Annotated in this window: 58 protein-coding genes and 1 other annotated feature (1 of these 59 running past the window's edge); of the genes, 8 read left to right on the top strand and 50 right to left on the bottom strand. The window is 37.6% G+C overall.

The annotated features are described in order from the left end of the window. From V6C17_RS14375 to V6C17_RS14360, 4 genes are all read right to left on the bottom strand, one after another. Positions 1-521 carry the 5' portion of an AraC family transcriptional regulator gene (locus V6C17_RS14375; RefSeq protein WP_333523268.1) on the bottom strand. The gene continues 352 nt to the left of window position 1, outside the view, so only the first 521 of its 873 coding nucleotides appear in the window; the start codon lies at positions 519-521; its stop codon lies beyond the left edge, outside the window. A gap of 165 nt (positions 522-686) precedes the next feature. Then, on the bottom strand, positions 687-1,766 hold the full coding sequence (locus V6C17_RS14370; RefSeq protein ID WP_333523267.1) for a peptidoglycan recognition protein family protein: 1,080 nt from the start codon (positions 1,764-1,766) through the stop codon (positions 687-689). After that, entirely contained in the window at positions 1,756-2,301 is a 546-nt protein-coding gene (locus tag V6C17_RS14365) for a hypothetical protein (protein WP_333523266.1), read from the bottom strand. The genes V6C17_RS14370 and V6C17_RS14365 overlap by 11 nt, the downstream gene beginning before the upstream one ends. 2 nt (positions 2,302-2,303) lie before the next feature. Beyond that, positions 2,304-2,855, bottom strand: a complete 552-nt coding sequence (locus tag V6C17_RS14360; protein ID WP_333523265.1) for a cysteine hydrolase family protein — start codon at positions 2,853-2,855, stop codon at positions 2,304-2,306. 125 nt (positions 2,856-2,980) lie between these two features. Between V6C17_RS14360 and V6C17_RS14355 the strand changes: the two genes are divergently transcribed. After that, a complete protein-coding gene (locus V6C17_RS14355; RefSeq protein WP_333523264.1) occupies positions 2,981-3,394 on the top strand; it encodes an Lrp/AsnC family transcriptional regulator in 414 nt (137 codons plus the stop codon). 78 nt (positions 3,395-3,472) lie between these two features. On the opposite strand, the gene V6C17_RS14350 is transcribed toward V6C17_RS14355, so the two are convergent. From V6C17_RS14350 to V6C17_RS14250, 21 genes are all read right to left on the bottom strand, one after another. Next, positions 3,473-3,904 carry a VOC family protein gene (locus tag V6C17_RS14350; RefSeq protein ID WP_333523263.1) on the bottom strand — a complete coding sequence of 144 codons (432 nt, stop codon included), beginning with the start codon at positions 3,902-3,904 and terminating at the stop codon, positions 3,473-3,475. Positions 3,905-3,998: 94 nt separating this feature from the next. Then, entirely contained in the window at positions 3,999-4,502 is a 504-nt protein-coding gene (locus tag V6C17_RS14345) for a ferritin family protein (protein WP_333523262.1), read from the bottom strand. A gap of 193 nt (positions 4,503-4,695) precedes the next feature. Next, complete coding sequence (locus V6C17_RS14340; RefSeq protein ID WP_333523261.1) at positions 4,696-5,199, bottom strand: HD domain-containing protein; 504 nt, start codon at positions 5,197-5,199, stop codon at positions 4,696-4,698. A 52-nt stretch (positions 5,200-5,251) separates the two neighbouring features. Next, positions 5,252-5,608 (bottom strand): hypothetical protein, encoded by a 357-nt coding sequence (locus V6C17_RS14335; protein WP_333523260.1) that lies wholly within the window; start codon positions 5,606-5,608, stop codon positions 5,252-5,254. A 138-nt stretch (positions 5,609-5,746) separates the two neighbouring features. Next, a complete protein-coding gene (gene bioC, locus V6C17_RS14330) occupies positions 5,747-6,544 on the bottom strand; it encodes a malonyl-ACP O-methyltransferase BioC (RefSeq protein WP_333523259.1) in 798 nt (265 codons plus the stop codon). Continuing rightward, positions 6,544-7,251 (bottom strand): alpha/beta fold hydrolase, encoded by a 708-nt coding sequence (locus V6C17_RS14325; RefSeq protein ID WP_333523258.1) that lies wholly within the window; start codon positions 7,249-7,251, stop codon positions 6,544-6,546. Before V6C17_RS14325 ends, bioC begins: the two co-directional genes overlap by 1 nt. Positions 7,252-7,439: 188 nt before the next feature. Further along, a complete protein-coding gene (locus V6C17_RS14320) occupies positions 7,440-8,501 on the bottom strand; it encodes a hypothetical protein (RefSeq protein WP_333523257.1) in 1,062 nt (353 codons plus the stop codon). Positions 8,502-8,635: 134 nt separating this feature from the next. Then, positions 8,636-9,589, bottom strand: a complete 954-nt coding sequence (locus tag V6C17_RS14315) for a DMT family transporter (RefSeq protein ID WP_333523256.1) — start codon at positions 9,587-9,589, stop codon at positions 8,636-8,638. A gap of 47 nt (positions 9,590-9,636) precedes the next feature. After that, positions 9,637-10,296 (bottom strand): GntR family transcriptional regulator, encoded by a 660-nt coding sequence (locus V6C17_RS14310; protein ID WP_333523255.1) that lies wholly within the window; start codon positions 10,294-10,296, stop codon positions 9,637-9,639. A gap of 110 nt (positions 10,297-10,406) precedes the next feature. Continuing rightward, a complete protein-coding gene (locus V6C17_RS14305) occupies positions 10,407-10,937 on the bottom strand; it encodes a hypothetical protein (RefSeq protein WP_333523254.1) in 531 nt (176 codons plus the stop codon). After that, positions 10,927-12,252 (bottom strand): 4Fe-4S dicluster domain-containing protein, encoded by a 1,326-nt coding sequence (locus V6C17_RS14300; protein ID WP_333523253.1) that lies wholly within the window; start codon positions 12,250-12,252, stop codon positions 10,927-10,929. The genes V6C17_RS14305 and V6C17_RS14300 overlap by 11 nt, the downstream gene beginning before the upstream one ends. 2 nt (positions 12,253-12,254) lie before the next feature. Continuing rightward, on the bottom strand, positions 12,255-13,187 hold the full coding sequence (locus V6C17_RS14295; RefSeq protein ID WP_333523252.1) for a DUF362 domain-containing protein: 933 nt from the start codon (positions 13,185-13,187) through the stop codon (positions 12,255-12,257). Between the two features lie 292 nt (positions 13,188-13,479). Next, a complete protein-coding gene (locus tag V6C17_RS14290) occupies positions 13,480-15,816 on the bottom strand; it encodes a hypothetical protein (RefSeq protein WP_333523251.1) in 2,337 nt (778 codons plus the stop codon). Then, on the bottom strand, positions 15,809-16,687 hold the full coding sequence (locus V6C17_RS14285) for an ATP-binding cassette domain-containing protein (protein ID WP_333523250.1): 879 nt from the start codon (positions 16,685-16,687) through the stop codon (positions 15,809-15,811). The genes V6C17_RS14290 and V6C17_RS14285 overlap by 8 nt, the downstream gene beginning before the upstream one ends. Next, a complete protein-coding gene (locus V6C17_RS14280; RefSeq protein ID WP_333523249.1) occupies positions 16,671-17,585 on the bottom strand; it encodes an ATP-binding cassette domain-containing protein in 915 nt (304 codons plus the stop codon). Before V6C17_RS14280 ends, V6C17_RS14285 begins: the two co-directional genes overlap by 17 nt. 29 nt (positions 17,586-17,614) lie before the next feature. Further along, complete coding sequence (locus V6C17_RS14275) at positions 17,615-18,439, bottom strand: hypothetical protein (protein WP_333523248.1); 825 nt, start codon at positions 18,437-18,439, stop codon at positions 17,615-17,617. A 53-nt stretch (positions 18,440-18,492) separates the two neighbouring features. Then, a complete protein-coding gene (locus tag V6C17_RS14270; RefSeq protein ID WP_333523247.1) occupies positions 18,493-19,074 on the bottom strand; it encodes an RNA polymerase sigma factor in 582 nt (193 codons plus the stop codon). Between the two features lie 172 nt (positions 19,075-19,246). After that, positions 19,247-20,905, bottom strand: a complete 1,659-nt coding sequence (locus tag V6C17_RS14265) for a ribonuclease J (RefSeq protein ID WP_333523246.1) — start codon at positions 20,903-20,905, stop codon at positions 19,247-19,249. 386 nt (positions 20,906-21,291) lie between these two features. After that, on the bottom strand, positions 21,292-21,831 hold the full coding sequence (gene thpR, locus V6C17_RS14260; protein WP_333523245.1) for an RNA 2',3'-cyclic phosphodiesterase: 540 nt from the start codon (positions 21,829-21,831) through the stop codon (positions 21,292-21,294). 24 nt (positions 21,832-21,855) lie between these two features. Further along, positions 21,856-23,304, bottom strand: a complete 1,449-nt coding sequence (locus V6C17_RS14255) for a glycosyl hydrolase family 18 protein (protein ID WP_333523244.1) — start codon at positions 23,302-23,304, stop codon at positions 21,856-21,858. Between the two features lie 146 nt (positions 23,305-23,450). Then, a complete protein-coding gene (locus V6C17_RS14250) occupies positions 23,451-24,311 on the bottom strand; it encodes a DUF3794 domain-containing protein (RefSeq protein ID WP_333523243.1) in 861 nt (286 codons plus the stop codon). 235 nt (positions 24,312-24,546) lie between these two features. On the opposite strand from V6C17_RS14250, the gene V6C17_RS14245 reads away from it, so the two are divergent. Next, positions 24,547-25,779 carry an LL-diaminopimelate aminotransferase gene (locus V6C17_RS14245; protein ID WP_333523242.1) on the top strand — a complete coding sequence of 411 codons (1,233 nt, stop codon included), beginning with the start codon at positions 24,547-24,549 and terminating at the stop codon, positions 25,777-25,779. 97 nt (positions 25,780-25,876) lie between these two features. On the opposite strand, the gene V6C17_RS14240 is transcribed toward V6C17_RS14245, so the two are convergent. Continuing rightward, a complete protein-coding gene (locus V6C17_RS14240; protein WP_333523241.1) occupies positions 25,877-26,626 on the bottom strand; it encodes an ABC transporter permease in 750 nt (249 codons plus the stop codon). Beyond that, positions 26,619-27,308: an ABC transporter ATP-binding protein gene (locus V6C17_RS14235; protein ID WP_333523240.1), complete on the bottom strand. Its 690-nt coding sequence runs from the start codon at positions 27,306-27,308 to the stop codon at positions 26,619-26,621. Before V6C17_RS14235 ends, V6C17_RS14240 begins: the two co-directional genes overlap by 8 nt. Positions 27,309-27,553: 245 nt before the next feature. Here V6C17_RS14235 and V6C17_RS14230 point away from each other — a divergent pair, with 245 nt between their 5' ends. Next, positions 27,554-28,801: an ATP-binding protein gene (locus V6C17_RS14230; RefSeq protein WP_333523239.1), complete on the top strand. Its 1,248-nt coding sequence runs from the start codon at positions 27,554-27,556 to the stop codon at positions 28,799-28,801. 36 nt (positions 28,802-28,837) lie between these two features. On the opposite strand, the gene V6C17_RS14225 is transcribed toward V6C17_RS14230, so the two are convergent. Further along, a complete protein-coding gene (locus tag V6C17_RS14225; RefSeq protein ID WP_333523238.1) occupies positions 28,838-29,728 on the bottom strand; it encodes a YegS/Rv2252/BmrU family lipid kinase in 891 nt (296 codons plus the stop codon). A 28-nt stretch (positions 29,729-29,756) separates the two neighbouring features. Continuing rightward, complete coding sequence (locus tag V6C17_RS14220) at positions 29,757-31,391, bottom strand: putative polysaccharide biosynthesis protein (protein ID WP_333523237.1); 1,635 nt, start codon at positions 31,389-31,391, stop codon at positions 29,757-29,759. Positions 31,392-31,504: 113 nt separating this feature from the next. On the opposite strand from V6C17_RS14220, the gene V6C17_RS14215 reads away from it, so the two are divergent. Then, on the top strand, positions 31,505-32,266 hold the full coding sequence (locus V6C17_RS14215; RefSeq protein WP_333523236.1) for a DUF4931 domain-containing protein: 762 nt from the start codon (positions 31,505-31,507) through the stop codon (positions 32,264-32,266). Here the strand turns inward: V6C17_RS14215 and V6C17_RS14210 are convergent. From V6C17_RS14210 to trpD, 9 genes are all read right to left on the bottom strand, one after another. After that, positions 32,206-33,510, bottom strand: coding sequence for an NAD(P)/FAD-dependent oxidoreductase (locus V6C17_RS14210; RefSeq protein WP_333523235.1), 1,305 nt, complete (start codon positions 33,508-33,510; stop codon positions 32,206-32,208). The two genes, V6C17_RS14215 and V6C17_RS14210, sit on opposite strands and share 61 nt — an antisense overlap. Positions 33,511-33,863: 353 nt before the next feature. After that, a complete protein-coding gene (locus V6C17_RS14205; RefSeq protein ID WP_333523234.1) occupies positions 33,864-35,474 on the bottom strand; it encodes a peptide chain release factor 3 in 1,611 nt (536 codons plus the stop codon). Between the two features lie 523 nt (positions 35,475-35,997). Next, positions 35,998-36,570, bottom strand: a complete 573-nt coding sequence (locus V6C17_RS14200; protein ID WP_333523233.1) for an anthranilate synthase component II — start codon at positions 36,568-36,570, stop codon at positions 35,998-36,000. After that, a complete protein-coding gene (gene trpE, locus V6C17_RS14195) occupies positions 36,554-38,038 on the bottom strand; it encodes an anthranilate synthase component I (RefSeq protein ID WP_333523232.1) in 1,485 nt (494 codons plus the stop codon). Before trpE ends, V6C17_RS14200 begins: the two co-directional genes overlap by 17 nt. 1 nt (position 38,039) lies before the next feature. Next, positions 38,040-38,831: a tryptophan synthase subunit alpha gene (gene trpA, locus V6C17_RS14190; protein ID WP_333523231.1), complete on the bottom strand. Its 792-nt coding sequence runs from the start codon at positions 38,829-38,831 to the stop codon at positions 38,040-38,042. Continuing rightward, the gene (gene trpB, locus V6C17_RS14185; RefSeq protein ID WP_333523230.1) at positions 38,819-40,012 is read right to left on the bottom strand and encodes a tryptophan synthase subunit beta; all 1,194 of its coding nucleotides are present in this window, start codon (positions 40,010-40,012) and stop codon (positions 38,819-38,821) included. Before trpB ends, trpA begins: the two co-directional genes overlap by 13 nt. A gap of 15 nt (positions 40,013-40,027) precedes the next feature. Further along, the gene (gene trpC / locus V6C17_RS14180; protein ID WP_333523228.1) at positions 40,028-40,792 is read right to left on the bottom strand and encodes an indole-3-glycerol phosphate synthase TrpC; all 765 of its coding nucleotides are present in this window, start codon (positions 40,790-40,792) and stop codon (positions 40,028-40,030) included. A gap of 1 nt (position 40,793) precedes the next feature. Further along, positions 40,794-41,390 carry a phosphoribosylanthranilate isomerase gene (locus tag V6C17_RS14175; RefSeq protein WP_333523382.1) on the bottom strand — a complete coding sequence of 199 codons (597 nt, stop codon included), beginning with the start codon at positions 41,388-41,390 and terminating at the stop codon, positions 40,794-40,796. An 11-nt stretch (positions 41,391-41,401) separates the two neighbouring features. Continuing rightward, a complete protein-coding gene (gene trpD, locus V6C17_RS14170; protein WP_333523227.1) occupies positions 41,402-42,436 on the bottom strand; it encodes an anthranilate phosphoribosyltransferase in 1,035 nt (344 codons plus the stop codon). 217 nt (positions 42,437-42,653) lie between these two features. Next, positions 42,654-42,915, bottom strand: a binding site (T-box leader). A gap of 260 nt (positions 42,916-43,175) precedes the next feature. On the opposite strand from trpD, the gene V6C17_RS14165 reads away from it, so the two are divergent. The 3 genes from V6C17_RS14165 to V6C17_RS14155 all read left to right on the top strand — a co-directional run bounded on the left by V6C17_RS14165 (position 43,176) and on the right by V6C17_RS14155 (position 44,380). Then, a complete protein-coding gene (locus V6C17_RS14165) occupies positions 43,176-43,634 on the top strand; it encodes a CBO0543 family protein (protein WP_333523226.1) in 459 nt (152 codons plus the stop codon). 117 nt (positions 43,635-43,751) lie between these two features. Next, positions 43,752-44,012: a hypothetical protein gene (locus V6C17_RS14160; RefSeq protein ID WP_333523225.1), complete on the top strand. Its 261-nt coding sequence runs from the start codon at positions 43,752-43,754 to the stop codon at positions 44,010-44,012. Next, the gene (locus V6C17_RS14155; RefSeq protein ID WP_333523224.1) at positions 43,964-44,380 is read left to right on the top strand and encodes a class I SAM-dependent methyltransferase; all 417 of its coding nucleotides are present in this window, start codon (positions 43,964-43,966) and stop codon (positions 44,378-44,380) included. The genes V6C17_RS14160 and V6C17_RS14155 overlap by 49 nt, the downstream gene beginning before the upstream one ends. A 412-nt stretch (positions 44,381-44,792) precedes the next feature. On the opposite strand, the gene V6C17_RS14150 is transcribed toward V6C17_RS14155, so the two are convergent. The 12 genes from V6C17_RS14150 to V6C17_RS14095 form a co-directional block, all read right to left on the bottom strand. Beyond that, positions 44,793-45,110, bottom strand: a complete 318-nt coding sequence (locus V6C17_RS14150) for an ATP-dependent metallopeptidase FtsH/Yme1/Tma family protein (RefSeq protein WP_333523223.1) — start codon at positions 45,108-45,110, stop codon at positions 44,793-44,795. A 91-nt stretch (positions 45,111-45,201) separates the two neighbouring features. Then, positions 45,202-46,578: a DUF2971 domain-containing protein gene (locus tag V6C17_RS14145; RefSeq protein ID WP_333523222.1), complete on the bottom strand. Its 1,377-nt coding sequence runs from the start codon at positions 46,576-46,578 to the stop codon at positions 45,202-45,204. A 45-nt stretch (positions 46,579-46,623) separates the two neighbouring features. Then, positions 46,624-47,985, bottom strand: a complete 1,362-nt coding sequence (locus V6C17_RS14140; RefSeq protein ID WP_333523221.1) for a hypothetical protein — start codon at positions 47,983-47,985, stop codon at positions 46,624-46,626. A 71-nt stretch (positions 47,986-48,056) separates the two neighbouring features. Continuing rightward, the gene (locus tag V6C17_RS14135) at positions 48,057-48,989 is read right to left on the bottom strand and encodes a RipA family octameric membrane protein (protein ID WP_333523220.1); all 933 of its coding nucleotides are present in this window, start codon (positions 48,987-48,989) and stop codon (positions 48,057-48,059) included. A gap of 127 nt (positions 48,990-49,116) precedes the next feature. After that, positions 49,117-49,530 carry a TIR domain-containing protein gene (locus V6C17_RS14130; protein ID WP_333523219.1) on the bottom strand — a complete coding sequence of 138 codons (414 nt, stop codon included), beginning with the start codon at positions 49,528-49,530 and terminating at the stop codon, positions 49,117-49,119. Positions 49,531-49,599: 69 nt separating this feature from the next. After that, a complete protein-coding gene (locus tag V6C17_RS14125) occupies positions 49,600-50,835 on the bottom strand; it encodes a tyrosine-type recombinase/integrase (protein WP_333523218.1) in 1,236 nt (411 codons plus the stop codon). A gap of 213 nt (positions 50,836-51,048) precedes the next feature. After that, complete coding sequence (mobF, locus tag V6C17_RS14120) at positions 51,049-53,568, bottom strand: MobF family relaxase (RefSeq protein WP_333523217.1); 2,520 nt, start codon at positions 53,566-53,568, stop codon at positions 51,049-51,051. A gap of 10 nt (positions 53,569-53,578) precedes the next feature. After that, positions 53,579-55,417: a type IV secretion system DNA-binding domain-containing protein gene (locus V6C17_RS14115; protein ID WP_333523216.1), complete on the bottom strand. Its 1,839-nt coding sequence runs from the start codon at positions 55,415-55,417 to the stop codon at positions 53,579-53,581. Between the two features lies 1 nt (position 55,418). Then, positions 55,419-55,742 carry a hypothetical protein gene (locus tag V6C17_RS14110; RefSeq protein WP_333523215.1) on the bottom strand — a complete coding sequence of 108 codons (324 nt, stop codon included), beginning with the start codon at positions 55,740-55,742 and terminating at the stop codon, positions 55,419-55,421. A gap of 251 nt (positions 55,743-55,993) precedes the next feature. Beyond that, positions 55,994-56,299, bottom strand: coding sequence for a helix-turn-helix domain-containing protein (locus tag V6C17_RS14105; RefSeq protein ID WP_333523214.1), 306 nt, complete (start codon positions 56,297-56,299; stop codon positions 55,994-55,996). 46 nt (positions 56,300-56,345) lie between these two features. Continuing rightward, the gene (locus V6C17_RS14100; protein ID WP_333523213.1) at positions 56,346-56,477 is read right to left on the bottom strand and encodes a hypothetical protein; all 132 of its coding nucleotides are present in this window, start codon (positions 56,475-56,477) and stop codon (positions 56,346-56,348) included. Continuing rightward, positions 56,478-56,663 (bottom strand): hypothetical protein, encoded by a 186-nt coding sequence (locus V6C17_RS14095; RefSeq protein ID WP_333523212.1) that lies wholly within the window; start codon positions 56,661-56,663, stop codon positions 56,478-56,480. Positions 56,664-56,826: 163 nt separating this feature from the next. On the opposite strand from V6C17_RS14095, the gene V6C17_RS14090 reads away from it, so the two are divergent. Then, a complete protein-coding gene (locus V6C17_RS14090) occupies positions 56,827-57,477 on the top strand; it encodes a helix-turn-helix domain-containing protein (RefSeq protein ID WP_333523211.1) in 651 nt (216 codons plus the stop codon). The last annotated feature ends 194 nt before the right edge of the window (positions 57,478-57,671 follow it).

Here is a 57,671-nt window from a genome sequence, read left to right as displayed (position 1 = left end):
TTAAGCTGGCTAATCGTATCCCCATTTAAACTCTTCCACATAGCAGCGATCTCTTGATTTACACCTTCAAAAACAATAGGCACTCTTTTCTTAATTCCAATAATAGAAAATTGCTCTATTTCCTCTATTCGATAGTTCATTTCTTTTCCTCCTTTTATTGCTAACTGAAAAGTCATTCGCGGATATGCTTTCAAAGCTTTCCCACTATTTCTAGCCTCCGAAGGTGTTACACCATGCAGATTTTGAAAAGCTCTGGTAAAAGAATCCGGTGAGCTATATCCATACTTAATGGCAATATCAATTATTCGTTCATTCCTAGTAATAAGATCAAATGCGGCTAAGGTAAGCCGTCTACGCCGGATATATTCACTTAATGTTACACCAGCAAGGAAAGCAAACATTCTTTTGAAGTGATATTCAGAACACAATGCCAACTTTGCTACTTCTTTAAGATCAATTTCATTATCAAGATTGTTCTCAATATGTTCTAAAGCTGTATTCATTGTTTTTATTAAATTCATTTGCATCCCCCTCGTGTATAGATTAACAGAAAAGACCTGAAATCATCCGACATTTTGTGCACAATTCTGCAGGGTTGCCAAAATCTTTGTCATATACAAAAATAAAAAGAGGCATACCAAATGCCTCTTAAAACTTATATTATCTAACTATAGACATGGATTTTGTCATCTCGAATTGACCAATATCCCAGCTTTCAATTCATTCATAAGCTCATTCCATGGAAACTGCTTGCCAGGACAGGTTGTTCCTTTGGTCACTTCACGGTGAGGTACAACATGCTCTACTGGGATATTATATTCGTGCATAAATTTTAGAGTTAATTTAACAAGAGTATCCATTTGTATCGCCGAAGGTGCCTTATTCTCAAAATTGCCAACAACTACAATTCCTATACTGCGAGGGTTGGCACCTAAAGCATGAGCACCAATTGTTTCTTCAGGTCGTCCATCCTGAATTGTCCCATCTGGCAATATCACCTGGTGGTATGCAATACCCGCCCATCCCTTTGTTAAATGGTAGGCATGAATATCAGGTACTGACATGCTATCTTTAGCCGTATGATGAATAACAATCATATCTGTTTTAGCCCTTGGTAACAACTTCTCAGAAAACAATAATCTATCTTCAAAATAGTTGTCCGTTATCTGCCAAGAATTATCAGCTAGATTATCTTTTATCCTTTGAGTTGTTGTTTCTTTAATTTCAAACCCGCTAATCAGCGAGTGCATATTAATTTTTGTACTATCGGGTGCTACGAAAAACTGAATTTCGTTTAAATTTTGATTAGATACCGGAACTAACGCCCCTAACCGATCACCAGAATAAAATTTTATTCTATATAACTGTTCGTCTGCTATTGCTTCATAGATATTTCTATAATATTTCTTATATTCTCTAAGTTGAATTGCTTTATCAAATAAAACGGTCTCCTTAATAACTCTCTCTTGATTATCGTATTCAATCCATCGAGTCGCCTTAAATCCATCAATATTACTTAAATATCCATAGGACCGTACTTTACCTAAATCACCTGACCTATACTCATCTTTTAACCATATCCGCCTATCTTCAGTTTGTATAAGATATTCTTCACCTGATTGTTTGTCAATATCGCTTCTGCTATCACCGATATTTGCCAATACCGGTGAAGAAATGCTTAGTATCAATAACACTTGTACTAACATTCGAACAGCCAACGGCTTAGCGGTGCAAATAATATTGTGCAAAGTCGAATTAGTCTGCATTTGTATCTCCTCTAGCATATTTTTCAGCTGTCAGTAGCCTATCTAGCTGCTCTGCTATCCGCCGTTTTTGCTCGCTTACTTGAGCACAAATGCAATCATAAACGATCCTGTTAAAATTAATATCCGTTTTAATGCTACTTTCACCTTTTCCATTAACTATCAGCTTATAATAACACGTTCCCACTTTAGTAACTTTCAGCGGAATGACGTCTAAAATCAAATCCTGTATACCGCCTCTGTCATAAAGTATGACTAACTGAAACTCACAACTAAAGTCATCAGTTAAACTTATAGCTTCTTCAGCTTGATACAGAGAAATTATCTCTTTCACTCTCTCACTAGAGTTCTTAACTAGATTCACCTTGTTTTCAGGGGCACCAATATACAAACTAAATCCTTTTACTAACTTGAAAACAAAATCTTCAAATTCTTGTCGTAAGGATGCCTCCTTTTGACTAACGGCTATAGTTTCTTCTACCAAACTGTTGTATATCGACATATCGGTACCTCTCAAAAACATATTTTCTTGACTCATATTTAGACGCCTATACTCTGAACCCATTCATCAGTAGTAATTACTTTGGAAAATCGCATTGCCTGCGTTATCAAAATAGCCTTGTGAAGCTCTTGGGCCGATATCCTGCCGACACTGTTGGCTACATCCAAAGTGCCTGTTGCATCAGATAAAAATTCTACTGTGAAACCTAGATGTACAGCCTGCCTCGCAGTAGTATCACAGCACATTTGAGTCATATACCCACAAATAGTAACTGTATCTACCCCAAATTGCCTTAGGAGATTTTCTAATTCAGTATCAGTAAAGCTCCCAGGCAGCTTCTTATCAATGATACATAAACGTTCTTTTTTTAATAGCTCCTCATGAATTTCCCATCCGCTGCTGCCCCTCGCAAAAGCGGCAGAGTCTTTTTGAGGTGCTTCATGTCTTATAAATATGACAGGAACGTTACTATTGTTAGCTGCATCAACAGCCTTGAGAATTCGTTCAAAGCTTCCTAACGGATAAGTAATCGGCATTTTCCCAGTAAAGTACTCATTTTGCACGTCGATTACCAATAATGCTCTTTTCATATCACTACCTCCACAATTCCATATTATCTATAAAAATCCTTTGTTATAATAATTATATAGGCACAAGGCCTTGAGCCGCGAAAGAAATTGCGCTTAACTAATTTCCCCATGAAAGGATTTTATAAATGCTTGATAATATTGATTTAGAAATAATAAAAATATTAAAGAAGAATTGCAAAATTCAATACCGAGATATCGGTGAACTTGTTCATCTCACAGGTCAGGCAGTTTCAAATCGCATCTCAAGAATGGAACGTTTAGGTATAATAAGAGGTTATACAGTCTTACTTGATGAGCACTTGTCTGAAAAAAAAATTTCGGCACATGTAACAGTTTTTATGAAGACAAATGATCATAATATCTTCCATACCTTCTTAAAGAATAATGATTGTGTAATAGACGCCAGCAGAATCAGCGGGGACGGCTGCTACCTACTTAAAATCATGGTTGATTCCCAGGAAGAGCTTAATCTTTTTTTAGATCAAATTTTGAAGTATGGAAATTATCGGGTAAGTATAGCCATTGGAAAGATTAAATAGGACCAAAATAAAGCAACCCCGCCCCAGCTAATTAGGGACGAGGTTGCTTTTATACTCATATTAGTCTATATCACGCAACTATGCTCTTTGTCCACCATCATGGCTAAGCTGCCAATGAATTCCGAATTTATCAATTACATAGCCATAACATTTGCTCCAAAATGTTTCTTGGAGCTCCATGAGTATAGTTCCACCTTGTTTTAGTTTTTCATAATAGGTTTTGATTTCATCAATATTGGTAGTTACTATTGTCAAACTTATGTTGTTTCCTCTAACGTGTTCTTGTCCCATGCCTGGAGGCACATCGGAAAACATAACATTACTGCCGCTAATTGTTAGTCGGGTATGCACTATTAAATTTTTAGCATCCTCTGGAACGGTAAAATTGGGGTCTGGCGGCATTTGACCATAGGTCATAATCTGAGGCTTCTCAGCATTAAAAACCTGGGTATAAAATTCTACAGCTTCACGGCAGTTTCCATTAAAACTAATATAAGCTTCAACAGCCATTTAACTCGCTCCTTCACACTTAGCTTTATCTTCGATAGTTTACCAAAAAACCGACTTAAGCATTCTGCTAAGCCGGTTTTAGGTAATCTATTAATTAATAACTATTATCTTTATGATTGAACTCTGCTGCCTCAACCCAATCATTTACGTGGTTTAACATCTGTATAATATCTTCAAGTATCTCAGTATGCTTTATTTCTTCTTGCATTAGCTTTTCACAAATTGCTTTCTCCTCAGGCAAAGCTAGACTACCGGCTAATTTTTTATAAAGTTCTACACTTTCTTGCTCTTTTAGTAATGCGCCTTTATATACATCAATTTGTTCGTATTTGAGTTTAATTAAAGCTTCTTGATTATGTAAGACGAAGTCTTGCTTATTTGCAAAAACGTTTTGAATTGTGTCTAAAAAACGGTGCTCTTCACTGAGGTTAAAATTGCTACTTTGAGCTGATTGTATAATCTTGTAATGACGCCTTTCATCTTCTGCAAGGCCTTCTAGCACAACTTTTAAATCCTTACACATTGCCTTTTCAGCGAGATCCTTGTAGAATTTTTCACCATCTAATTCCATTTTTAATGCGTACTCAAAAATATTCATAGTTAAAACCTCCTAAGTTAAAGGATTTATAACTAAATTATTATACATTTCAACCAATATCCCTCCTTTTTAAGTAATATCTATCCGAAAGTATTTATTAAAGTAATTCATGTAACTATCTAATGATTAAAATAACAAACCCTACAGTATTTTGGACTGTAGGGTTTTACAATATCTAAAACTAAATACAAGCTTAAAGCCTAGAAACCATGAGTTCACGATACGCAATATTCGTACCGGTGCTCGTCTTAACGTTGTCTTTAATTAATTGAAGCAAACTTTCGGTATCCTTGTGAGTATTTGTATACTTTATATTATCTATTAGATCCGCTTCCCATTGTATTTGAAAATCGATACCATCAATCTTTGATGGTGTGTGATGATTGCCTATAATAAAGCAGACTCTCTCAATAAGTTCGGGATTCAATCGTAGTTCTTTGAGTATTCTCCGGGCAACATTAGGCCCTTCTATTTCTTGATGTTCCCCGCCCATATCACCGTATTTTCGTAAGGCTTCTATGGCTCCTATATCGTGCATTATCGCCGTAATCGTTATTACTTCTCTTTGATACTGAGTAATATTTTCATATTGCATAATTTCCTCAGCATAAGCTAGCACCCGTAATGTATGCTCAACACCGTAAGGAACTTTACAAAAAATCTCTTTCATTTTATTAATAAGTATTAATTTATCCACCTAATTCTCCTTTTAAGACTCAGACTATGCTTTACAAGTATGATAGTAATCCCTATCGTAATCTTCTTTGTATTTCTAACAAAACCTCTTGCGGTTTTTCAATCTCAAAAATTACATATTTATATTTGCTAGTTCCGCCTAATTCCAAATTTAAAAGCGGAACCTTGTGTTCAAAGGATAAAAAGTACCACACGCCAGCATATCTAAAGGTTCCTTCATAAATATTGAGCGTAGATATTGCTGTTCCTGGCATTTTAAGCATCCATCTTGGAGGTTTAAAATAGTCAACATAAACATTTTTAATAGCTTTATAGGGTATCCTCACTTCTCGCTTTAAAGCAAAAAAGCTTAATAGCCCTGTGAGTCTGAGGGACAATTCTTGTTCGCCGAAGTATACTTTTCTCCCCAAACTATCACCTCACCAGGTTTTTGATATTCATTCTCGTGTCTATATTCAATAAATTACCTGATATTTACCAAACCTTTAGGAGCTCCGCAAAGATTAACTATAAAACATGCAGCTTTAGTTTATCCAGATAATGAATAATTACTTCTTTTGATGGCTCCCATATATAACATGATACGTCGCTTGGACTTTGCCTTTATGATTAAAATTCTTCTCATAGTGATTAATCATTGAAAGCATAAACTGTCGGTTAATTATCATGCTTTTGCTATTATTAGCATTATTGGCTCCAACTTTTTTGACCGACCTTAAAAATTCTTTTACACTTGCGAAATTTTGTTTAACATGTTCATCTTTCAAATACACCGAATGGCTTAATTCACAACCAAAATGTTCTAAACTTTCTATTTCAATCAATCTTGGACCATGATAAAAACGGTGGGGTATTCCAACTGAAAGTTGTGCCGCTTTAAATGACTGATCTAATTCGTAAAAAGTATCTCTACCAAAAGTTCCATACATCAGATAACCGCCCGCCGCTAATCTATTGTCAAATTGCTTAAATGCTAGCTGATAATCAGTAAACCACTGAAATGCCGCATTTGACACAATAAGATCAAATTGCCCAGAAAGTTTAAGCTGCTCACCATCCTCAATTCTATATTCAATATTCGAAAAAGCCCTAAGATTATTAGCGGCAGTTTTGAGCATTTCTTCAGAAATATCTGTGGCAATTATCTTTGCTTTTGGGTACAGCTCAGCCAGAAGTCGAGTAAAAAAGCCTGTTCCACAGCCAATTTCAAGAATATATCGAAACTCGCCAGCCAACTTTACCATATCTATTAAATTGTGAGCCATTTGCTTTTGTACTACAGCGTATTCATCATAGTATTGCGCATTCCTGCTAAAGTGTATATTGACTTGTTGTTTGTTAAGCATCAACAATTCTCCTTTGAACTGTTATTAAACAGCACTTGCTCTACTATATCTGGCCTAGTTATAAAAGGAATATGCCCCGCTCCTTGTATTACTGTAAGTGTCGAATTAGGTAATTGTTCCTTCAAGTAGTTGGCCGCCTCAGGTGGGCAAATAACATCCTCGGTACCGTGAATTATGCTGCAGGCTGTTTTTACACGGGGCAGTAGCTCTCGCAAATCGACTTCCAACAAATAGCTAAGCCCGTTTTGCAACGAAATTAGCTCAATATCCGTTAGCTTTGGAAACATATTCTGGATGAAATTCTTTAGAAAATCTTCTTCATATGGGGAAAACATTATTTTATAAAACTCTAGTAACGTTCGTTGTTTTTTATATGATAGTTTACGAGAGAGATTTTTTACAATGCTCGCTGGTAAACCAGCGCAATAACCCTCACTTAGCGTAAACCGTGGGGTTGATGAAATTAATATAACTCTTTCAACTTTTTGGGGATGGTTAGCTGCTAGCTGCAGTGACAGCATACCTCCAAGCGACCATCCTACGAGAGTGAGCTTATTAGAACAGCTTCTATATACTCTGAGAAACTCTTCCTCCAGGTGTTTGTATTCAGGAAAAATTGGTGATTGATAAATATATGTACCATCTGTTTTTAACCAACTAGGCCAAATATCAGCATTAGCTGCCCAACCATGAATTAAAAATAGCATAAAACGCTCCCTAATAATATAATCGTTAACCAATTAATCACGTATAGTTAACGATTATATTATAGTATACTTAGCATAAAAATCAAACTCTTTCCAGTACAGATTCAAAATATCCTAATTTGGTTACTAAGCACGTAAAAAAGAGCTATACTCATGTAATATAAGTATAGCTCTCTGGTTATTTATAATTATTTTTGTGCTTGCTTATGGGCCCGTTCAAAGCCTTTACTATTAATCATTTTTTCTACATTCTGTTCAAGATTAGCTTTTGCTTTTTCAGCTCTCTCTGCTGTTATTTTACCTGATTTTAAACCTTCATCAAGACGCTCGCTCATTTGCTTAACCATAAATGCTTTCAGATTTTGCTCTGATACTCCGTGTTCTTTCGCTATCGCTGCAAGCGTTTTTCCTGCTTTCATTTCACTTTTTAATGTGTCAGCATCAATATTTAGTAACTCAAGCAGCTTTGGATTTTCCATCATCATCTTACCATGCATTGGGCGATGTCCAGGATTCATCATTCCTTTGCCATTTATCATATCCGATACTTTTTTATCCATATCGGTTTTCATTTTTTTAGCTTGCTCATCAGATATTCTACCAGCTTTTACGCCTTCTTCAATATGCTGCTTCATTTGCTTAACCATAAAGTCTTTAAGTTTCTTTTCAGAAACACCATGCTCTTTAGCAATAGTAACTAATGTCTTACCTGCCTTCATTTCGCTTTTAAGCGTTTGGGCATCAACCTTTAATAATTCAAGTAGTTTTGTGTTTTCAAACAACATTTTACCGTGCATTGGGCGTTGGCCATGCATTGGTCCTTTGCCGTTAATCATATCAGTTACTCTTTTATCCATATCAGCTTTCATTTTATCAGCTTTATCTGCAGTTAATCTTCCGGAATTCACGGATTCATTAATGCGATTGGTCATTTTTTCAATCATAAAGCTTTTGAGTTCTGACTCTGAAACACCGTGGTCATTAGCAATATTCACTAAGGTTTTTCCTGCTTTAATTTCATCTTTAAAAGTCTGCTCATCTATCTTAAGCAGCTTAAGCAATTCAGTTTTATCAGCATGGAATGCTTTCATGTCGCCTCTCTTACCGAAATCCCTTTTGTCCGCAAAAGTATGACGAGGTTTATTATCATCTGCTGTTTGCTGATTAGAAGTAGCAGCCATTACCAGACCATTAGCAGTAATCATAGTAGCAACACTAAGCGCGATAAGCCATTTTTTGTTTTTATTCATAATACACACACCATCCTTTAATTAATTCGTGAACCTATGTTTGTATTATGACGTACTATTTTTAGAATAACTTTTGAAATAGTTAAAATAATTACCAATTAAACAAATTTATTCTATTAAAAGAAGTAACCTTACTAACCCGAATTTTCGGGGCAAGTAAGGTTACTTCTTTTAAAATTAAAGCTGTGCGCTATCATTCCAATAAAAACAATCATAATGCCTACTAATGACCAGCCTGCTGGTGCTATACCTGCTAAAAAAATCATCTCGCCGATAATAGTAAATATAATCTCGCCAGCCTGCGTGGCTTCTACCATGGCTAGAGTTTGTGGGTTATTTTGCGCCTTATCAGTAGCATAAAAAAATAGTACGGTGGCGATAATTCCGGAAAATATTGCAACTGTAAAAGATGACAGCACCTGATCTAATTTTGGCAATCCTACTGTAGTTAGACCATAAGCAGATAATATTAACCAAAATGGCAAGCTGGCTATTGTCATCCCTAACACACGCTGGTAAACATCCAGCCTACCATCACAGATTTCCATCATTTTTCGATTTCCGAGCGGATAGGCAAAAGCCGCGATAGTAACTGGCAAAATACCTATAATAAGATCATTTATCACTAAGTTACTATCATCTCTAACCTGAATTAAAAGTACACCAAACAAAATAAACATAGATATAAATAACTCTCTAAGTGGTATCTTTTGTACGCCATTTGTGGTTTCTGAACTTCTATATATCAAGGGTACAAGCAATGAGCCAGCAACAATTGTAATCTGCCAGCTTCCTGCTACTAGCCAAGCTGGGCCATATGCAGCAGCGAAGCATATTGGGGCATAGAAAAAACCAAACCCTATTGTACTCCAAATTAACCACTCGGATAAGTTTGATCTTAGCTCATGGATTAGCAACCCCATATTCTTACGCATTGCTACAATCAACAATAAGAAGGGTAATGTTAACAGATATCGGAGCGAAGCACTCCAAATCCAACTACCGCCAGCTAACTCCATTGCCCGGTTTAAAACAAAAGTGGATGCGAAAAATAATGAAGCCAAAATACCGATAAATATTACTTGCAAAATACCACCTCTCTTTACCTGAAAATTAGCAGATACACGCTTTTATATCACTTTTCCAAATATGTAATTAGACTTTTGCTCGCTGCTTCCATATGTTTCCGAAGTACCATTTGAGCTTTCTCTATGTCTCGATTTATACATGCTTCTAATAAAGCATAATGCTCTATATGAGATTGCGCTTGGAAATTCAAAGTTATGAGATATAAACGCATATAACGCTCTACGTTGTTGTGCATAACATTAATTAGTTTCATAAGTCGCGGCTTTTGTGCTCCTTGATAGAGAGCTTCATGAAAACGCCAATTAAGTTCCCCTAATTTAGCATGCGATTTTTCATTATCTGTTTTTGCTAGCAGTTGTTTTGCTTTAGTGAAGTCAGTCTCAGTAAGCTTTGGAATAGAGAGTTCCAGAGCACCACTCTCAAGAAATAACCTAATTTCAAATATTTCTTGGGCTTCGTCAGATGACAAATCAGTAACTACAGCACCACGGTTAGGATAAAATTTTACTAAACCTTCCGCTTCCAAATTTTTGAGAGCTTCTCTCACAGGACTTAAGCTGACATGTAGAATACCACCTAACTCATCCTGTTTTAATTGCTGACCGCCCTTTAATTCGCCATTTAATATAGCCTCACGCAGAACATCGGTAACCATATTGGGAATGGTCTGATACTTTAACTTGCTATCAATTTTAAAATTTATCATAAATTAAATATATCATCACTTGATTGATTAAAATATTATATTTTCGAAAGTATACAATATACATATGTGTTTGCAAAAACAGGCCGGCATTAATTTGCCGACCTCTATTGCTAATCTTTTCTCGGAAGCTTAAATGTAATAGTAGCATTTTGTAACGCCGTCCCCTTAGGGTCTTCCGCCAAAGTTTTTAACTGTCTTCCTGCAAAAACAGAACTTCCTTCAATTCCCTCGAAACGTCCAGCGCCTTTTATTATTTTACCCTGTCCCTCATTGTATGAAAGACCACCTTCACCAATCGTGACTTTTGCCTTCCAGGAAAATATAATTAAAGAGCCGTCCTCAAAGGTAAATTTAGAATAGCCCGTAGAAGTTCCTCCCTTTCCCCGACGAAAATCGATTGTTGATACTGTTGTATATTTAGCAGTTGTACCGTCACTAAATTTAGAATCTCCCTGACGCTGTTGAATTCCAATACTATGACCAGCTTCATCACCAGCTGCCAGCCAATGCGAATTAACAGGGCAGCTTGTTGCTTCCACTTCTAGCCTTTGGAAAGATTTAGCTAGCGCCACCGTTGAGCTTATTGATAAAAAAACTACGAAAACCATTATAATTGTAATAGCTAAAATCCTAATTCTCATCTTTATACCTCCAACTATCTTTATTAGGTTGAACAACAATTGCCGCTTCACTTAGCGGACAGCCCTTTTCACAGCCGCCGCAACCCAGGCATAAATTGCTATTAACGTAGGGTCTATCTCGATCATCTACCTCAATAGCATGGGCGGGACACTGTTCTCGACATAATAGGCAAATTTTTTGCTCAGTATACACTAAGCATTTTTTATTATCTAAATACGCTGTACCCATCTTCACCTTTTCTAAAGGCACCTTATTTATTGCTCCAGTTGGACACACCTCCTGGCATAGCATACATAATTCACACTTTGCTTGACGAGGTATTATTCTAGGTGTAAGGAAAGCAGTAAATCCATATTCAATCGGCATTGGAACTAGACACTCCGCCGGGCAAACTTTAAGACAGCGGCCACATCGGCTGCAAAGCATCAAAAATTCAGTCTCTGGAACAGCTCCCGGTGGACGTATAACGCCTATTGATGATGCAGACGTAAGCAACGGCCAGGTAGCCCCTGCGACCGTAAGCACAACACCTCCCTTAAAAAACTGCCGACGCGATAACATCATTTCATAGCTAGTAACCTTGGCCTTTTCTAACCTACTCAATTTTATTTCACCTTTTGGACAATTCCGCATGCAGCGTAAACATAGCATACAATCCTCAGATATTGTTCTTTCTGAGGGATTAATCGCAACTGAATGACAGCCTTTTGTGCAGACCATACAATTTGAACATTCATTATTAACAAACAATCTAAATAATCGTATACGTGACAACGATGCTAGCAAGAGCCCAGTCGGACAAATATTATTACACCAAAATCGAGGGTAGAAAAGGGTACTTGTTAACAGCATTCCACCCAATACCCACGGTATTTTACCCTGCCACATTCTAGTAAACTCTTCAGTAAATATGTGAAATGGAGTTAAAATGAGCGCCCAGTTACTGCCAGATATTAATACTAGTAGCACTAAAGCTAACCATATATAACGCCCCTTATAAAGTAAGTCTATATTATGTTGGCGGCTGGGAATTTGGGCTAGCAGACCACCTACCGGACATATCCATCCACAGAATAATCGCCCAAATAGCATTGTTATCCCTATTAAAATCAGGGGAAGCCAAAACCATTCCGGTAAACTTCCAGTATTTCGCCATTCCGCTAATAGCAATAACGGGTCTAATCGAGAAAACCACAGCAGAAGTACGGCGTCTGATGGTAAGGGATATTGGTGTCTCCAAAATACGATTATAGTTATTACAAATATTGATACGGGTAAAAAACGATGCAAAATCCGAATTACGGATAGCTTCATATTTAAACTCTTTTCACATTCAATTTTTCCCAATCTAACTGCCCAACTCCTAATTCGGCAGCAAGACGTATGTAATCAACTTTTGCTGGCTTTTTACCAAAGAGGGTTGATGCATAAGCGTCAGCCGCGACCGGATCGGTACTAAAAATAATCTGGTTATAATCTTTAACTGGGCCAGGGCCTGTCGGGCCATTTGAAGTTATTCCTCTAATGGCATCAATTATAGTAAGATTAGGTTTCTTAAAGGCTGCTAACTCAGCGATGCATAGATGAAGATCACTCTTATGAAAATATCCACGATCCCACACTAATCCCATTAAGTTCTTTAGTCCTATTGAAACATCGGTAGCGTAATTGTGTTTGAGTATCGGCATATTTATAAAGACATCTGCTTCTAAAACATCCTTTGAATAATCAATTTCCCATAGTGCCTTTCCATTAACTTTTGCTGTACCGAAATATCGTTCAAGACTGCTATTAAGCGCATAGACTGTTCCTCCTACCTCTGTTACAGCCTTTTTTATACCACTCTTTTCTAAACAAATAATTGGGTTGTTAAAGGGATGGTCAATAACTTTTACTTCTTTAGCTCCAGCTGCCTTGCACATTTTAACTAATCCCGCTACAAGATTAGGGTTAGTTGTACACCCTTCTTCTGGTAATCTAGGAACACTGAAGTTTGCTTTGATCACAACTGTATTACCCTTTTTTATAAAGTTCTCAATCCCCCCCAAAGTATCAAAGCCACGCTTTAGTAATTGCTCTGGCTCATTACCTTCTACTATAATCAATTCTCCTACAGTGCCAGATGCAGCTTGCTTTGTCTGGAGTTCTGATGTTTGCTGGGTTAATGGCTTCTGAGAACTACACCCTGGAAGCACTAAGGTGCTAATACTTGCATAAGTTGCAATCTTTATGAACTCTCTTCTATCCATAAAAAGTCTCCTCACTAAGGTTATTTATGCTTATTAAAAACACCAACCTAGCTATTCGATACAAGTTCGCCCCCTCATATATTTTTTAAAAAAAACTCTCATCTGATATACGATTTAGCCTTCTGTTTGGTTCGCAGTATCGTTGATTTTTTTAATAACTAAACCACGGTTACGCGAGCCTCTAGCGACAGTACAAGTCGCTAACCACTTACCCTGTCTTTAAGAGAATTTATCTTCCTGTTAGGATAAAAAAGTTGGCTCATAACTGAGCCAACTTTTTTCCATGGTCTATTTAATTTACTCTTATAATTTTAACTTCTGGGCTGAAATCCCAGTTTAGTTTGAATTTTAAAGTCCCTTGTAAACTACTTTCAGACTGGTTTAGCAATCTATTTATATTTTCAATTCGAGTATGATAACTATCATTACCCTTGCTATTTTTTTCACCAGAGAAAACACCGACCTGGTCTAGAGCCAAAATGATATCAGCAGTTTCAATTACGCGTTTACTTTTATATTGAGCGTTTATAATACGGAGAAATTCTTTTACACCCGCATCACCTAACTTCGATTTACGAATAGCATCCATCAATAAAAAAACTTCTCTTAAAATATATCCTCTGCGCCCAAGCATTTCTTCATTATCAGGGGAATTTTCGTTATAACTTAGCCAATATTCTTTCGCATCATCATAAAACATTCTCCCCCTCTGATGCTCCTTAAAGAGAGTAAACATATAAATAGCAAAACCATCAGCCACTGTCGAATGATTATCGTTAAAACAATTAGGCCACCAAAGATTTAGAATACGAGCTTGAGTTAATGCATGCCCTGACGACTGTGACCACCAAGGTGACCATAAGGCCTTAGTAACACTTAGAGCTTCCGTTATTGGAATAGCGCCAATCAATCCATTATTATTTGTTCGCATCATAGTATCATAGGTAAGAAAGCGCGGAGATTCAAATATTATCGTACTTTCAAAATCGTTGGGAATAAGACTATCATAAAACTTAATTATTTGAGAATATCCATGTGCAATTTTATTTATATTTTGACCATGGGAAGGAAAATAGTAGCAATCTAAAGGGCTCTTAGATGCATTAGTAGTTATCTGGGTATATTCATAAGGTCCAGCTAGCAAAAAAACATCACTTACCAAATTTGATTTAAACTCATAACGCATCTGATTGTCTTGCTGATTCTTTGTAACTAATTTTAAATTTGAAATAATAGTTAAGTCCTGCTCAGAGTTTACTGTCATATTAAAACGAACAGGCTGGTACGTTATTGGAATGTGCTGTATCATCTGATACTCAGCTTTAAGCCACGGCAGCTTATAGTCAACAATACTATGTGTTTGATGCCTTCCGATTATAGGATACCAGGCATAGCCCCCCCTCAGGAAGGTAAAAGGTTTCGCTACGAAATTTACTAGCCCGGCTGGATGTCCGTAGAAATCATTCCGCCACTCCCATACCCGCCCCGCATAATCAAATGATATATTCAAGCGCCCCTCATTATCAAATTGCCCTAATGTACTTACCGTTAAGTATGGTCCTTCCTGAACCCATTCAAGTAGCTCGCCCGAAACTGCGTTTTTTACTTCTTGTACATTAAGATATTCTAAGAGTGTGAAATAAATCTGGGCCGGTGAAGTGCCGCTATTTCTTAGCTCTACTTTTGCTTTAGCAGTTATTTTGTGTTGCTCTGGAAGAATACTAAGATTTAAATCATAACCATCAACTATTATCGTTGATTGTTCGTAAGTTTTAGCCATAACAATACTATTACCGGAAATTGCCGAACTTTGTTCCTTTTTCACATGTGAATATTGAACAGCAACGAGGCCTACAAGTAAGACCATTACTAAGTAGGTAAGACCCTGGGCTATCTTTGTCCTAAAAATGCCTAACTTAACAATACTTCTATTTCTTGCTATCGCTAAAGCAAAAACCATTAGCATAATAGAAAAGGCTATTTGAAATAAAATTGTCCCAGCTATCAAATCACCATTTGGAAATAAGCCAGAAATTTCCGAGGGGTTACCGCCAAATCCGCCAATATAAGTAAAGTTAGCTATAGCTAGATTAAGCGGAAAGAGTATACCTGCATTACTAGTTACAAAAATCCCCGAAATCCACCATACGAATAAAGCAGCATATAATAGTGATGGTTTTCTGGACAGACTAGCGACAAAAAACATTAAACTACTAACGTTAATACCAATCATTGCGTATTTAATAACAAAAGCCAGCCAGGCCGAATAACTAACATAAATTGGCAATGGCAAGAGTGATACTAACAAGATTGCCAATGTTAATACCGTACCTAAAAGTAGGAATAACAATAAAATAGTGATTATGCGAGATAAGAATATATAGTCATTATACGGAAGCGATTGGGTTATTTCAGTAAAATTATCCCGCTTTTCTCTAGTAACTATTTCAATAGCCAGGTATCCTAACAAGGGTATAAACATCTGGGCAACACCTGACATTATTTGTCCGGCAAGCACAAAAGCTGCCCAGCTATATACATTCATGAGGAGAAATACAAGCCAGAAGTTTCGTTCTTTCATAAATAGGAGCAGTTCAAATTTCACCATGTTCGCAATAATGTTAATCATTTCTAACCCCTATATCCATTAAAGCTAAATACCCGTCCTCCAATCTCACATCACATAAGTAAGCTTGCTCGAAAGGCTTTGTTGAAGATAATATTTTGGCAGCTAGTTTTCCGTTAATTTGCTGTACCCCTACTACTCTATACTTCAACCTTATTTCTTCCAGCGAAAAATCGTCCATATCCAATATCCAAACCTTGCCTTCTATCCTCTTCTTAAGCTGTTCTCCCGTGCCCTGATATACCATCGATCCATTACACAGCACTAAAAGCATACTGGCACAGTATGCTACATCCTCTAATGAGTTACTTGAAACAATAACTAATCTCTTATTAGCTATTCTAACTAATAAACTAATAACCCTAGTTCGTTCTACCGGATCTAAGCCGTGAAATGGTTCATCTAATATTATGTACTCTGGATTTCCTAAAAGAGCCTGAGCGATGCCGAGTCTTCTTTTCATACCGAAGGAGTATTCACCAATTGGAATATGTCGGAAATCATTTAGGTGAACTGCCTCAACTACCTCTTCTACTAGAGATTTTCGCTGAATTCCACTATTAAACCCTCTAAGTACGGCAATATAATCTAGCAAGGCTTCGGCACTAATATTTTTATAAAAGTCAAATATCTGCGGCATGTATCCTATTTTTTTTAAATTATGCTTCGTGCTTTCAGCTAATTTATTGCTATTAAAGATTATCTCTCCAAAAGTTGGAGTTTCTAGTCCGGTTATAATCTTAATTAAAGTTGTTTTACCGGCAGCAGTAGGGCCAATTATATTTAAAATTCCCTTTTCTGCCATAAAATCAATATTAGATATGGCAGTCACATTATTATCATATATCTTTGTAACCTTATTTATCTCTAGCAAGTAAGTTACTTTCTCCTTTGGCGAAATTATTATATTGCACAAAGTAAGTATAGGCATCTTCTATTCTAGGTTCCACTGATCTGACCCCTGCAATATTAGGAGCAGTATCACATATAACTCTAACTTTGCACCTATCATTAAATAACTCAAATATACTTATAGGGTAGGTATTCTTAATCTGCTCCGCTTGTTCGTAAGAAACATCAGCCAGCCATACCTTGTCTCTGACAATATCGATAAATTCAAATATTTTCCCTGTAAATTTAATATTACCGTTTAATAATAGCGACAGATTATTACACTCCTGAATATAATCATCAAGAATGTTACTGCTTAGTATTATAATTCGATCTTTAGATAATTGAGATAACAAATGCCAAATATATATTTTATCCTCAGCATCAAAACCCACTAGTGGTTCATCGAGGATAATTAAATCTGGATCATTAAGAATAGCCTGGGCTAATCCCATTCTTTGTTTCATACCAATTGACCAACATTCCAATTTATAATTCATGACATCTGTTATTTTAAAAATTTCCGCTACTTCTTCTATCCTCACTTTACAGAGGCTGGCAGGAATATTTTTTAATTGCGCCATATACATTAGAAATTCCCTGCCTGTCATTTCGGGATAGAAACCAAGCTCCTGCGGCAAATATCCAAGAATATCTTTATATCTCACGTAGTTAGTAAAAACATCCTGGTCATTCCATAGCATAGTTCCGGAGGAAGGCCTTATAATTCCCGCAATCATGCGAAGCAGAGTTGTTTTGCCTACACCATTTGGTCCGGTTATAACAGAAATACCTGTAGTAAAAGTTGCTGTAATATTATTTAATACTGCTTTACCGGATTTATAGTTTTGCGATATCTCTGAAAGCTTTAAAGACATCATACCTTAGCCTCCTGCTATACCTCTCTGTACTATCTAAAAGCTAAGCGTCTCACCGAGTGATAGATAAGAGCTAACCCGAAGGCTATACCGACAATATTGTTCGCCGCTTCTGTCATATTTGGTAATAAGAACCTGAATATAAAATCACCCTTTAGAAGGGTAATTTGAATAATCCACACTATACCTGCGGTCATGCATCCACCAGCTATGCCGAATTTCAGCGAAGATGCTAGTGCAATTCCTAAACTCAATAGTAAGGGGGTAAGGCAATCCATTATAAGTTTTAGAATTGCTATAGAAAATGACGAGTTTATAATAAATGTTAAACAAGTAAGGAACAGCAGGTTATACCCTACTACCACCATAATTCTAGCAAGAGCCAGCTGAGCACGTGAATATCGGCAAACTGCCTCAATCTCCTCAACCTTGTATATTTGAGCACGATATTCATAGTAGAATGTTAAAATGCCTAGCACTGGTGATAATGTTACTAAGAATTTTGAAGTACTGATATCGTAATACCTGACAAGTACAATGCACGCGATTAATAGTATAGAAGTAACAAATAAAAATCTTTTATTTATCAAGGTTGACTGCAATCTTATTAATTGTAAGATTTCTGGTTTATGCACTGATACTCTATTAGCTTCCATCATTTCTTTAAACCTTATCTTACCAGGTTCCCTTTGTATATTTGCTGCCAAGATAGGTTTAAGGGTAAGCAAAAGCCTTTTTGAATCTTCATGTGAAGGCAAATCAACTTGATAGTTATCTAGCTTTTCAAAAACCTCATTTAAACTTTCATAATGATTATCTAGCTTAATTTCATTAAGTATTTGCTGTTTTTTGCTCATAATAAAAACTCCTTAATGGTAATTCGAGCCTGTATATAATAAAACCATTGTTATCATGACCCTTGTAAGTTTGGTCTAAGTACAAAGTCTTCATCTTTTAGCGTTTGTTTTAACTGTGATAGGGCACTAGATAATCTAGATTTTACTGTGCCAACTGGAACACTAAGCACAATAGCTATTTCCTCTAATTTAAGTTCTTGATAGTAACGCAGTAGCAATGTCTCGCGGTAAATATCATTTAAATTATTAACCGCTTGAATTAACCTAGCTTTTTCAAAGTCTTTGATAAAAGCATCTTCAGGTGTAGCAGTATTTGTAATCTGAGTTACCATATCTTTATATCCAGGAAGTACTTTCCTTGTGTATGCCGCCTTTTTATAGTCCTTGTAAGTATTAGCTGCTATTCTATAAAGCCATGGTCTGAATGGAAGTTCCTGCCGATAACTATTAATACCTCTGCACAGTTTTATAAAAATATCCTGAACGAGATCATTAGTAGTATGGTGGTCTCCGCTCAATCTGAAAATATAAGCATAAATAGGCTTATGATATCGAAAAACCAACTGGTCTAGCGCATCTTCACGTCCTGACTGCAGTTGGCTTGCTAATTCCTCATCAGAAATCAAGGTTACCACCAGCCTCATTCAATTGATGATATAACAATAGCTTACACTATTGTGCTATATATTTGATTTTATGTAAAAATATTCCTGCAATAAAATCTTATATCTATCAAAAAATGAAATACCAGCAAAAAGAAAAACCATTTAGTCAAAGACTAAATGGTTTTTAGCTACAAACAAAACATTATACTTCCATGATAATTGGAATGATCATTGGACGACGATGAGTTTTCTCGTAAATGAATTTCCCTAATACGTCTCTAACTCCAGATTTAATAATAGACCATTCAATAACTTTTCCTGGTTCGTAACGATCCATAACTTGTTGAACCCTATCTTTTAATTCATCCATCAGATGCTCAGAATCACGAACATATACGAAACCTCTAGATACAATATCTGGACCTGATAATACACAGCCTCGTTCTTTATCTAGTGTCATAACGACAATAATGATACCATCTTGTGAAAGCTGACGTCTGTCACGCAGTACGATATTTCCAACATCGCCTACACCCAGCCCGTCTACCAATACCTTTCCTGAAGCAACTTTTCCAGCCATTACTGCTTTTTCAGGGGAGAATTCAAAGACATTTCCGATATTTCCTATAAAGATATTCTCTTTTGGAATACCGAGATCTTGAGCCAGTTTGCTATGTTGAACAAGCATTCTATATTCGCCATGTACTGGGAAAAAGTACTTGGGACGAATTAAGTTTAGCATTAGCTTCAGTTCTTCTTGACTTGCATGTCCGGAAACATGCACACCAGATGTTCTCTCATATACCACGTAAGCGCCTTGTTTTAAAAGGCTGTTGATTGTTCTGCCTACAAGTTTCTCATTACCTGGAATAGGAGTAGCAGATATAATTACGGTATCCTCTGGGGCGATGCAAACTTGTCTATGGGTGCTTGTTGCCATACGTGAAAGACCTGATAATGGTTCACCTTGGCTGCCAGTAGTCAGTATAAGTAATTGATTTGCAGGATATCTATCGATTTCCTCAATATCAATGAGCACGCCCTCGGGAATAGTTAAATAGCCTAATCTTTGGGATATCTCAACGACATTTTTCATACTACGGCCGTTAACAGCAACTTTACGGTTGAACTGACAAGCTGTCTGTATAGCCTGATGAAGTCTCAATACGTTAGATGCAAACGTTGCTAAAATTATGCGGCCTTTTGCTTGAGCGAACTCTTCTCTGAGAGTCTCACCAACAGTTTTTTCCGACATAGTATAGCCGGGACGTTCAGCATTAGTGCTATCAGACATGAGTACTAATACACCCTGGTCACCTAGTTCGGCAAATTTGTGTATATCAATTAGTTTTCCATCAACAGGTGTTTGGTCAATCTTAAAGTCACCAGTGTGAACGATTGTCCCTACCGGAGTTTTCAAGTATAAACCTACCGCATCGGCTATTGAATGGCTGACACGAATAAAACCGACTTCGAATTCACCAATAGTTACAGCATCACCAGCTTGTACTGGTATAAGATTGCAATTAGAAATATTATTCTCCTTTAACTTGCCCTCGGCTAGTCCTAAAGTGAGACGTGTTCCATAAACAGGAACATTAATTTGCTTTAATAGATAAGATAATGAACCGATGTGGTCCTCATGTCCGTGTGTTAAAACAACGGCCTTAACATGCTCCCTATTCTCCAACAAATAGGTTATATCCGGTATTACTAAATCAATACCAGGCATATCATCATCAGGAAATGCCAGCCCTGCATCTATAACAATGATGTCATTGCCATAACGCACAACTGTCATATTCTTTCCAATCTCTCCTAGACCGCCGAGAGATATAATCGATATTTTACTTTTACTCAATGCTTAAATCCTCCTCATTATTGTTAAAAATATAATTCCCTGTCGCTCATCAACTGAAAACTAACTCACGCCGCGCAATTATATGTTTTAAATTATATCGAATACTCAGCCTGTGTACAATGGCTACTCCTGATAAATTGCTAATTTTTATTAGGAAAACACAGTTTTCTTCGAATTATTTACTAAATTACTTAGTCAGGTGCACTTTTTGCATGTCAGAACGTCAAACTTATAAAATGCAAACTTAGTATTCTCCTTCATAATTATTTCTATTATTGTTGCCTAAAAATCCATTCCGCTAAACATTTTATATGAAGTTAGCAAAAAAAATATAAGTGACTGCAACTGAATCTTGTGACAAGAGATTCGGCTGCAGTCACTTTATTTTATAGCAATATAAAATTGTGAATCGACCTATATATTCTTCGACCGCTTTCTAATGAACTCGAAATTATAGAAAAATGGTCCACATTAAATGTTGTGTTATATTCTGCAGATTTTGTCTGAAACTTCATCGGCAGTTCTACATCTCTAGCAAGTGTTATATGTGGTTTAAAGCTCTTTTCATCTTTCACCAGCTTTAGCTCTGTCATGGCTAGCTGTACCTCTTGCTGCAACTTATTGAGTACATCTAATTGTCCATTTAACCCAACCCATGCTACACGGTAAGGACTCTTATTACCAAAAAAACCAAAAGCACCGAGACCTAATGAAAACTGCGGAATTTCTGACGGTAGCTTTTGCAGTGACAAAACAATATCTTTTGTAATAGCATCTGGCACTTCACCTAAGAATTGCAATGTTATGTGCAAGTTATCAGGTGATACAAAACGTCCCCGGTCCGCTTGAGTTTTCAGTTCTAGCTGCAGTTCCTTAAGTTTTAATTTCACCGGAGAAGGTAATTCAATTCCAACAAACAGCCTCATACTTTACTCCTAAAAAGTTCAATATTATTTATTATTATGCTTTTTCAGAGTAGTATTTAATACATCCCAAATGACTGGCTGCTCAAAATCCTTACGCCATGCAGCTGCACCGGCTAAACCATATTTGTGAACTAAGCTTGCCTTAAGAGCAACAGACTTTTCGTCCTCCAGCCAAATTCGATACAGTTTCCCCTCTTTTTTGTACTCAACATAGTGCTGTCCCTTATCCTTCAACCAAACTGGGCTTAATTGGTTATCTTTAATGGTTTGCTGTGCTTGCGCCATCGATAAGGTTTTTGATTTTACCTTTACTCTGCCATCTTCTTTAGTTTCTTCCCATTCTCGCGTATAAAACGGAATACCCATAAGCAGCTTTTCTTTGGGAATACTGCGCAACGTTGCGGCAATTCCCTTATCTACCCATTCTTGTGAGGCTACCGAGCCGCTGACCGGACTTGCGCGCCAATGTTCATCATAAGTCATGACCATTACATAATCGACGATTTTACCTAGCTCCTGGCGATCATAACACGCTGACCAAAATGAAGTTTGTGAAGGTATAGTTATATCTATAGACACTGTGATGTTTTGCTCTTTTAATGCTGCCGTAAGTTCGCGAACGAGCTGAGTAAACTTGTCTTTATCTTCGTCGTAGATGTTTTCAAAATCTATATTGATACCATCCAAATCATAAAGACTAGAGTACACTGCAAGCTGTTTAATGAAATTGAGTTTAGCCCACTCATTATTTAATAATTTTCTTGTCAAATCTTTGTCAAAACTGTTGCTTACCAAAGCCCAAACCTTATATCCTTTTGCATGAGCATCCATTACGTATTTAATGTCAGCTTTATTTGCAATATTTCCGTCTTCGTCGGCTAGAGAAAACCAGGTAGGGGAAATTACATCCAGCCCTTCTATTTTATCCTCACGCTCCAGGTTTCGCGGCACACTCATTACATGATCCCAAACTAGATTTATTTTTCCGTTAATAGGCATGTTCTCACGCGTCTGGTTTAATTGAAGAGGTGAAAAAAAACTATTATTACCAGGTTGAATAACCAAAGTCTTGGTCTTTTCTTGATTTATAACCTTGATACCGAATACTTTCTCCAAACCGTAGAGGTTTATATAGGACTTGCCCGCAAGTTTCTTAACTGGAAAACTTAAATCTACACCAGAATAAATTGATTCATCCAGTTTTTCAGTTTCTAAGCGAAACTTAGGAAGAATGATATTTACATTCATCTTACTATTGGCGACATCGAGGTCAATATTATCGTAAACATAATCTTTGATAACATCGACTGGAACTAGTACTGTATGCTTATCTAATAAAGCAGTTTTACCTGTCTCAATAAGTTTCTCATCTTGCATAATTATAATTTTACTTTCAGCGCTGTTAGCATATGAAATACTAGAGTTAAGAACATAAGTTAAGATCAGCAATAAACCTACCAGTAATTTTTTCAAAATATTTTCCCCTTTCTATGTCGTCTTTTACATATTCTCGAAAAGATTAAAAACTCCTGTAGTTAGAGTTGCTGGCGGTTCATCCTTTATCTGTTACTATTTGGGCAATTATAAAGGCAGTCTGCTCGTCGCAGACTGCCTTATCATTATCCTTTGGGTTTTAATGGGAGGCCTGGGTAGTAATTGTTGCCAATTACAACTTCCCTATCAGTCATTACCTTAGCTGTTACTCTTAAGACTATCGACACATCAAATTCACGGGCACAACAGTCATGTTTATGGTGGTGATGCGGCTTGCAACAGTCATCCCAATCTTTGTGGTGGTGATGAGGCTTGCAATTATCATCACAATCATCGTGATAATGATGCATCTTACAGCCATCGTTGCAATCGCAATCGTTATGATGATAGTGCGGCTTGCAATTGTCATCACAATCATCGTGATGGTGCGGTTTGCAGTGATCATCGCAATCACAATCCTTATGATGATGCGGCTCGCAGTGGTCATCGCAATTATCGTGATGGTGCGGCTTGCAGTCATCATCACAATCTTTATGGCCATAGTCTTTCTTTTTATCGTATTTATGTTTATATAATCTAGTTTTATCATCACAATCATAATCGACAAATTCTATATCAACACTTGCATCGGCATCCATACCGCAGCGAGCTCCGTATATTGGTACATCAACTGTGAATCGTACGCGCCGCATTTCAATTGCATGTACTGGCTGTTTAGGCAGACATGCTACATATATGGCCTTTACTTCAAAATGTCCGCGCACTATTACCTTATCGGTGATAATATCAACAGATGTAATCCTAACCTTTTTAACAAAAACATCAATTATTTGTTCGATTCCCGGTCTGCGTCTCGGCACACACATATGTACATCAAGTGACTTCTGCTTGCTTCGCTGGCCAACAACCTGACGCATTATAATCTTTTGGGGACCAACCTGGGGTAAACATTTATTTACAAAAGCCCGTTCGTCTTTTTCTTCCATACGCACAGCCTCCTTTCACTTTATAATATATATATGCTTAAGATTCATAAATGACACTTGCATGCCAAAAATACTTATAGTTGGTATTTATTCATGCTATTTAGTCAATAATATTAGTCAGTCTGTCCCTAATAATATACAATTTCTCCAAAAAGTAGATTGATATCTACCACTATCTGGCGATACGTTGTATAATATATTAGCTAATGATTCAAAACTGGAAAGGAGTATGAAAATGGCTATAATTAATGAAAATTATTTAAAACTGCCAGGAAGCTATTTATTTGCTGAAATAGCCCGCAGAGTCACAGGTTTTAGAAATGATAATCCAAATGCAAATGTTATTAGATTAGGTATTGGCGACGTTACAAAACCACTACCTCCAGCTATCGTAAAAGCTATGCATGCAGCTGTTGAAGAAATGGCACATGCAGATACATTTAGAGGATATGGCCCTGAACAAGGTTACAGCTTCTTAATCAACAAAATTATCGAAACTGATTATGCTGCACGCGGCATTTCAATTGAGGAAGACGAAGTTTTTGTAAGCGATGGGTCAAAGAGTGATGTTGGTAATATCCAGGAAATTTTTGGAATTAATAATATAGTTGCTATTACCGACCCGGTTTATCCTGTTTACTTAGACACAAATGTAATGGCTGGCCGTACTGGTGAACTTAAAGATGGCATGTTTGAAAAAGTTACATATTTGCCTTGCAATGCTGAAAACCAGTTCAAGCCTGCATTACCTGATCATAAAGTTGATTTAATTTATTTATGTTCCCCTAATAACCCAACTGGAACAACGCTTTCAAAAGCAGAACTAAAAAAATGGGTTGATTACGCAAAAGAAAATGATGCAATAATTCTTTATGATGCAGCCTATGAAGCCTACATACGTGAAGAAGATGTGCCTCACAGCATCTACGAGATTGAAGGAGCTAAAGAGGTTGCTATTGAATTCCGGTCTTTCTCAAAAAATGCAGGCTTTACAGGTACAAGATGCGCATTTACTGTTGTTCCAAAAACAGTAATGGGCAAAAAAGCTAATGGCGAAGAATATCCGCTTAACAAACTGTGGAATCGCCGTCATACTACTAAATTTAATGGCACGCCTTATATCGTTCAGCAAGGAGCAGCAGCAGTTTACACTCCTGAAGGACAAGAGCAAATCAAGGCAATTGTCGATTATTATATGACTAACGCTCAAATCATCCGCGAAGGTTTGGCAAGTGCAGGAATTGAGGCCTTCGGTGGAGTCAACGCACCATACATCTGGCTCAAGACACCTAACAATATGAGCTCTTGGAGCTTCTTTGATAAGTTGTTATCAGAAGCTAACATTGTTGGAACCCCAGGTACAGGTTTTGGACCATCTGGTGAAGGTTACTTCCGTTTAACTGCTTTCGGAAATCGTGAAAACACCGAGGAAGCAGTGCACAGAATTAAAACTAGACTTAGCTTATAAAAAATAAAAGAAGCAAGTAGGCCTACATGGCTTACTTGCTTCTTTGTTTGTTTTGATTGCTTCATGGCAAACTACAGAGGGCTCTCATTGGATTTAATTACAAATCTCTTAACTGCGCTAAGTTGGTAAAGAAGCCTCTATATGCCCAATAACTTGCAACTGCAGCAGTGATCGCTACAGCCCCGCTTAGCATAAAAGCTACCATAATTTGATACTTAATGGCTTCAGTTGGGGCAACGCCTGCTAATATTAAACCTGTCATCATTCCCGGCAATTGCACAATCCCTAATGTTTTCATGGAATCAACTGTAGGCAGCATTGCTGTTTTGATACTATCTCTAATAACAGTTAACGCTGCTTCACGCGGCTGTGCGCCAAGACATAGTTTTACTTCAATTTCGTCTCGTTTGGACTCAAATCCACCCAAGAGGTTTTTAAATAACAGACCAACCGCTACCATCGAATTGCCTACTACCATACCGCTCACTGGAATTACTTCACTTGGCTTATAGCTTATTGCATTAAACAATAATAAACTCCCCAATGTAACAACCAAGCCACACATAATTGAGACGAAAGAGATCTTCCGTGCCTGGATAATACCTGAGCCTCTTTTTGCGGCTACCGCTGAGGCATTGAAAACCATCAAGACTAAAATTATTGATGTTAAGATAGCATTGTCTAGATTGAAAACATATTTTAGTACAAACCCTATTGCCGAAAGCTGAATAACTGCTCGTATACTACCAATGAACAGGTCTTTTTCTAATCCAATCTTCTCTTTATAAGACATTAACATTGCTATGATCACTAAACTATAGGCTAAAAAAAGCGAAATATCATTCATGTCTATCCCCTGCCTCAAAAAATTCATCTACTGTGCAGAAAAACTCAACCTTACCCTTCTTTAGGTACAATATCTTTTTAGCTAACCGTTTGGCCTGAGCATCATTATGACTAATGAACATTACTGTTAGATTCTTAGAATGTCTCTCTTCTAAAATTAAATTTTCAATAATTCGAGAGTTTTCATCATCCAATGCGGAAGTAACTTCATCAAGCAGTAAAATCCTCGGTTTTAGGAGAAGCGACCGAATTAATGCGATTCGCTGCTGTTCTCCTCCTGATAGTTCGGCGGGCTTGCGCTTTAAAATATCTTCTGGTAAATTGACTTTTTCTAGATATTTTTTTATTTCGAGCATATCAGGCTTTAGCTTTAATATCTGGTATGGGTAATACAGATTCTCAAGAACATCATTTCCAAACAATGTTGGCTTTTGGAGAACATAGCTGATTTGCTTCCTAAGTTCTTCCGGCTTATAATCTAAGATATTTTGATCATTAAATCTAATTTCGCCGCCAGTTATAGTATGAAGCATATTTAACGCTCGAAAAAGTGATGACTTACCAGCCCCTGAAGGTCCAAGAATACCAATAATATCACCTTCATTAATTGAAAAACTAATATGCTCTAGCAAAGTATTTCCGCGCTTTATAAGATTAACATCGATACATTCGATTATCTTCATATTAAACCAACCTCACATTCATTGCTTAAATAAATTAAATAACTTTTCTAGATTTTTATTTATCATTATAATTTAATTTTCAATACTTGTTTACCCTTAATTTAACAATACGGTATACTTAAAGAAAACACGGCTTGCGCCGAGCCTTAGCGACAGCGGAAGTCGATGTTGCCCTTATGCATGTAAGAAAGTTTTATACTTTCTTATCGTATAAAGAAAACAATTGCCCTTTAAGGAGGAAAAAGATGACCAGTTATACCAGCAAAGCTAGTGAGCTCATAATTTTCAGAAACATACTTGATGATAACATCATAAGAAAACTACTAACTCTGCTTGAAAATAGATCAGATACTTCTCTAATCTATGAATATACAGCTGAAATTGTTAATAAGGCCGAACAATTGGGGTTATCAGGAAATATATTAAATAGCTATATTAATTATTTAATAACTCAAGATGAAAATATATTTAGCATAATGACTGAAAAAACAGGCGGCAAGCTTGGTAATAGTTTAATCGAAGCTGTTAATTATGATATGGCTATCCTGAAAAAACTGCTGCAAATTGATTTGTCTGATCTTATTCCCTTGGAACTACTAAGTAAATATCAGCCTACTTTTGCTACAGATATATCAGGGTTAATCTTACTGCAGAAACAAATTACAGATGCTATTAACCGAGATTGTTCTCCCAGCGAGTTATCGGAGATACTATTAAAGTATTATTCAACCTATGGTTATGGCGACATGGCTAACTTCAAGGCTTTTAGGTGGAAGAATGATTCAGGACTTGAAGGAATTAAACATTTTGACACAATTACCCTCACTGACATTGTCGGTTACGAGCGTCAAAAAGAAACTTTAATAAAAAATACAGAGGCTTTTTTAAATAACAAGCCAGCTAACAACGTATTGCTTATTGGCGCAAGAGGTACAGGCAAATCTTCATCTGTAAAAGCTTTGGCAAACAATTATTTTAAACAGGGTCTGCGGCTTGTAGAAATCAGTAAACAGCAAATGTGCTTTTTGCCAAAAATAATGGAAGTTCTTCGCAAGCGTGCCGGCAAAAAGTTTATTCTATTCTTGGATGATCTATCTTTTGAAGAATTTGAAGTTGAATACAAATACCTCAAATCAGTCATCGAAGGCGGTGTCGAAGCCAAGCCAGACAATGTTTTAATATATGCTACCTCAAACAGGCGTCATCTTATTAAGGAGACTTGGAGTGACCGCAGCGGCGATAATGATGAAATCCATCGCTTTGATACTGTGCATGAAAAGATATCTTTATCAGATCGTTTTGGTATTACTATTACCTATTTAGCACCAAACCAAGATGAATATTTACAGATCGTCGAGGAGTTAGCACGAAAGAACAATATTGATATTCCGTTTTCTGAGTTAAAACAAGAGGCCATTAGGTGGGAACTTTCCCATTCAGGAAGATCGGGCCGGACAGCACAACAGTTTATAAACTACATAATGGGGCAATAGCAGGAAAAAGCCTGCCAAGAAATTGGCAGGCTGATATTATTTATATAGTTTATCACAAAAGAGCTTTATTCTACCTGGTATAGCAGATATCTCTAGAGGGAGTTTAGGTCCTCTTTCACCGTCAACATCACTCTCTATTTCTTCAGTACACTGAATGTGAATATTCTCAGCTTGCAAATAAATAACACTTCGGTGCTGAGTCGGATTCTTGCTTGTAAATAAGCCAACGAACAGACTCATTAATTCTGGAATACTGCACTGCTTAAATATCAACAAATCTAATTTACCATCATTGATTTTTGCCGGAATTAGATTTGATATGCTCCCGACTGTTCCGCTATTTAATATAAGGAAAAGATAAACCTCTTCTTGGATAACTCTTCCGTCTGCCCAGATGGTCATATTTAAAGTTTTAAAATTCGGCAGTTCATTAAGACCTTTGAGATAATAGGCAATTTTACCTAACGTATTCTTTAGAGCAGCATCCACAGTATGAGCAACCGAGGTCAGCAGTCCGGCACTTGCAACATTTAAGAAGTATTTATCATTAATTTTGCCGACATCAATAGGTATCACCGACCCACTCGCAATAGTATCAATATAACTATCGAGGTCAGTTCCTAAACCGACGTGAGATGCAAAATCGTTACTAGTACCGCTAGGAATTATGCCAACAGGTAAATTGGCGTTCACGCTTAAAAGGACGTTGATTACTTCATTGACAGTTCCATCACCGCCTGATATCACTACGCCGTCTAAGTTCAATGTTTGGACAAGTACAGAAAGTCCGCCAAGATTATCCTTAGTTGTTCTATATGGAATTATTATACAATTCCTACTTAGAAACTTTTCGATTATCTCATCAAGACGATATCTAAAAAAAGCATCACCGGATACTGGATTATATACTAAAATAAATTTTTTCATAACACCGTCCCCTATATGGTAATACTTATTATTTAAATATACCCGCCGCACGCAGCAGCTTAACTGCGAAATTCCCGAAGATTGGTACACGAATAACGTCCCGTTCGTTAATTCCCCCTGTTATCAGCAGGGTAATACCATAGACACTTGCCCCGATTACCATTGCCGCAAGTGTAGCAAGGGTACTACTATGGAGAAGAAGTGAAACTTCAGCATACGCATAATATACGGCAATCCCCATTACCGCCGTTGCACCCATTGTTTTTACTATTTCTTTAACATCAATATTATAACCAACATATCGATTTACGTAATACATATTCATTACAGCTGCAACGCCTATATCTGCTACTGTAGCCCAAGCTGAACCCTTGATTCCCAGTTCTGGCATTGCCGTAAGCAGCCAGTTCAAGCCAACTTTAACTACAGCCGCAACCCCCATATTAATTACAGGAATAGTTGTATGCCCTAACCCTTGAAGAACACCTGTCGTTACTTGATGGATACCAAGCAAGACAATTGAGGTTGACATTACTCCGATTGCCGGACCAGCACTTGGGGCATTATAAATCATCTCAGCTATTGGTGCATCAAGTAGGAAAATCATCATAAAAGCTGGAAAAGTTATTAAATTAGAAATTCTCATAGCTGACGCTGTTCGTTGAAAAACAGTAAGTTTATCACCTAATGACTGAGCTTCCGATATAGCAGGTACTATACTAGTAGCTACCGAAGCTGTTAATATAGTTGCCAAGTTAATCAAAGGGACAGCCATACCTGTTAAGTAACCGAATAATTCGGTCGCTTGTTCTACTGAATACCCCGCTGCTTCGAGCCGAGCTGGAACTATTAGCAAATCAAGGTTTGCTACTATTGGCAGCATTAGACTTGCCGCAGATACCGGTAAAGCCAACTTAAAGATCCGCCTGATTATACTATTGCTAGGCTCTAGATTATTTGCTGGGGCTTGAAAATCATATTGGCTTTTGAGATCTGCATCTAGCCGCCAATAATAATATATAAGAACCGCTAATCCAGCTACCGCACCAGCAAAAGCACCTAAGCTTGCACCTGCAGCAGCATATTCCAGCCCTCGTGGGAGTAGCATATTAGCAAATACAATCATCGTAATTACCCTGAAGATTTGCTCTAAAATTTGAGAAACCGCGGTTGGGGTCATCATCTGCCAACCTTGCAAATACCCTCGAAAACTCGAAAGTATAGTGACAAAAAATATCGCTGGTGCCAGTGCCACAACAGAATAATAAGCTCGCGGGTCACGAATAAATTTATACTCTACAAGAAAACCCGCCCCGAAATAAGTTAATAAGCTAAATAAGCCGCCAGTTACAGCTAAAAGTGTGAGTGATATTCGAAAGACCCTTCTTGCCCCAAAGATATCCTTCAAGGCTATCTTTTCAGCCGTAATAATTGAAATTGCGACCGGAATTCCAGCAGAGGAAACACTTAAAGCAAGTAAGTAAATAGGAAAGGCCATTTGATATAAACCTATTCCTTCACCACCCAAAACCCTTGAAACAAATATCCAATTTAAAGAGCCAATAACTTTAACAACTATACCAGCGACTGCTAAAATAAAAGTACCTTTAAGAAAGGAATCCCTTGTAGTACTTTTTCGACTATGATTACTAATATCCGACACCTGCCTTGAAACTTACTTACGAGTTTAATTTTAATATCAGCTTACATATAATACAATTATAAAGCATCTACAATTCTACCACAGTGGCATTATTTTAAGAAGAGGGTGACTGCGTGACAACTAAACATATCGAATTTAATCTCAACATGGGCAAGCAAAAACCCGAAAGTATAATAAATACAAGCACTAAGTGTCCGTTTTGTGATCGTGACAATTTAGAAGGTATTATCGCCCAGGATGGGCCTATCTTGCTAATAAAAAATAAATACCCTGTTCTTCAAGATACCGTACAGACAGTATTAATTGAAACAGATGAATGTTCCTCTGAGCTTTCTCTGTATCCAAAAGAACATTTACATAAAGTTTTTAATTTTGGCATTTCTGAATGGACTAAAATGGAGGAAAGCGGCCATTATGAATCAGTTATTTTTTTCAAAAACCATGGACCATTTTCCGGAGGCACAATCCGCCATCCCCATATGCAAATTATCGGCTTAAGTAATATTAATTATTTGGATACTGTTTTCCCAGAGCACTTCGAAGGGCTGTTAATTGACACTAAAAATGGTGTTGAATTTAATATTTCGACAAAACCTCGCGTAGGATTTTTTGAATTTAATGTTCTCTTAAAAAAACCTAATGAAATTAATCAACTTGCCAATTACGTACAGTTAGCCGCCCGATATATTCTTAACAACTTTCATCGCAACTGTAATAGCTATAATTTATTCTTCTATAAGTTAAATAATATAATATCTGTTAAAATTATGCCGCGCTTTATTACTTCACCTTTATTTATAGGTTTCGCCGTCCCTCAAGTATCTGATCGCCTAGAGGATGTCGTGTTGGATTTCCAAGAAAAATACTTTAAATAAACCTCTTTGCCAGCCATAATTAATCTAACTGCTCGTTCAAAAAAGAAGTAATCCCAAGCCCAATTTATAACTACCATAATTCTATTTCTGAAGCCTATCAGCCTGATAATATGTACTACTAACCATAAAAACCAAGCAATAATACCGCTGAAATGGTACTTGCCAAAGGCTGCTACAGCAGCATTACGGCCAATAGTGGCAAGAGCACCAGGATCCTTATACTCAAATTGCAAAAGCTTTTGCCCATTTATTAATCGTACAATATTCTTTGCGGCAGCCTTAGCTTGCTGAACTGCAACAGGTGCTATCATGGGCAATGCCCTTCCATCGACTTCAAGATAAGCTGCATCACCGACAGCTAGAACTTCTGGATATGATTCTACTTGCAAAGTGGGAGTAACAACAATTCGCCCCATACTTCCTTGCACTAAGCCAATTTTGTCAGCTATACTTGCTGCTCTGACTCCAGCTGCCCAAATTAAGCTGCAGCTTGGAATTTTTTCTCCACTTTTTAAGACTACTTCATCTCCATCATAATCTGCTACAATAGCATTTAGTTTTATCTTAACTTGCTTTTTACTAAGCATTTGGGCTGTTGCCTCGGAAAGATTGGCCGGCATACTTGGCAGCAATCGATCAGAACCCTCTAGAAGCAAGATTTGAACTTCGCTAAAATCTAGCTCTGGATACTCTTTCATTAAAACTATATTGACTAATTCTGACATAGCACCAGCGCATTCCACTCCGGTTGGTCCGCCGCCAACGATAACAAAGGTCAGCATCGATTTTCTTAGCTTTTCATCCTTCTGCTGGGCTGCCAATTCAAACATGTTAAGTATATGATTGCGAATTGCTATAGCATCATCAATATTTTTTAGACCAAATGCATAATCAGCTGCTGAATACAGACCAAAATAATTTGTTACCCCGCCAAAAGCCAGAACTAAATAATCATATTCAATCTTACCTGTAGTTGTTTCCACATTCCGGCTTGTTAAATCAATTGATGATACTTCCGCCATCCGAAAACTAACGTTCTGCTGATGCTTTAGAATAGCTCTAACGGGATGTGCAATATCTTCCGGCGCAAGTCCTGAAGTTGCAACTTGATATAGTAGCGGTTGAAATAAATGATAGTTGCATCGATCCACTAAGGTTATCGAAACTGGTGCCTCAGCCAGCTCTCGAACAATCTGAAGTCCCCCAAAACCAGCCCCAACGACAACTATACGGGGTAATCCCATTATTAGCCCCCCTTACTGTGATAGGTATATTAATATTAGTATTTCCTGCTAATCAATATTCCTACTTTTACTGTAAGGGTTATTTTATAGCTACATATAAAAAAGCATACTTTGTCTAGAGCTTTTGACGAAAGCGATCATGTATGTTGCACTCATCCTGTTTTAAGAGAGTCATTATTTCTGGGTAAAGAAAACACGTCTTGCGTCAAACCTTAACGACAGTGCAAGTTGATACTTACACTTATCCATGTAAGAAAATTTATATATCTTATCGTACAAAATTACCCTTCCGTATAAAACGGAAGGGTTTTTCATGTGTCATGAGTTTAAAATATTGTTTATCGACCCAATTACTATTCTGGCTGTTTATCAGGCGGAGCAACAAGAAACTCAATACTTGGATTATTATCGGCAACCCATCGTAATGCCCACTCATTTGCTACTAATAACACAGGTCGGTCTTTTACGTCATACACAAACATACCTCGATCAGCACCGCGTAATGAAGCAGGTTTTACATTAGTACCATGCATCCACCTAGCAAGCTCGTACGGCAAATGATGCATAAGAATATCGACACCGTATTCGTGCTTTAATCGATATTCAAGTACATCAAACTGCAAACTGCCTACAGTACCGATAATGCAGGATTCCATCCCACCATCAGCTTGTTTGAATAATTGTACAGCTCCTTCTTGGGTCAGCTGGGTTATACCCTTAACAAATTGCTTGCGCTTCATTGTATCTTTAGCTTGCACTCGAGCAAATTGTTCCGGCGGAAACACTGGGAAATCTTCAAATACTAGGCTTTGTCCTGGTTCGCATATAGTGTCACCTATTGAGAAAACACCTGGATCAAATAAGCCGACAATATCACCAGGGAAAGCTTCATCGATAATTGTTCTATCTTGTGCTAAAAACTGCTGCGGCTGTGCCAGTTTTAGGGTTTTGCCTGACTTTTCATGAACAACAGTCATACCACGAGTAAACTTACCCGAACAAATCCGAATAAAAGCTAAACGATCGCGATGCGCTGGATTCATATTAGCCTGAATTTTAAACACAAATGCTGAAAACTTCTCATTTTTAGTTTCTACCATTCCTACCGACGACTTACGATCTGCTGGCGGTGGTGCTAACCGCAAAAATTCTTCTAAGAAATTGCGTACACCAAAGTTAGTCATAGCACTACCGAAGAACATCGGAGTGAGTTCCCCTTGGGCAACCTTTTCAAGATCAAAAGTATCTCCAGCCATATCTAATAGCTCAATATCATCACAAAGGGCCTTGTGGATATTTTCACCTAACATTTCTGCAAAAGCTGGATCGTCAACGCTTCCTAAGACCGACGGTAAAACCTTTTGTCCGCGTGACCCGGCTTCTTCAAAAAGTTCAATCTGAGCCTTTTGACGATTATAAACACCCTTGTAATCACCGTCAATACCAATAGGCCAATTCATAGGATAAGCCCTAATCTCTAGTACCTTCTCTATTTCTTCCATTAGTTCAAACGGGTTTTTCCCAAAACGATCTAGTTTGTTTACAAAAGTAAAGATAGGGATACCGCGCTGTTTACATACCTTGAATAATTTTTTAGTCTGAGCCTCGACACCCTTAGCTACGTCTATAATCATGACGGCACTATCGACCGCCATCAACGTCCGATATGTATCCTCACTAAAATCTTGGTGACCAGGGGTATCTAAAATATTTATGCGGAATCCATCATAGTCAAATTGCATAACGCTAGATGTTACTGAAATTCCACGCTGTTTCTCGATCTCCATCCAGTCCGATACTGCATGCCGCTGTGCCTTACGCGATTTAACTGAACCAGCTAAATGTATCGCACCTCCGTATAACAGTAATTTTTCAGTTAAGGTTGTTTTACCAGCATCCGGGTGAGAAATAATGGCAAAAGTCCGGCGGCGATTAATTTCCGAACTCAAATCTACTATTGACATTCTCTTCCTCCAACAAAAGTAATATTTTAGCTACAGTTCCGCTGCCTGAATGATTTTATAGTCACAAGACTACTCACTACCTAAGCGAAACCAGTTTTTTTCTGATAAAGTGATACTTTAATCAGGAACCTTGCCGCTCGCCTGTACCCTTTGGGTATTATTCCCTTATAAAAGATGGGAATTAGAGTGGCTGGTCATCGGTTATATCAAACTTTGTTTATTTTATCATATTTAGCTTAACAAGCATAATATGAATTGTAAATTTAAGATATATTATGCTCCAACAATAGCAAAATTCTCCTTTCCTTCATAGTATAACCTAGTTTGTAGAAGCAAAAGGAGGGTTTGGGATGAGTTTTTGGCCTTACAATAATGGTTGCGACTCCAATACCAGAAAGATTTGTACAATCATTATAATTATTATGCTATTCTTTTTCTTCACAGATTGTGAATGCACCGAAACTTATTAAGATACATAATGAACCACTGCCGCTTTATCTGCGCAGTGGTTCGTTATTCTATCTTAATTAATACATTTTTGTAAGAAATTAGCCACTAAAGTACTTCCCTGAGGCGTAAGGATTGACTCAGGATGAAATTGCAGGCCTTCAATTTGAAATTCTCGATGACGCAGTCCCATTATAATATTATCCTCGGTTATAGCTGTTATCTCTAGGCATTCAGGTAAGCTTTCTCTTTCGACAATAAGCGAATGATATCTTCCAGCTGCAAAATCTTGCGGCATATTACTGTAAATTCCTAAGCTATTATGCTCAATTAATGATGTTTTACCATGAATAGGTTCAGGTGCTCTAACAACTTTGCCGCCAAACACTTGCCCAATAGCCTGATGCCCTAAGCATATACCTAGAATTGGTGTTGTTCCGGCAAAATGGTTAATGACTTCTGTTGTTATACCTGCATCGTCAGGCGTCCCTGGACCGGGCGAAATTATAATTGCCGAATAGTTCTTTGCAGCAATTTCATCAATTGTAATTTGATCGTTGCGGATAACCTCAACATGATAACCAAGATTTGCTACCATTTGATAAACGTTATAAGTAAAAGAATCATAGTTATCAATTAGCAAGATCATGAGTATCCTCCTCCGCCAATACATTAAATAAGACTTTTGCTTTATGCAGAATTTCCTGATATTCCTTCTCCGGCACTGAATCAGCGACAATACCTGCTCCAGTCTGAGTAACCGCTTCATCACCATCGATAAAGATTGTTCTGATCGTTATACAGGTATCCATATTACCACTAAAGTCAATATATCCAACGGCGCCAGCATAAGGGCCACGCGGCTCATCTTCAAGTTCATTGATAATTTCCATTGCTCGAATCTTTGGCGCACCGCTTACCGTTCCAGCTGGGAAACAAGCAGCTAACGCATCTAGCGCACTATACTTAGGATCGATTTTACCGCAAACCTCAGATACCATATGCATAACATGCGAAAACTTTTCAATCTCCATTAGCCGTGTTACTTCTACCGTACCTGGCAAGCTGATTCTGCCAATATCATTACGGCCAAGATCGACCAACATTGCATGCTCTGCTTTTTCTTTTATGTCATTTAACAGTTCTTCTGCAAGCAGACTGTCTTCTTCAGCATTTTGCCCTCGAGGTCTTGTGCCAGCAATCGGATAAGTAACAACCTGTTCCTTATTCATTTTAACCAGCATTTCTGGAGATGCCCCTACCAGTTTTCGCGAGCCGAAATTAATATAAAACATGTATGGCGACGGATTAACTTGACGCAGTCTCCGATAAAGGTTAAATGGTTCCTTTGTTAGTTTTCGCCGAAACTTCTGGGATAGAACAACTTGAAATATATCTCCCGCTGCTATATATTCCTTTGCTTTTAAGACTTTTTCAATAAACGCTTTCTCAAACTGCTTAGTATCCAAAGTATCTAGCTTAATATTATTTTCCCTGCTATTTGAAGTATAGTTTATCGGCTGACGCAGTTTTCTAGCCAAAAACTCAAGTTTAGCTACCGCGGCATCATACGCATCTTTAGCACAACACTCACTATCTACTTCAACCAGATAGGCAAGCTTTGTAGTGTGAGTCAAATGGTCGATAATTAAAAGAGTCTTACACAGCATAAACTCGGCAAGTACTGTATCTTCTTTGATCTCAAGTCCCCGAATGCGTTCCCAGGATGCAACTGATTCGTAAGCAAAGTATCCTACAGCACCTCCATTCAACTGCGGTAAATCGGCTAAAATCGGCGCTGAGAAGCTTTCTAAATATTGTTTTAATGCTACAGTAGGCTTCCCTTCAATAAAGTTAACACTGGTGTCAGTTTCAATTTTAACACCATGGAGATATGCGGTAGCTATAGCAAAGGGATCTGTGCCAATAAAAGAATATCGACCAAAATTTTTGCTTGAGTCTGCGCTTTCCAGAATATAGCCTACATTATCGCCGACTAGCTTATAGTAAATCGAAACAGGTGTTTCCATATCAGTAGAAATTTCTGTATATACAGGAATTATATTATGCTTTTTAGCATACTCGCTAAACTCATTTATCCCGGGAAATACCTGCATCTCAGCTCATCCTTTCATCTAAAGTCTGGCGAATGGACTTAACTAATGTCCGAACGTCTTCTACACCTTTCTCCATCAGAGACTGCATAACCGCACTTCCAACAATTACGGCATCTGCATACTTTGCTGCTTCTTTTGCAGACTCTGGTGTACCAATGCCAAACCCAATTGCCAGCGGCACGTCAGTATACTGCCGCACAGTTTTCATGATTTCACCGATATTGCTGTAGTCAACTTTCCGTACACCTGTAACGCCAGTTGTAGATATGCAATAGATGAAGCCTCTTGCTTTGCTGCTCATACTATTTATTCGGTTCTCATTAGTAGTAGTTGCCGCAAACTGAATCAAATCTAGCCCGTTTTGACGGCATATTTCGTCTAACTCCTCAGCTTCTTCAGAAGGCAAATCAGGAACAATCAAACCATCTAGGCCAGCTTGGCGAAAGGTCTTAACAAAGTTTTCTTCGCCAAAATTCATTACACTATTCATATAGGTCATTGCCGCTAACGGAATATCGGAATGCTTTCTAATTTCGGCAACAAGCGCTGCTACCTTTGCAGCCGTTGTTCCAGACTGCAAAGCAAGCATTGCCGCTTTTTGAATAACCGGTCCGTCCGCCATAGGGTCGGAAAACGGTATCCCTAATTCAATAATATCAGCACCAGCTTCTTCAGCTGCTTTTACTGCCTGTAATGTTACTTCCAGATTCGGAGCACCTGCAGTTATATATATAATAAGACCTTTACGTCCCTCAGATTTTAAAGCCGCTAATTTATCTGCTATACGTGACAAGTTAATCCCTCCATTACTTGTGCTACCATCTGCACATCTTTATCACCACGACCGGACAAGCATACTACCACAGCCTGATCAGCTTTAGTAGTTGGCATTAAATCTTCCAAATAAGCCAGAGCATGAGAGCTTTCTAAAGCTGGTATAATGCCCTCTATTTGCGCTAAACGCTTAAATGCCGACAATGCAGCTTTATCGGTAACAGACGTGTATGTTACCCGCCCGCTGTCTTTGAAATGAGAATGTTCTGGACCTACCCCAGGATAGTCTAACCCTGCTGAAATAGAGTAGGCTGGTATAACCTGACCATCGCCATCCTGCAGCAAGTAACTCAGTGCACCATGGAGAACTCCGGGTCTGCCGCTTGTAAGAGATGCAGCATGTTCATTTGTATCAACGCCTTTTCCGGCCGCTTCAACCCCTACTTTTATGACATCATGATCATCTCTGAAAGGATAGAATATTCCCATTGCATTACTGCCGCCACCAACACAGGCTACAATATGGCTGATATTTCTTTCGGCAATTTCTTTAATCTGTTCTTTTACCTCTTGACCAATTACTGCTTGAAAGTCGCGTACAATCATTGGGTAAGGATGCGGCCCTACAACCGACCCGATAATATAATGGGTATCCTCAACATTAGTAACCCAGTAACGGATTGCCTCACTTGTAGCATCTTTTAAAGTGCCTGTTCCACTAGTCACTGGTACTACCTCTGTTCCTAGCAGCCTCATACGAAATACATTTAATGCTTGACGCTCAATATCTTCTTCACCCATAAATACTCGGCATTCTAGTCCGAATAACGCGGCAACTGTAGCACAAGCTACACCATGCTGTCCAGCCCCAGTTTCAGCGACAATACGCTTCTTTCCCATGCGGCGGGCTAACAGCGCTTGCCCGATCGCATTATTGATTTTATGAGCACCGGTATGGAGCAGATCCTCCCGTTTTAAATAAATCTTAGCTTTACCGTAGTGGGCTGTTAACTTTTCGGCAAAATACAGCCTTGTCGGCCGCCCAGCATATTCTCGAAGATAAAAGCTCAGCTCCTGCTGAAACTCCGGATCATTTTTAAGTACTTTATAGCTCTCTTCCAATTCTATTAAAGCTGGCATTACGGTCTCCGGAACATACTGACCACCGAATTTGCCGAAGCGTCCTCTATTATTTGGCATATTATTTTCCCCCTATTAATGATTTAATGCTAACTCTCGCGTCTTTTGTCCAATATCTTCTGCTTTAACTAAACCCTCGCCAACCAATATTCCGCGAACTCCAGCTTCCTTAAGTCTGCTGGCATCATTTCCCGATTTAATTCCGCTTTCACTTATAACAACACGGTCATCATGACAATCAGGAAGCAGCTCAAAGGTGTTCACAATATCGGTTTTAAAGGTCTGGAGATTCCGATTATTTATTCCGATTAATTCCGCTGGTGTTTTTAACACTCGCTGTAATTCTTCTTTAGTATGAACTTCTACCAGGCAGTCGAGCCCAACGCTCCATGCCTTATATAAATAATCTCGAAGCTGATAGTCTGTAAGAATAGCGGCTATCAGTAAGATTGCATCCGCCCCCGCTGCTCTAGCTTCATAAATTTGATACTCGTCAATTATAAAATCTTTGCGTAATATTGGCAGATCAGTCACTGCCCGAACCTTTGCGATATCAGTTATGATCCCTTTGAAATGTGGATCGGTATGCACCGATAGAGCTAATGCACCATGCTCTGTATAGGTTTTCGCAAGCTCTGGTACTGTGTAATCTTCGCACAACTGACCTTTGGCCGGAGATGCCAGCTTGCACTCTGCAATTAAGCCCCAATCATTATCTCTTAACGCCTTGCTTAAGGCAAAATTGCCTGGTTTGATTTGTTGCCGCAGAGCTTGCAGCGGTATTTGTTTTTTTGTTTCGGCAACTTCATATTCTTTTTTCGCTACAATCTTATCAAGCACTTCAACACCCCCTCTGGACCGTTCTAACCGTTTCTACAAATTCTTTTATTTTGATTAAATCCTTTACGCCATCTGTTTCTACGCCGCCCGATACATCAACACCAGTTGGCTTTAAGAGAGCTATAGCATCTTTAACGTTCTCTATCGTCAGCCCGCCAGCCGCTAAAACTGGCATCTTAATTTGACTAAGAATTTGCCTAGCTTGCTGCCAATCAAAAGTAACTCCCGTTCCTCCAGCCTGCCCTGGAATATAACTGTCGACTAGAGCAAAATTTACTCTATATTGGTTAATTATCCGGCAATCACAATCGTCTTTAAATCTAAAGGCTTTGATGATTGGAAATCTAATCTGTTCACAGTATTCAGGTGTTTCATGTCCATGCAGCTGTACGTAATCGAGCTGACACAATTCGGCAATGCTATTAACTTTTTCTATCTCTTCATCCACAAACACACCGACTTTTGCAGAGCCTCTTGACTCTTTGCTTATTAAAGCTGCTTGTTCAGGATGGATATAACGTTTACTGTTGGCAAATATAAAGCCAATCATATCAGCCCCTGCGTCGTTTGCCGCTCTTGCTGCTTCAACAGATCTAATTCCACAAACTTTTATGATAATAGTATTTCATCCTCTCTCACGCTGCTGAACTTTCTAAGCTCTATCAGTTTTGCAAGCGCTTTTCCGCTGTCAATGCTTTCAGCCGCGATATCTATACCAGCCTTGAGAGTTGCAGCCTTTCCAGATATGAATAGTGCCGCCGCAGAATTTATCAACACAATATCACGTTTGGGGCCAGGTTCGCCTTGCAGAATTTTTAATACAATCTGGGCATTCTCCTCAGGTGTTCCGCCAATATAGTCATCTATTGAATTTGCGGTAAAGCCATACTCTTCTGGATTTAGTACATAAGTGTTTAACTGTCCATCTTGGACTTCCGTAACCTGTGTTGGAGCTGCCGTTGATATTTCATCCATGCCATCAAAACTGTGAACAACCATAGCCCTATCTACACCTAAACCTATCAAAGCACCTGCAACTTTTTCGGTTAATGCTTTGTCATAAACTCCGATCAGTTGACAGCTTGCTTTTGCAGGATTTGATAATGGCCCGAGGATATTAAATACTGTCCGAAAACCTAGGTCTTTCCGAGGTTTAGCGGCATATTTCATAGCCTTGTGGAAAGTTGGAGCAAAGAGGAAGCCGACGTTGATTTCGTCTATCGCCGCTGCCGCCATCTTGGGATCTAGTTCAACATTTACCCCTAAGGCTGTTAAAACATCTGCACTGCCACAGGAACTTGAGACGCTACGGTTTCCATGTTTTGCTACCGCCAAACCAGCTCCTGCTAAAACAAAGGCTACTGTTGTCGATACGTTGAATGTGCCCTTGCTGTCTCCGCCTGTGCCGCATGTGTCTATAAGTCTATGTTGACGACATTCAATATTCTCAGCATGCTGTCGCATTGATTCGGCAAAACCAGTAATTTCGCAGCTTGTTTCACCCTTTAGTTTTAAGGCAGTTAGGAAAGCTCCTATCTGTGCTTCGCTAGCTTGGCCTGACATTATAATGTCCATAGCCTGACCGGCTTGCTCCCGGGTAAGATGCTGACCAGATATAACCTGATTAAGATATCCTTTTAACATAGTCACCCTCCTAATGTTCGTTTTAAAGTATAAAGTAAACACGTTTGCGCCGAGTCTTTGGCGAAGATGGAAGCTCTCAACTGCCTATTTATTTAAAAAATCGTATAAAAAAAACCACTTCGCCCTAGTAAGGGGCGAAATGGTCGCGGTACCACCCTAATTCGGAAATATCAGCTTCTAAAATTTGGCCGGGTAAAACAAAAAAACCACTCCACCCGTAAGGGGCGAACTGGTTCGCGATACCACCCAAATTTAGAAAGCTAATGCTTTCCCTTTTTTCAGGTACGGGACGTAATCCGATACCCTAGCCCAATAACGGTGGCAGCCGGCTCAGCCTACTCGTAATTTAATACTTTCGGGAAGCACTCACGGGTCCATTCGATATGCTCTCTAGGTCGGCCATCACACCTCCGGTCTCCCGGTCACCGACTCGCTGTTCTAAAGTGTACATATGTACTCGTCCCGCTCACAGCTTTTTACACTATCAACTTGGTTTTATTTTAATCTCCCCAATTAGTGTTGTCAATATGATTTTCTGAAATATTTTTTTGAAATTTCATAGGGAATAAACTTACGGCTGATACGATAAGCAAAACAAGATAGTGCGTTTGGTCTTTAATCCAGCTTAAAGAGACCCTTTTATTAATTTACTTTTACCTTGGAAAACTACTAAATAAGTCTAAGTATGTTATGCCATACTAAATTAGAATCAACTTTCATTCTCCACTTCGGAGGGCATATGATATTTCTAATAGTTTCAATTCTTATTTTCAATGTGACTGCCTATTTCATACCTAAACGCCTAACTAAGTTGGAGATGTATTCATCATCTTTGTTCGCATTATTATTTGCGGTAATAGCAGATAAATTCTTAGATCTTAAATATAACTTATATGGTTATTTTAAGCCTGGGCTTGAATGGCAGACTTTTGTTGTCGCTATAAGTATTTATCCATCCGCTAACATTATCTTTTTGAATTATTACCCGTACCGCACATCATTTCTAAAAAAATTAGTTTATGTTGCAGGATGGTGTGTTTTTACTGTGTTTTTTGAGTGGGCATCGATAAAATCGGGCTACTTTTACTATAATGGATGGACCTTGTGGTATTCTGCTTTATGTTATCCTTTTATTTATTTAATACTAGCATGGAATTTGAGTATAATCAGAAAGCTAAAAGAGAAAGATGCAAGTTAGATTGTATGAACCACTAAGTAGGACACGAGTGAAAAAATCAATATTCAACCTAATGATAATTATGAGTCAAGAACTGATATAATTGTCTATGCTTAATATATTTAAGGAGATAGAGTTATGGCAGAATTCTGGGAGTCAAGTTTTATAGAAAACCAAACAATGTGGGGATTTGAACCTTCCGACTCAGCAATCTTGACAAAAGACTTTTTTCTTGAAAAGAAAGTCAAAGACATATTAATACCGGGTATTGGATATGGCAGAAATGAAAAGTTTTTATTGACAACGGAATTAATGTTACAGGCATCGAAATTTCAAAAACAGCAATTAATTTGGCAAGACAAAATGGCATCGATATTAATATCTATCAAGGTTCAGTAACTGAGATGCCCTTTGATAACAAACTTTATGACGGTATATTTTGCTACGCACTTATTCACTTATTGAATGATAACGAGAGAAAGAAATTTATTAAAGATTGCTATAGTCAGTTAAAACCAAACGGATACATGATTTTTACTACTATTTCAAAAGAGGCCCCAATGTTTGGAAAGGGCAAACAACTGGGCAAAGACTATTTCGAGGTGTTGGAAGGGGTAAAAATGTTCTTTTATGATTCTGACTCGATAAAACAAGAATTTGGAAACTATGGACTGATAGAATTTTCAGAGATTGTTGAGCCGCATAAGGATATGCAGAATAAACCTCCATTTAAATTTATAATGGTAAAATGCCAAAAAGAGCTATAAGATCTCGTTAGCAGGAGTAGTCGTTGCAAGCTATGGCTAAACCTTTACCTAAGCATACAGATGCTCAGAAGCAAGATTAGTCAAAAATAGCTGCAAGGCGCTTTTCATAATGAGACTAGGCTATAATTTGAAAACTAAATTGTCTTTCTTTCCTACTAAAAAAACCTTCTAGCAAACGCTAGAAGGTTCTAATTTTTATGGAGCGGGCAACGAGATTCGAACTCGCGACCCACGGCTTGGGAATCCAAAAATGGCATTTTTACAGCATCTATTGACTACCTTTTACTCAATAAATTCAAGCATTTCTGCCTTTTATCTTTTATATACAGTCCATGAATTTCTATCCAATACATGCTGTATTGCCTTCCTATTTGCCTTCCCCCATCTCAAAAAAGAATACGCCTAAGGTGGATTAAAATTGATATTCAACGTTATTCTTTTTCAATTTTTCAATAAGGTCGACGGAAACGGGAACGTTCGTAGAAATAACTTGTCCATTTTTTAATACGCCAATCATTTTGTTGTGTTCAATTGCTACCCGTGACACCTTTTGTTCATCAACTTGTTTTAAAAATTGTGTATAGGTGACTTCCTCCTGATGTTTGTATGCATGGCTAGTATAATAATAATCTACTAGGGAAACACCAATAATCAGAATTAAGAAGCAAAGACCACCGATAAACACGGTCCTTAAAAAAGGAAAACTATGTTCTACCTTTACTTTTTGCATTAGTATCACCTCAAGTTACACCGCTTATAAGCTAGTTTAAAATTGTTTTCACCAGATTGTGGTTATTTCTATAGAACACCTTCACTTACGCCTAATTAGTAGATAGAAGCTTTCTATAATACAGTTCATTCTTGCTATTAGAATACGCCATCTCATAAAAATCAAATTGATTTCTTCCAAATTCTTTACACTTTCTTTGAATTATATCTATTATTTTTATTCTCGCTTCTTTGGGAGTTTTCATTCCAAATATAATTGCCTCGAGATCCTCAAATCTATATTCTAGCAATCTATCCTTTGGATCTTCATAAGAGTCAAGTACACTGCTTAGTATAATACGATATTCCCTTTCATGAGACCATGCTGGTAGTTTTTTTAAATAGGCACCATTGTAATTACTCCAATACTGACTTCTCCATTCAGCCTCGTGAAGAAATACTTTCTCGGCACAGATGCTCAATTCACTATCGTCGTTTTGATACCACTGTTCTCTTAATTGTTGTATAGGTAAACGCCCCAAATTCCTAAAAAAGTCTAATTCTTCAAAGTTCGCACAGTACTCAATCTGTTGTAAAGAAAAATCCTTGTATTTATAGATGTTGCCTTGCGAACTATAACCAGTTATCGCTTTTAATTTTAACAATGGTATATTCTCATCAGTTTTAAATTTTAAACAAACACCTGTATGATTAGCTCCGTAGGTTCCCCAGATAGATGAATTTAAACAGTTATCCATAAAACAGGCTACATAAGCTTTTGGATACGTTAATTCTACAATCGAATCCAAATACATTTGGGGAAACTCAATGTATATGCTTTGTATCTTCGGTGAATCCTTAACTTCTTGAAGCAACTTACTGTCCCAAGTCTTCAATACATCATGTAGTAATTCCATATACTGAATATATTGGGATTCATCCATATCTTTCCATACATTAGGAAAGGTCGAATCTATATTTCGTTGTCGCATCACTTTTAAATGTTCTTTTTCACCACTAGGTAAATAACCACTTTCAATATCTATTTTAAAAATAGAGTTTAGAGCTATACCAGATAGTATCTTAAGATGAACATAGATCTCTTCAGTATAAATTTTATTTGGATTTTCAGTAATAAATTGGATATATGCTTGCACAAAGCTATCTGCAAAAAATTGATTGTATATCTTCAGAATACGTTCTTTGTAAATTTCTGTAGGTAAATTTTCTATACTTTTATATATTGGGATATCTTTTTTAGAAATAGTTTTATTGTCATCTAATAATCTGGATATCAAAACCGCATGTTCTAAACATAGAAGATAGTGTTTCAATAAATTAATCCAAATAATTTTATCTCCCTTCCAGAAATAACGCCGAGTTCCTTCCATTGGATCGTTTAATTCATCCAAGGCTGCAAAGTAAATTTGTTGCTTCTCTAATTCTTGATATTTACCTATCAAATGTTCAATACTACGAAATCTATACATTATTTTCCACCCTTTAACATGGCAAAAAGAGTACTTAGAAATGCACTATTCACGCCATTCATATATACAGTAATTAAACTCTTTCCCATTATAGTCCGTGACGATACCCCTGTAGCCAATAATCTTAAACATCAATCGGTAAACCATTGAAATAAGATAGTTTCTTATATGCCAAAACTCCTCTTCTTTAGTGAAATCAATAATATTGCCATGTGCAAGATACGGTCTAGCATTCTGCCACACTTTTTTATGTGTTTTGGTTATCACCTTTTGCTCGATCAATATATCCATCTGTTTTGATAGAGATGGCGTATTGAGCATTGTCAATAACCCTTTGGCTCTATTTCGAATATCATCGTCGAGGTTCCACTCATCTACGTACTGAATAAGATTTTTAACTTTCATCTTATATTCATTATCTTCTTTAGACCCACTCTTTGAAGATGAAAACATTAGATTTATACAGTACTCTATATAAAGAGACAACGAAATTAAGAAGCCTTGTAACGTCCCTTTACTTGCTAAACACAACTCATAAAATCCCCTCGTTAGTTCAAGCAGTTCAAACTGTTGCGTTTCCTTACATTTAGATAAGTACGCGCAAAACGCATGCCAAAATGCATCTTCAGTTTCAGGTGTTCTACTAAAGGGTGGTAGCATTCCACTCAAAACATTTTGCGGCGTAGATTTTAAAATCACAAGAGCATCCTTTTCAAAATGCCTTATTACCATGCGTGGATGAAGCATTCGCGCTGTGACAAAAATTAAAGCTTCCATAATCCATGTCTCAACAAAGGGCGGCGTAAAGCCATCTGTATTACCAGCCTCTATATGAAGCCGGGATTTATCAAAACTCTCTCGAAATAAAATTATCGTATCTTCAAATTTAACCTCGTGATGGTCTTTTCCATAGCTGGTTGAGATAACCTCGTCACCACGTATTCTTTGTACCTTAATAGAGCCGGTAAACGGCAAATCAGGATATTCTGAGAAGACCAACTCAGTCGTGTTCCTAGTTGTGTCCCCTTTTAATTTGGTAACGCGAGTTGTCAACTGGTCAAGCTCACCTTCAATCTTTAAATACGGAGATTGATACAAAATCACCTCTGGTATCGTCCAACCACCACTCCACTCTGTTCCGTCATAAGCAAGTATTTTTAATCTACATATCTTTTCATTAGGATCGTTACTCTCTTTAAGCAGCTTAAGATAATCAAACATCTTTTTATCAACCTGAAGCTGGTTATATACCTTAAATCTTAACCGGCCATTTTTATCTCCACGGATTATCCCTGACCCCTTAAATATAGAAGGCGTAAAATCCTCAGAGCCTCGAATTTCAATATCAACACAATCTATTTCAAACTCTTTTCCGACATATTCTTTTGGAAAACTGCTCAAAAACATACCAAAACACATCCTTTTTGTTGAACATTTCCCTCAATAACATTATCGAGGTTATACTGCATTGGGCCGCATTATTTACTTACTAACATCATAAACTCTTCGCAGATCCAACTGACCCCATTTTTTACAAAGCTCATCTCGTAAAAATACACTAGAAGAACGAACCCATAGCATAATAAAAACAATAAAGGTACATCTTTTTCTGAGCTTGTAAAGGATTTGTACTTAGATTTACTTTTTCCCTCTCCTAGCGCTACCCATTCTGCTGAGAAAATAGCTACTGGCAAATATTTTTCAATAGTATTTAGAACCGCAAATTTCCCCTTATTTAATTGGCCATAGGAAACTATTAGGCTCCTCCATGAAATACATAATAACATGCCTACAATAGCTATCATGAGCGGGTATATAAAAGTATAGTTGTTCATCGGTTTAAAACCCATGATTACTCCAGAAAGTGATAATAAAGCACCGTTTGCTGTCAAAAAAAATGTATTTGTAGTCTGTCTTCTTGCAATAAGCGATTCAGACGTCTGAAGTAAAAGTTTGTACTCTTCTAAAACAACTTTTCTAACTTCGCTGTCCTCTACTATTTTCGTTGGACTTTCATTATTAAAGAGAACTTCCTCAAATCTCTTTCTATCTATCGTCGCTTGATTACATAGCACACTATCTAGCTCGGGCATCGTAATGATTGTTAGTGGATCACTTGAATCAGAAATAAAATTAGACATATCCAGTTTAACCGCATAGATTTTCTTTTTTGCTTTTTTCGCCTCTTGTAATTCCCAATCAATATTTCCACTTTTGTGTGAATGTTCTCCAACAATAAATAATATAATATCGGCTTTACTAATCTTTCTCTTTGCGAAGCATTTCCACAGAAAATCATGGTTATTCATTAGTCTATCGAAATGCAGATTATCATAGTAAGCAGTTTTTTCTTTAATTATTTTTTCAACTTCATCTTTATCGGAAAATGAATATATTAAAAAGATTCTCATACGGCTACTCCTTTATCGCTGAAAATGAATGAAACATTATAATCCTTATTCCATCCATTGTAAAAAAGCTCCTGCCAGTTCAAAATTGAACTAAACAGGAGCTTTTATGTGGAATGTTTCCCAAATTTCAACCCAACTGCTTTACAGCGTTTATCACTGAAGATGTTTGCCATTTTACAACAACATTAGCATTATCCTTGACTACTTTAGATGTACGCTCAGCACCCCATGGTTCTATAGCAATTATAGCCTTTTTACTATTAAAGCCATTTTGCGCAAGACTTATCTCTTCGTTAATCCATTTGCTATATGTAGCATACACACCAGCCAGAATAAGTATTACGCTACAACTACTCATTTGACTTTTTATGGCTTCTCTTAGTTGCCGATCGTTTGCTGCGTTATGGATAGGATCATTTTTCGGTACAGAATAATCTTTAAAAGAGAAGCTATCGTCACTCTTTAACAAATCCATAAGCTTTTCATACGCATCACTGTATGCCCAGGAATGGCTTATAAATATATTATATGTTTTAGCCAATACAATCACCTCACATAGACAACTTTTATTTCCATTATACCACTTTTTTTACAAAATTTGCTGAGTAAATTAGAGTTTAAACATTTTTTCCAGTGCTGATACGGCCGTTCCCTGCATATCAGGCATTAAGTGACTGTACGTATCTAATGTCATGTTTATAGTACTGTGTCCTAATCGTTCTGAAATAACCTTTATATTCACACCCTGACGTAATAAAAGTGTAGCATGAGTATGTCGTAAGTCATGAAAACTGAATTTTGTATCCAGTTCGGCCTGCGCCAACATTTTCTTAAAGTATCTTGTAGTGAAATTAGATGTATCGACAGGCTTACCCCATGTGTTTGTAAATAATAGCTTATACTGATTTTCAAACTTGTCTCCGAGTAAGTTAGCATAACAAGCCTGTTTATTTTGATATTTTTCTAGGGCATTTATCACTTGATCCATAACCGGAATTTTTCGCCGTGATCCTTTCGTTTTAGGATCTTCAAAAATCATACCTTTTGTATTTGAAGACACCAAGGCTCTTTGTACGTAAATAGTTTTTGTTACGAAGTTTATATCGCTCCACTTTAATCCAAATACTTCACCTAATCTCATACCCGTTGACAAAGCAACTGAAACTACCATATATGCCATTGCCTTATGATACTCATGATCGGGAGTATTTTTCTTTCGCTGCTTTACACCAAAATAAAAATACTCCCCCTCTCTGGCAACGGCAATCAGTTTATTTGCCTGTTCTTCCGTAAATGGTTTTATCTCATCCTTTACTAAGCGTGGAGGTGTAGTTGCCTTAACTACATTCCTTGAAAGAACACCAACCTGTATGGCTTTATCTAATGCCATACTGAGGTAACGTCTTGTAGCTCGTACTGTAGAAGTAGATAGCCCAGTTCCTTCTCTGCCTCCATTCAATAATAAATCATTGAGTACCTTTTGCACGTCGGGCGCCTTAATTTTTGCGATGCTAATATGACCAAGCCTCGGCTGTATGTAACTATTCAGGCAGGACTGATATTTCTCAAAAGACTTTATACGGACATTAGGTTTTATATAGTCTGTCAACCAACTCTCAAGCCACCCCCCTAATGTTATTTTATCTACATTCGGCAATAAGCCATCTTCGTTATCTTGTAGAAACTTCTTCCCCCTTTTGGATACTTCTTTTTGGGTCTTCCCAGTCAAAAGTTTTCTTTTTGTTTCACCAGTTGAAGGATCAATGTAAGTAAATTGTCCCTCCCATCGGTTACGCTTTTTATTTTCATAAATCGTCCCCTCACCAAAAGCTCGCTTTTTCGGCAAGCTTAACACCTCCGTTTGCATGCAGCCAATAGCTAAATTAAGCCTGCAGCAGTTTTTTTGCTTGGCCCAAAAGCAACACAGGCGCGGAGCACAGTCAAGGGATCGTGGAATAATAGGGGGAGGCCCGGAGGGGGTTCCTGTTATGCCGCGAAAGCCCTTGCCGAAGCAAGCACCTGTGGTATCATCGAGCTAGCAAAAAAAACTTTTTAATTGTTACCTACTAAATCGCAATTCGTTTACTAAATCTCGTTTAACTCTCGGAATCCTTTGTATTTGCTTAAAATGGTCAAACTCATTAGCATGTAATTTTTTCTCTTTAGAGCTTACTCTTGAAAAATTTACCGAACTAAGTTTATTAGCGAAGTTTTGGACTTGCTTTTCAATTTTTGTACTATCATCGACATATATTTTTACTTCATGTCGAGCTCTTGAGATATCCACATAGTACGCGTTACGATTATTAAGATTATTTTGACTCGAGTCTAAATTAATGAAAGCTCTATCCACTGTAATCCCTTGAGCTTTATGGGCAGTCATCGCATAACCGTAGTCAAGCTTGCTATATTGTTCAAAATGTACGGTTATCGGTTTCTCGCCGGATTGAACTACTACAGAATTGATTCCCATAGCTTTTATAACACCAGCCTGACCATTTCTAACTCCTAATTTATAGTCATTTTGCAAGAAGATCACTTTATCCCCAGTTGAAAACGCTCGCTTCTCAACATTGTCTGCCGCATCCGTAACAGAATACTCTCTACCGAGTACCAAATTCCCCATCTTCACTAATTCATCTCTAACAGCTTTGTTGATTTCCTTACGATCCTTGTTTGCAGCAGTAAGAATAACCGTATTTTTCTGCTCTTCTGGAGATAGTCTGGTATAATCACTTACTATTGCTTTTATACGGGCAGACCGTTTTTTAATTACTTTTATATCTTTTTCAAGAAGCTTTAATGATTTACTTAAATCACCATGAACAGCCTCTTTCACAGCTCGCAGCAATTCTGGATTCTCCTGTCTACGTATTTCGTCAAGAGTCACAGTATTGATCTTTTTCTTTTCAGTTAGTACTGAAAACGCATTTCCTATACCGACTGGTAAAAGCTGCTGCCGATCCCCCACCAAAATTACTTTTGCCTGTTTGATTTTTGCAGCTTCCATGATGGCTCTCATAGTATTATTATCAACCATACTCGCCTCATCAACAATCCAAGCTTCTTTTGTATTACCTGGCCTTAGACCACTAAAATCCCATTCCGCTTTGATTGGCTTATCTATATCCGTTTTCTGCTGTCCTGCCTCTTTTTCTAATTGATTTAAAAAAGCATGAATGGTCTTACTTGGTATTTGCGCATCGGTTTCAAGTCCTTGAGAGGCCTTACCAGTGAAGCATGCGCCTTTGACAATATACCCGCTACATTCCAGCACCTCACGTGCATAATTCAGCATATGGGTCTTCCCAGTTCCCGCTAATCCTTGTACTGCAATGTACTGATCTTTACTGGCAGCAATATGTATAACAGCCTGCCGTTGCTGTTCCGATAGCGATGTTTGATCCGCCTTTAGTAATTTATTTAAATAACTATCAGCCTCTGTGGTTGGTATTGCGTTTATAGTATTTTTACCACTGATAACCTCTTGGAAAATTTCCTTTTCAATTCGCAAATTTTTAGGAGTAGTGTAATATGTTTCACCCTTTATCGTCTCAAGGGAAACGATTTTACTACTCGCTTTTTGTAGAAGTAATTCATAATCTTCTTCTGATATCGCAGTTCCCACACCAGCCGCTAAGGCTGCTTTTTTCATATCTTTATCACTAAACGCAAAGTTTTTATTTGATATTCTATCAATTGCCTCCAGAAAGACCTGTTCCTTTTGCTCTAAATTGACCTGAATTGATTGATCTGACTTCTCAATTGAGCTGACACCCATTTCACTAAGTGTTTCCCTCCATGATTGACTTAACATCACTATATTTTTATGTTCTTTGGCCTTACGAGTCATAATTGCGGCTTTACTAGCTGCTTCCGGGGTATGATTACCCCATTCTTTCATTTTCTGAACAATTTCTTCTCGACGAGTACTAAACTGAGCAATTACTTCTTGTGGAACGCCTTTCAGATCAAAAAATCCTTTCTCCGAATCAGTTACATCGACCTCATATCCTCTTTGCAGTAACTCTCCAGCTAATATGTTGCGATAGATCTGCCCGTATAGGATTTTATTTTTATATAAGTCGGGATTATCTATCGCATAATATTTTTCGTCATATCTTGTTTTATTTAGAATCACTGCATGGGTATGGAGCTGAGGATCAGAGTTTCTACTGACATAGTGGTTGAAACAACCGACAATCATATTACCCGTTTTTATATGTTGAGTGTTTCCGTTTCTTGTTACCCTTGTTCCGATCTCCTTTTGTTCAATCTTTGTTAGGGTTTTTTGAACTGCAAAGTTATGTGCATCAATCATATCTTGGCGATAGTTCTCATGGAGAACCATCGCCAATGAAACACTTTTCGGTGCACTAAAACAAAGATCAATACCTGCTCGTTCTTTATGCTCACAAACAAAATGGTTAAAATCTTCCTTAACCAGCGAATCTGTTAACTGTAATTCTTCCTTTAACATTCCTTGCCATCGATCATCATCACCCATTCGAGCATAATATCCGTCTTTCTGATAATAAGAACCGGCTTGAGTCGCTCCCACATTACTGATTGATAACATAACTGCTGCCCTATATTTTGAGCCTTGCATAATCTTCTTTAGACGTAACCGAGACTTGGGGTCCTAACCTAGTGGTAAAATCGTCAAAATTCCTCATAATAAAACTGTTTTGCCGTTCACGATAAAAGATGGGGGGTATCTCGATTTTCGCGATTCCGAACCCCGCAATATTCATTAATGCATGCAGATCCGCTAATGACTGAAATTCTGTAGGCAGAAAGGCTCTTTCTGTTTTTTCTTGTTCATTGATACTCTTACGATCACCCATTTCTCCCGGACTCATTTGTTGCGAGTAGGATGTTTTTACTGTTTGCTGTTCTCCGATTGCTTTTGATAAAAACTCCGCAGTCTCTGGCTCTCGAATCCGAAATGTAAAAGTCGTATTAAAGTTGTTATAGAACGATTTTAGATTTGCACGTCCGTACTGCTCCTCTATTCTGCCTAAATCCTGATTTGCACATATTAGGCAAGCTCCCTTTGATCGCCCTACAGTCTCCAGTTTGATGATAGAATCCATACGGTTCAAGGTGCCAAGCTCATCAATAATAAAGAAGATTCGTCTGTCCAGCTTATCAGGCATCGATAAAACTTCTCGGCACATCATGTCAATGACCAATGTCATTAGCGGTCTAAAAATACTTGAATACTGCTCAATATTCAAGATAAATAAATTTTGTAGAATTTCTTGATCCTCTCGTATATATTTTCTAAATGAAAAAGCGCCATCAAGATCGACTAGGTATCTAAAAAACTGGATACGCTCTTGTAGGATTGAAATAATGGAAGCAGATGCAGGGCTGTCCGATTTATCGATGTGCTTTAGTGCTCCCTGTTCACTTATAGGCAAAGTTTTGAAGGCTGCTTGGATGTTTGCTAAAGGCTGTGAGAAAAAGTTCCATAAATCAGCGTTCGATATTGTCCCATTTAGTTTTAAATAAATTAACCCAGTTCTAAATACGTCTGCAGCGCAGTTATACCAATAACTGTCTTTTGCCTCTGAAGTAGCAAATATACTTCTCGATAACACATCATAATCTGGCTGTATTTCGAGTTCATTAAATATGTTCCACTTTAAAGAACGGGAGTCGAATGGAGAGAAAATAAGATCTTTAGATTGAAACTGCTTGGACACAAATTCACCTTTTAAATCATAAAAGATACACTTATCTTTACGCCTATGGGCTTTTGTTCGCGCATTAATTTGAGCTATTAACTGATTTAATAAAACGCCCTTCCCACTACCACTAGTTCCTAAAATTAATATATGTTTCGACTCCATTTCAAAAGGTAAAACTGTCTCATCAATTTTGAGAACGCTTAAGGGATTTTTCTCCGCCTCGCGTGATAATTTTTTGTTTAAATATGAAAGAGGCATAATCGTTGTACCTCTGATAAACCGCTCCTCCCTCTTGCTCTTTGCCGTTGATATGAATATGGAAATATATAAAATTGAAAATGCATAGCAGGTAAATGACAATTCGGCTTTTTGAATTACATCATTTCGGTAATATGCATATGTATTATCACTTACATAGTCAGCAACACCGCGATAGTATTGTAATGGTAGTTCAGTCCACCCTTTAGAATAAGGTAATAGCTCACTTTCAATTTTAATGTTTTTAGAAAAAACTCCCGAAAATCCAGTATAGTATTTGAAAGCAACCGAAAGCGGTATTTTTATGTTTGTCCCAGTTATATATGTATCATCTAACCTTCCAACGACATCATGGATTACATACCCCATAAGCAATATCTGCATTACTAAACCAACTAGAAAAGCGCGTGAAAACAGCTTGCCGTACATTTTTATATCCGAAAGAAAGCTTTCGTGGGTCTGGTATCCCTTCATGTTATTCCCTCCCAAATCTATTATCAGCATCTTCTACGCATTCCTGATAATACTTCATAATTTGATCCTGACTCTTTAACTGTTCTGCTCCAATTAGTAGCATGAGTTGAGTCATAACTAATTGGGTTTTCATTATCCGGGTTAAGCGCTTCCCAATAGTTCCATTATCATCATCGCTTTTATCTGAATACCCCGTAAAAGCTGCTTCTAGCAGATATGCAGACAATGATTTTTGACTCAACTCAGCTAGGCGTTTTAACTTGTTTTTTTGAGCCACCGAAAGATATACTCTTATTTCTTCGTTCTTGATTTTTGCTTTTGGCATACTTTCGCCCCTTTAGTGTAAGGATGTTAAAAACTCATGATTTTACTACATTATGGCCAATAGTGTACTAATGAGAACGGCGGCTAAACGGCTTCTAAAATCTCACGCCGTGCTAGATTTTAGATAGAAATTGCAAAATTGCGTCAGGTGTGATACTTCCGACCGCTAGGGAGGAAGTATCGAGTAATATATATTGTAGATAATTATATCGCCTGAAAACCCGACCGCCTGATAGTCCGTCACTCGGCGAACTATTGTTTTGGCTGGTCGTAAACTATATATTTAGATCCAACTAACTTTCCATTCTCTCGAATATAAACTTTAACTAAATAGCCAGCTTTCAGAAGTTCTTGGACCGCTTTTCTGGTTGAGTCTCTTCCATTTCTCGAGCGGGAAATTATATCAGACATTCTAATCTCCCAACCATGTGCAAATGAGAGAAGCAAACATAATAATCCTTTAGCCGCCAAACTTAGACTTCGACATTCTTGGAGCGGCCAAACCGGAATTACGCAGTTAATGTTTTTGCGCCTAATTTCAAACGTTTGATGGCTCATAACTATTCACCAAAATTAAAAGCCTGCCAACAACTCAGATGATTTCTCATCTTGTTGTCTGGCAGGCTTTTCCGCACACATCCAGATATTGTATTTTGTTTCGTTTTCTTTTGGGTTTACCATTTTTCCCTATTACAAAAGTTGTTAATCTTTTTTTAATACTATTCTGTTGATCCATTTACTTTACTCCTTCTGACAACATTTTTTCTATGCTGGATGCTGGCACAAGGATTCTTTTTCCAAACCTCAAGACATTAATTTTTTCCTCTTTAACAAGCGCATAGAGATATGCTTTAGAAATTTTCCCGTTGAACACCAATTCTCTCACTTCCGATAAATCGTAAACCTGTCTTTTTGTTTCCATTTTCCATCTCTCCTTTGTTTTTTTTATTTTTTCTGTTAAACTTAAATGGAATGGTCGAGAATAGAGATATTATTCTCCTTACTCTTTTAGTTCTGCTAAGCAGAACCAGTTCCACTTGCTTTAATTATAGTTCTGCTTAACAGAACTTTCAAGGGGTTTTTTTATGATTTCAGATTTATTTTCTTCTCGTCTAAAAGGATTAAGAACTTCACGCGAATTAACCTTAGAACAGCTCGGTAAAAGCGTTAATATGAAAAAAAACTCATTGAGCAGTATAGAAAACGGTAAAGAACACATTAGTTTTGACGCTTCCTTACGCATTGCCAATTATTTTGGTGTTTCACTGGATTATTTGACCGGTAGAAGTGATAATCCACGATATGAAGACTTCGTTGATAAAGCTGAAGCATTTCTTTTAGAAGAGCTTGAAAAACTTGCAGCATTGGGGAATACTGCTACTTTTGACAGCGAAGAAGAACTTTTGGGTGCTATAGGTCGTGCAAAATTAGAGTTTTATAAGTTTCATTCTTCCAAATATCAATCGCCCTTAGCTCGCTTAGAAATAATTTTCGGCACTCGCCAAATTTTAAATGAAAGCTTAAATCCAAAAACAATTGACGTTCGAATAGTAATTCCTAAATATTTTAGAAAAGCCAGCATATTTACGCCTATAGAGTTTTTGAGAGAGAGAGGCCTCTTACCGCAAAAAGTCCTAGCTCCAGATTTAACTCCATATAAAAAACCTTTTTTAAATGTACTTTTAGAGAAATGCGATGAACTTGAAGAAAAGTATTTAGGGCAAAATAATTCGTGATTATCCGCCCAGAATCTAAACCTATAGCGTAATTGCCTTCGCAACGAGAAAAGCCTTCCAAGCAAATTGAACTGAACCCTTGCGAATAGACACGATTAAGAAGCCCTGTCGCAGGATTATATGAAATTACGCATGCTGACGCCGTTTTTCAAGTGGCGTCAGCTTTGTTTTTAGCTGAATACGTTCGTGATTGT

The sequence above is a fragment of the Dendrosporobacter sp. 1207_IL3150 genome (assembly GCF_036763085.1).
Classification (GTDB): domain Bacteria; phylum Bacillota; class Negativicutes; order DSM-1736; family Dendrosporobacteraceae; genus JBAIYU01.
Note: the sequence above shows the minus strand (reverse complement) of the source record. Positions and strands in the feature narration are given on the sequence as shown.

Bases quoted from the DNA above. Each gene is read 5' to 3' on its own strand.
- V6C17_RS14370 (WP_333523267.1), bottom strand. From the start codon at position 1,766: ATGCAGACTAATTCGACTTTGCACAATATTATTTGCACCGCTAAGCCG.
- V6C17_RS14365 (WP_333523266.1), bottom strand. From the start codon at position 2,301: ATGAGTCAAGAAAATATGTTTTTGAGAGGTACCGATATGTCGATATAC.
- V6C17_RS14360 (WP_333523265.1), bottom strand. From the start codon at position 2,855: ATGAAAAGAGCATTATTGGTAATCGACGTGCAAAATGAGTACTTTACT.
- V6C17_RS14355 (WP_333523264.1), top strand. From the start codon at position 2,981: ATGCTTGATAATATTGATTTAGAAATAATAAAAATATTAAAGAAGAAT.
- V6C17_RS14350 (WP_333523263.1), bottom strand. From the start codon at position 3,904: ATGGCTGTTGAAGCTTATATTAGTTTTAATGGAAACTGCCGTGAAGCT.
- V6C17_RS14345 (WP_333523262.1), bottom strand. From the start codon at position 4,502: ATGAATATTTTTGAGTACGCATTAAAAATGGAATTAGATGGTGAAAAA.
- bioC (WP_333523259.1), bottom strand. From the start codon at position 6,544: ATGCTTAACAAACAACAAGTCAATATACACTTTAGCAGGAATGCGCAA.
- V6C17_RS14325 (WP_333523258.1), bottom strand. From the start codon at position 7,251: ATGCTATTTTTAATTCATGGTTGGGCAGCTAATGCTGATATTTGGCCT.
- V6C17_RS14320 (WP_333523257.1), bottom strand. From the start codon at position 8,501: ATGAATAAAAACAAAAAATGGCTTATCGCGCTTAGTGTTGCTACTATG.
- V6C17_RS14310 (WP_333523255.1), bottom strand. From the start codon at position 10,296: ATGATAAATTTTAAAATTGATAGCAAGTTAAAGTATCAGACCATTCCC.
- V6C17_RS14305 (WP_333523254.1), bottom strand. From the start codon at position 10,937: ATGAGAATTAGGATTTTAGCTATTACAATTATAATGGTTTTCGTAGTT.
- V6C17_RS14300 (WP_333523253.1), bottom strand. From the start codon at position 12,252: ATGAAGCTATCCGTAATTCGGATTTTGCATCGTTTTTTACCCGTATCA.
- V6C17_RS14295 (WP_333523252.1), bottom strand. From the start codon at position 13,187: ATGGATAGAAGAGAGTTCATAAAGATTGCAACTTATGCAAGTATTAGC.
- V6C17_RS14290 (WP_333523251.1), bottom strand. From the start codon at position 15,816: ATGATTAACATTATTGCGAACATGGTGAAATTTGAACTGCTCCTATTT.
- V6C17_RS14280 (WP_333523249.1), bottom strand. From the start codon at position 17,585: ATGATGTCTTTAAAGCTTTCAGAGATATCGCAAAACTATAAATCCGGT.
- V6C17_RS14275 (WP_333523248.1), bottom strand. From the start codon at position 18,439: ATGAGCAAAAAACAGCAAATACTTAATGAAATTAAGCTAGATAATCAT.
- thpR (WP_333523245.1), bottom strand. From the start codon at position 21,831: ATGAGGCTGTTTGTTGGAATTGAATTACCTTCTCCGGTGAAATTAAAA.
- V6C17_RS14250 (WP_333523243.1), bottom strand. From the start codon at position 24,311: ATGGAAGAAAAAGACGAACGGGCTTTTGTAAATAAATGTTTACCCCAG.
- V6C17_RS14245 (WP_333523242.1), top strand. From the start codon at position 24,547: ATGGCTATAATTAATGAAAATTATTTAAAACTGCCAGGAAGCTATTTA.
- V6C17_RS14240 (WP_333523241.1), bottom strand. From the start codon at position 26,626: ATGAATGATATTTCGCTTTTTTTAGCCTATAGTTTAGTGATCATAGCA.
- V6C17_RS14235 (WP_333523240.1), bottom strand. From the start codon at position 27,308: ATGAAGATAATCGAATGTATCGATGTTAATCTTATAAAGCGCGGAAAT.
- V6C17_RS14230 (WP_333523239.1), top strand. From the start codon at position 27,554: ATGACCAGTTATACCAGCAAAGCTAGTGAGCTCATAATTTTCAGAAAC.
- V6C17_RS14225 (WP_333523238.1), bottom strand. From the start codon at position 29,728: ATGAAAAAATTTATTTTAGTATATAATCCAGTATCCGGTGATGCTTTT.
- V6C17_RS14210 (WP_333523235.1), bottom strand. From the start codon at position 33,510: ATGGGATTACCCCGTATAGTTGTCGTTGGGGCTGGTTTTGGGGGACTT.
- V6C17_RS14205 (WP_333523234.1), bottom strand. From the start codon at position 35,474: ATGTCAATAGTAGATTTGAGTTCGGAAATTAATCGCCGCCGGACTTTT.
- V6C17_RS14200 (WP_333523233.1), bottom strand. From the start codon at position 36,570: ATGATCTTGCTAATTGATAACTATGATTCTTTTACTTATAACGTTTAT.
- trpE (WP_333523232.1), bottom strand. From the start codon at position 38,038: ATGCAGGTATTTCCCGGGATAAATGAGTTTAGCGAGTATGCTAAAAAG.
- trpB (WP_333523230.1), bottom strand. From the start codon at position 40,012: ATGCCAAATAATAGAGGACGCTTCGGCAAATTCGGTGGTCAGTATGTT.
- trpD (WP_333523227.1), bottom strand. From the start codon at position 42,436: ATGTTAAAAGGATATCTTAATCAGGTTATATCTGGTCAGCATCTTACC.
- V6C17_RS14165 (WP_333523226.1), top strand. From the start codon at position 43,176: ATGATATTTCTAATAGTTTCAATTCTTATTTTCAATGTGACTGCCTAT.
- V6C17_RS14160 (WP_333523225.1), top strand. From the start codon at position 43,752: ATGGCAGAATTCTGGGAGTCAAGTTTTATAGAAAACCAAACAATGTGG.
- V6C17_RS14150 (WP_333523223.1), bottom strand. From the start codon at position 45,110: ATGCAAAAAGTAAAGGTAGAACATAGTTTTCCTTTTTTAAGGACCGTG.
- V6C17_RS14145 (WP_333523222.1), bottom strand. From the start codon at position 46,578: ATGTATAGATTTCGTAGTATTGAACATTTGATAGGTAAATATCAAGAA.
- V6C17_RS14140 (WP_333523221.1), bottom strand. From the start codon at position 47,985: ATGTTTTTGAGCAGTTTTCCAAAAGAATATGTCGGAAAAGAGTTTGAA.
- V6C17_RS14135 (WP_333523220.1), bottom strand. From the start codon at position 48,989: ATGAGAATCTTTTTAATATATTCATTTTCCGATAAAGATGAAGTTGAA.
- mobF (WP_333523217.1), bottom strand. From the start codon at position 53,568: ATGTTATCAATCAGTAATGTGGGAGCGACTCAAGCCGGTTCTTATTAT.
- V6C17_RS14115 (WP_333523216.1), bottom strand. From the start codon at position 55,417: ATGAAGGGATACCAGACCCACGAAAGCTTTCTTTCGGATATAAAAATG.
- V6C17_RS14110 (WP_333523215.1), bottom strand. From the start codon at position 55,742: ATGCCAAAAGCAAAAATCAAGAACGAAGAAATAAGAGTATATCTTTCG.
- V6C17_RS14105 (WP_333523214.1), bottom strand. From the start codon at position 56,299: ATGAGCCATCAAACGTTTGAAATTAGGCGCAAAAACATTAACTGCGTA.
- V6C17_RS14100 (WP_333523213.1), bottom strand. From the start codon at position 56,477: ATGGATCAACAGAATAGTATTAAAAAAAGATTAACAACTTTTGTAATA.
- V6C17_RS14095 (WP_333523212.1), bottom strand. From the start codon at position 56,663: ATGGAAACAAAAAGACAGGTTTACGATTTATCGGAAGTGAGAGAATTG.
- V6C17_RS14090 (WP_333523211.1), top strand. From the start codon at position 56,827: ATGATTTCAGATTTATTTTCTTCTCGTCTAAAAGGATTAAGAACTTCA.